The 57,671-nt window shown below is 41.2% G+C and carries 54 protein-coding genes, 5 tRNA genes and 2 pseudogenes (1 of these 61 running past the window's edge); 37 read left to right on the top strand and 24 right to left on the bottom strand.

Annotation, left to right across the window (positions count from 1 at the left end; all coding sequences use genetic code 11):
* Together J8M01_RS22020 and dnaQ are read right to left on the bottom strand one after the other, a co-directional pair.
* Positions 1-79, bottom strand: partial view of a TIGR03503 family protein gene (locus tag J8M01_RS22020; protein WP_192508108.1) — the 5' end (the start) only. Its footprint begins 1,283 nt before the window's first position; 79 of the gene's 1,362 nt are visible here — the first part of the coding sequence; it begins with the start codon at positions 77-79; its stop codon lies beyond the left edge, outside the window.
* A gap of 11 nt (positions 80-90) precedes the next feature.
* Complete coding sequence (gene dnaQ / locus J8M01_RS22015) at positions 91-798, bottom strand: DNA polymerase III subunit epsilon (protein WP_192508109.1); 708 nt, start codon at positions 796-798, stop codon at positions 91-93.
* Positions 799-868: 70 nt separating this feature from the next.
* On the opposite strand from dnaQ, the gene rnhA reads away from it, so the two are divergent.
* Positions 869-1,339 (top strand): ribonuclease HI, encoded by a 471-nt coding sequence (gene rnhA / locus J8M01_RS22010; protein WP_192508110.1) that lies wholly within the window; start codon positions 869-871, stop codon positions 1,337-1,339.
* Here rnhA and J8M01_RS22005 read toward each other — a convergent pair.
* A complete protein-coding gene (locus tag J8M01_RS22005) occupies positions 1,336-2,097 on the bottom strand; it encodes a class I SAM-dependent methyltransferase (RefSeq protein ID WP_192508111.1) in 762 nt (253 codons plus the stop codon). The two genes, rnhA and J8M01_RS22005, sit on opposite strands and share 4 nt — an antisense overlap.
* Positions 2,098-2,153: 56 nt before the next feature.
* Between J8M01_RS22005 and gloB the strand changes: the two genes are divergently transcribed.
* Both gloB and J8M01_RS21995 read left to right on the top strand, forming a co-directional pair.
* Positions 2,154-2,921 carry a hydroxyacylglutathione hydrolase gene (gene gloB, locus J8M01_RS22000; protein ID WP_192508579.1) on the top strand — a complete coding sequence of 256 codons (768 nt, stop codon included), beginning with the start codon at positions 2,154-2,156 and terminating at the stop codon, positions 2,919-2,921.
* A gap of 84 nt (positions 2,922-3,005) precedes the next feature.
* Positions 3,006-4,577 carry a LysM peptidoglycan-binding domain-containing protein gene (locus tag J8M01_RS21995; protein WP_211059346.1) on the top strand — a complete coding sequence of 524 codons (1,572 nt, stop codon included), beginning with the start codon at positions 3,006-3,008 and terminating at the stop codon, positions 4,575-4,577.
* Between the two features lie 75 nt (positions 4,578-4,652).
* Here the strand turns inward: J8M01_RS21995 and J8M01_RS21990 are convergent, their stop codons facing one another.
* The 3 genes from J8M01_RS21990 to J8M01_RS21980 are packed head-to-tail and all read right to left on the bottom strand — an operon-like array spanning position 4,653 to position 6,154.
* Entirely contained in the window at positions 4,653-5,096 is a 444-nt protein-coding gene (locus J8M01_RS21990) for a flavodoxin domain-containing protein (protein WP_192508113.1), read from the bottom strand.
* Positions 5,096-5,830, bottom strand: a complete 735-nt coding sequence (gene truC / locus J8M01_RS21985) for a tRNA pseudouridine(65) synthase TruC (protein ID WP_211050747.1) — start codon at positions 5,828-5,830, stop codon at positions 5,096-5,098. The genes J8M01_RS21990 and truC overlap by 1 nt, the downstream gene beginning before the upstream one ends.
* Positions 5,831-5,833: 3 nt before the next feature.
* Positions 5,834-6,154, bottom strand: a complete 321-nt coding sequence (locus J8M01_RS21980) for a YqcC family protein (protein ID WP_211059345.1) — start codon at positions 6,152-6,154, stop codon at positions 5,834-5,836.
* A 140-nt stretch (positions 6,155-6,294) separates the two neighbouring features.
* On the opposite strand from J8M01_RS21980, the gene J8M01_RS21975 reads away from it, so the two are divergent.
* The 3 genes from J8M01_RS21975 to J8M01_RS21965 all read left to right on the top strand — a co-directional run bounded on the left by J8M01_RS21975 (position 6,295) and on the right by J8M01_RS21965 (position 8,790).
* On the top strand, positions 6,295-7,323 hold the full coding sequence (locus J8M01_RS21975) for a DUF3549 family protein (protein ID WP_211059344.1): 1,029 nt from the start codon (positions 6,295-6,297) through the stop codon (positions 7,321-7,323).
* Positions 7,324-7,626, top strand: a complete 303-nt coding sequence (locus tag J8M01_RS21970) for a DUF3301 domain-containing protein (RefSeq protein WP_211050753.1) — start codon at positions 7,324-7,326, stop codon at positions 7,624-7,626.
* 126 nt (positions 7,627-7,752) lie between these two features.
* The gene (locus J8M01_RS21965) at positions 7,753-8,790 is read left to right on the top strand and encodes a S66 peptidase family protein (RefSeq protein WP_211059343.1); all 1,038 of its coding nucleotides are present in this window, start codon (positions 7,753-7,755) and stop codon (positions 8,788-8,790) included.
* Between the two features lie 62 nt (positions 8,791-8,852).
* Here J8M01_RS21965 and J8M01_RS21960 read toward each other — a convergent pair whose 3' ends face one another.
* The 5 genes from J8M01_RS21960 to J8M01_RS21940 form a co-directional block, all read right to left on the bottom strand.
* Positions 8,853-10,037 carry an ATP-binding protein gene (locus tag J8M01_RS21960; RefSeq protein ID WP_211059342.1) on the bottom strand — a complete coding sequence of 395 codons (1,185 nt, stop codon included), beginning with the start codon at positions 10,035-10,037 and terminating at the stop codon, positions 8,853-8,855.
* The gene (locus tag J8M01_RS21955; RefSeq protein ID WP_211059341.1) at positions 10,034-11,551 is read right to left on the bottom strand and encodes a CHASE domain-containing protein; all 1,518 of its coding nucleotides are present in this window, start codon (positions 11,549-11,551) and stop codon (positions 10,034-10,036) included. Before J8M01_RS21955 ends, J8M01_RS21960 begins: the two co-directional genes overlap by 4 nt.
* Positions 11,552-11,715: 164 nt before the next feature.
* The gene (locus tag J8M01_RS21950) at positions 11,716-12,726 is read right to left on the bottom strand and encodes a fatty acid desaturase (RefSeq protein WP_211059340.1); all 1,011 of its coding nucleotides are present in this window, start codon (positions 12,724-12,726) and stop codon (positions 11,716-11,718) included.
* A 411-nt stretch (positions 12,727-13,137) separates the two neighbouring features.
* Positions 13,138-13,830, bottom strand: a complete 693-nt coding sequence (locus tag J8M01_RS21945) for an aspartate/glutamate racemase family protein (RefSeq protein ID WP_211059339.1) — start codon at positions 13,828-13,830, stop codon at positions 13,138-13,140.
* A gap of 4 nt (positions 13,831-13,834) precedes the next feature.
* Positions 13,835-14,491 (bottom strand): glutathione S-transferase family protein, encoded by a 657-nt coding sequence (locus J8M01_RS21940; protein WP_211059338.1) that lies wholly within the window; start codon positions 14,489-14,491, stop codon positions 13,835-13,837.
* A gap of 112 nt (positions 14,492-14,603) precedes the next feature.
* Between J8M01_RS21940 and J8M01_RS21935 the strand changes: the two genes are divergently transcribed.
* From J8M01_RS21935 to J8M01_RS21905, 7 genes are all read left to right on the top strand, one after another.
* Positions 14,604-15,485: a LysR family transcriptional regulator gene (locus J8M01_RS21935; protein ID WP_211059337.1), complete on the top strand. Its 882-nt coding sequence runs from the start codon at positions 14,604-14,606 to the stop codon at positions 15,483-15,485.
* A gap of 97 nt (positions 15,486-15,582) precedes the next feature.
* A complete protein-coding gene (locus J8M01_RS21930; protein ID WP_211059336.1) occupies positions 15,583-16,182 on the top strand; it encodes a hypothetical protein in 600 nt (199 codons plus the stop codon).
* 217 nt (positions 16,183-16,399) lie between these two features.
* Positions 16,400-17,443: a type III polyketide synthase gene (locus J8M01_RS21925; protein WP_211059335.1), complete on the top strand. Its 1,044-nt coding sequence runs from the start codon at positions 16,400-16,402 to the stop codon at positions 17,441-17,443.
* Between the two features lie 189 nt (positions 17,444-17,632).
* Positions 17,633-18,337 carry a spondin domain-containing protein gene (locus J8M01_RS21920; RefSeq protein ID WP_192508126.1) on the top strand — a complete coding sequence of 235 codons (705 nt, stop codon included), beginning with the start codon at positions 17,633-17,635 and terminating at the stop codon, positions 18,335-18,337.
* Positions 18,338-18,347: 10 nt separating this feature from the next.
* The gene (locus J8M01_RS21915) at positions 18,348-19,064 is read left to right on the top strand and encodes a spondin domain-containing protein (protein WP_192508127.1); all 717 of its coding nucleotides are present in this window, start codon (positions 18,348-18,350) and stop codon (positions 19,062-19,064) included.
* Between the two features lie 39 nt (positions 19,065-19,103).
* A complete protein-coding gene (locus J8M01_RS21910) occupies positions 19,104-19,826 on the top strand; it encodes a response regulator transcription factor (RefSeq protein ID WP_211059334.1) in 723 nt (240 codons plus the stop codon).
* A gap of 3 nt (positions 19,827-19,829) precedes the next feature.
* The gene (locus tag J8M01_RS21905; protein ID WP_192508129.1) at positions 19,830-21,308 is read left to right on the top strand and encodes a HAMP domain-containing sensor histidine kinase; all 1,479 of its coding nucleotides are present in this window, start codon (positions 19,830-19,832) and stop codon (positions 21,306-21,308) included.
* Between the two features lie 266 nt (positions 21,309-21,574).
* Here J8M01_RS21905 and J8M01_RS21900 read toward each other — a convergent pair whose 3' ends face one another.
* The 4 genes from J8M01_RS21900 to J8M01_RS21885 form a co-directional block, all read right to left on the bottom strand.
* Positions 21,575-22,267 (bottom strand): response regulator, encoded by a 693-nt coding sequence (locus tag J8M01_RS21900; RefSeq protein WP_192508130.1) that lies wholly within the window; start codon positions 22,265-22,267, stop codon positions 21,575-21,577.
* 17 nt (positions 22,268-22,284) lie between these two features.
* On the bottom strand, positions 22,285-23,814 hold the full coding sequence (locus J8M01_RS21895; RefSeq protein WP_211059333.1) for an ATP-binding protein: 1,530 nt from the start codon (positions 23,812-23,814) through the stop codon (positions 22,285-22,287).
* A gap of 11 nt (positions 23,815-23,825) precedes the next feature.
* Positions 23,826-25,343 (bottom strand): cytochrome c peroxidase, encoded by a 1,518-nt coding sequence (locus J8M01_RS21890; protein WP_211059332.1) that lies wholly within the window; start codon positions 25,341-25,343, stop codon positions 23,826-23,828.
* A gap of 126 nt (positions 25,344-25,469) precedes the next feature.
* On the bottom strand, positions 25,470-26,321 hold the full coding sequence (locus tag J8M01_RS21885) for an SDR family NAD(P)-dependent oxidoreductase (protein WP_211059331.1): 852 nt from the start codon (positions 26,319-26,321) through the stop codon (positions 25,470-25,472).
* 334 nt (positions 26,322-26,655) lie between these two features.
* Between J8M01_RS21885 and J8M01_RS21880 the strand changes: the two genes are divergently transcribed.
* Together J8M01_RS21880 and J8M01_RS21875 are read left to right on the top strand one after the other, a co-directional pair.
* On the top strand, positions 26,656-27,543 hold the full coding sequence (locus J8M01_RS21880) for a LysR substrate-binding domain-containing protein (protein WP_192508134.1): 888 nt from the start codon (positions 26,656-26,658) through the stop codon (positions 27,541-27,543).
* 88 nt (positions 27,544-27,631) lie between these two features.
* Positions 27,632-28,081, top strand: coding sequence for a hypothetical protein (locus J8M01_RS21875; RefSeq protein WP_192508135.1), 450 nt, complete (start codon positions 27,632-27,634; stop codon positions 28,079-28,081).
* Positions 28,082-28,129: 48 nt separating this feature from the next.
* Here the strand turns inward: J8M01_RS21875 and J8M01_RS21870 are convergent, their stop codons facing one another.
* Positions 28,130-28,354 (bottom strand): hypothetical protein, encoded by a 225-nt coding sequence (locus J8M01_RS21870; protein ID WP_211050806.1) that lies wholly within the window; start codon positions 28,352-28,354, stop codon positions 28,130-28,132.
* Positions 28,355-28,472: 118 nt separating this feature from the next.
* On the opposite strand from J8M01_RS21870, the gene J8M01_RS21865 reads away from it, so the two are divergent.
* Positions 28,473-29,165, top strand: coding sequence for a hypothetical protein (locus J8M01_RS21865; protein ID WP_211059330.1), 693 nt, complete (start codon positions 28,473-28,475; stop codon positions 29,163-29,165).
* Between the two features lie 82 nt (positions 29,166-29,247).
* The gene (locus tag J8M01_RS21860; protein WP_211059329.1) at positions 29,248-31,260 is read left to right on the top strand and encodes an ATP-binding protein; all 2,013 of its coding nucleotides are present in this window, start codon (positions 29,248-29,250) and stop codon (positions 31,258-31,260) included.
* Between the two features lie 6 nt (positions 31,261-31,266).
* Here J8M01_RS21860 and J8M01_RS21855 read toward each other — a convergent pair whose 3' ends face one another.
* The 3 genes from J8M01_RS21855 to J8M01_RS21845 form a co-directional block, all read right to left on the bottom strand.
* A complete protein-coding gene (locus tag J8M01_RS21855; RefSeq protein ID WP_211050787.1) occupies positions 31,267-31,986 on the bottom strand; it encodes a Sir2 family NAD-dependent protein deacetylase in 720 nt (239 codons plus the stop codon).
* A gap of 28 nt (positions 31,987-32,014) precedes the next feature.
* Positions 32,015-32,467 carry a proteasome subunit alpha gene (locus tag J8M01_RS21850; RefSeq protein WP_210997320.1) on the bottom strand — a complete coding sequence of 151 codons (453 nt, stop codon included), beginning with the start codon at positions 32,465-32,467 and terminating at the stop codon, positions 32,015-32,017.
* A gap of 168 nt (positions 32,468-32,635) precedes the next feature.
* A complete protein-coding gene (locus J8M01_RS21845; protein ID WP_192508140.1) occupies positions 32,636-33,529 on the bottom strand; it encodes a DMT family transporter in 894 nt (297 codons plus the stop codon).
* A gap of 450 nt (positions 33,530-33,979) precedes the next feature.
* On the opposite strand from J8M01_RS21845, the gene J8M01_RS21840 reads away from it, so the two are divergent.
* The 3 genes from J8M01_RS21840 (at position 33,980) to J8M01_RS21830 (ending at position 36,919) form a co-directional block, all read left to right on the top strand.
* Positions 33,980-35,605, top strand: coding sequence for a methyl-accepting chemotaxis protein (locus J8M01_RS21840; protein ID WP_211059328.1), 1,626 nt, complete (start codon positions 33,980-33,982; stop codon positions 35,603-35,605).
* Between the two features lie 232 nt (positions 35,606-35,837).
* Positions 35,838-36,134, top strand: coding sequence for a fasciclin domain-containing protein (locus J8M01_RS21835; RefSeq protein WP_348772770.1), 297 nt, complete (start codon positions 35,838-35,840; stop codon positions 36,132-36,134).
* Between the two features lie 194 nt (positions 36,135-36,328).
* Complete coding sequence (locus tag J8M01_RS21830; protein WP_211059326.1) at positions 36,329-36,919, top strand: porin family protein; 591 nt, start codon at positions 36,329-36,331, stop codon at positions 36,917-36,919.
* Between the two features lie 70 nt (positions 36,920-36,989).
* Here J8M01_RS21830 and J8M01_RS21825 read toward each other — a convergent pair whose 3' ends face one another.
* The 3 genes from J8M01_RS21825 to J8M01_RS21815 form a co-directional block, all read right to left on the bottom strand.
* Entirely contained in the window at positions 36,990-39,071 is a 2,082-nt protein-coding gene (locus J8M01_RS21825; RefSeq protein ID WP_211059325.1) for a tetratricopeptide repeat protein, read from the bottom strand.
* Positions 39,072-39,292: 221 nt separating this feature from the next.
* Positions 39,293-41,302 (bottom strand): excinuclease ABC subunit UvrB, encoded by a 2,010-nt coding sequence (uvrB, locus tag J8M01_RS21820; protein WP_211059324.1) that lies wholly within the window; start codon positions 41,300-41,302, stop codon positions 39,293-39,295.
* Entirely contained in the window at positions 41,299-42,678 is a 1,380-nt protein-coding gene (locus J8M01_RS21815; protein ID WP_211059323.1) for an MATE family efflux transporter, read from the bottom strand. The genes uvrB and J8M01_RS21815 overlap by 4 nt, the downstream gene beginning before the upstream one ends.
* Before the next feature lie 1,008 nt (positions 42,679-43,686).
* On the opposite strand from J8M01_RS21815, the gene J8M01_RS21810 reads away from it, so the two are divergent.
* The 14 genes and pseudogenes from J8M01_RS21810 to J8M01_RS24045 form a co-directional block, all read left to right on the top strand.
* Positions 43,687-43,763 (top strand) — tRNA-Asn (locus tag J8M01_RS21810).
* A 19-nt stretch (positions 43,764-43,782) separates the two neighbouring features.
* Positions 43,783-43,859, top strand: a tRNA-Asn gene (locus J8M01_RS21805).
* A gap of 19 nt (positions 43,860-43,878) precedes the next feature.
* Positions 43,879-43,955 (top strand) — tRNA-Asn (locus J8M01_RS21800).
* A gap of 20 nt (positions 43,956-43,975) precedes the next feature.
* Positions 43,976-44,052 (top strand) — tRNA-Asn (locus J8M01_RS21795).
* A gap of 21 nt (positions 44,053-44,073) precedes the next feature.
* A tRNA-Asn gene (locus J8M01_RS21790) sits at positions 44,074-44,150 on the top strand.
* Positions 44,151-44,269: 119 nt separating this feature from the next.
* Positions 44,270-46,213, top strand: a complete 1,944-nt coding sequence (locus tag J8M01_RS21785) for a GGDEF domain-containing protein (protein WP_192508147.1) — start codon at positions 44,270-44,272, stop codon at positions 46,211-46,213.
* A 202-nt stretch (positions 46,214-46,415) separates the two neighbouring features.
* Positions 46,416-46,997 carry an electron transport complex subunit RsxA gene (gene rsxA, locus J8M01_RS21780; protein ID WP_192508148.1) on the top strand — a complete coding sequence of 194 codons (582 nt, stop codon included), beginning with the start codon at positions 46,416-46,418 and terminating at the stop codon, positions 46,995-46,997.
* Positions 46,998-46,999: 2 nt separating this feature from the next.
* Complete coding sequence (rsxB, locus tag J8M01_RS21775) at positions 47,000-47,554, top strand: electron transport complex subunit RsxB (protein WP_192508149.1); 555 nt, start codon at positions 47,000-47,002, stop codon at positions 47,552-47,554.
* Between the two features lie 9 nt (positions 47,555-47,563).
* Positions 47,564-50,071, top strand: a complete 2,508-nt coding sequence (gene rsxC / locus J8M01_RS21770; RefSeq protein WP_211059322.1) for an electron transport complex subunit RsxC — start codon at positions 47,564-47,566, stop codon at positions 50,069-50,071.
* On the top strand, positions 50,068-51,126 hold the full coding sequence (rsxD, locus tag J8M01_RS21765) for an electron transport complex subunit RsxD (protein WP_211059321.1): 1,059 nt from the start codon (positions 50,068-50,070) through the stop codon (positions 51,124-51,126). Before rsxC ends, rsxD begins: the two co-directional genes overlap by 4 nt.
* Complete coding sequence (gene rsxG / locus J8M01_RS21760; protein ID WP_192508152.1) at positions 51,123-51,758, top strand: electron transport complex subunit RsxG; 636 nt, start codon at positions 51,123-51,125, stop codon at positions 51,756-51,758. Before rsxD ends, rsxG begins: the two co-directional genes overlap by 4 nt.
* Positions 51,755-52,453, top strand: coding sequence for an electron transport complex subunit E (locus J8M01_RS21755; RefSeq protein WP_192508153.1), 699 nt, complete (start codon positions 51,755-51,757; stop codon positions 52,451-52,453). Before rsxG ends, J8M01_RS21755 begins: the two co-directional genes overlap by 4 nt.
* 18 nt (positions 52,454-52,471) lie before the next feature.
* Entirely contained in the window at positions 52,472-53,104 is a 633-nt protein-coding gene (gene nth, locus J8M01_RS21750) for an endonuclease III (RefSeq protein WP_210997309.1), read from the top strand.
* A gap of 399 nt (positions 53,105-53,503) precedes the next feature.
* Positions 53,504-53,652, top strand: a pseudogene (locus J8M01_RS24045) (endonuclease III); the annotation flags it as partial.
* Here J8M01_RS24045 and J8M01_RS21745 read toward each other — a convergent pair.
* The gene (locus tag J8M01_RS21745; protein WP_211059320.1) at positions 53,645-54,151 is read right to left on the bottom strand and encodes an SRPBCC family protein; all 507 of its coding nucleotides are present in this window, start codon (positions 54,149-54,151) and stop codon (positions 53,645-53,647) included. The pseudogene J8M01_RS24045 and the gene J8M01_RS21745 overlap by 8 nt on opposite strands.
* A gap of 77 nt (positions 54,152-54,228) precedes the next feature.
* The gene (locus J8M01_RS21740; protein ID WP_211059319.1) at positions 54,229-54,876 is read right to left on the bottom strand and encodes a TetR/AcrR family transcriptional regulator; all 648 of its coding nucleotides are present in this window, start codon (positions 54,874-54,876) and stop codon (positions 54,229-54,231) included.
* Positions 54,877-55,054: 178 nt separating this feature from the next.
* Between J8M01_RS21740 and J8M01_RS24040 the strand changes: the two are divergent.
* The 3 genes and pseudogenes from J8M01_RS24040 to J8M01_RS21730 form a co-directional block, all read left to right on the top strand.
* Positions 55,055-55,274, top strand: a pseudogene (locus J8M01_RS24040) (endonuclease III); the annotation flags it as partial.
* Between the two features lie 231 nt (positions 55,275-55,505).
* Positions 55,506-56,375 carry a helix-turn-helix domain-containing protein gene (locus tag J8M01_RS21735; protein ID WP_211059318.1) on the top strand — a complete coding sequence of 290 codons (870 nt, stop codon included), beginning with the start codon at positions 55,506-55,508 and terminating at the stop codon, positions 56,373-56,375.
* Positions 56,376-56,675: 300 nt separating this feature from the next.
* Positions 56,676-57,434: a hypothetical protein gene (locus tag J8M01_RS21730; protein ID WP_211059317.1), complete on the top strand. Its 759-nt coding sequence runs from the start codon at positions 56,676-56,678 to the stop codon at positions 57,432-57,434.
* Positions 57,435-57,671: the final 237 nt, after the last annotated feature.

Below are 57,671 nucleotides of genomic sequence, written 5' to 3'. Positions count from 1 at the left end.
GTAAAAGCGTGATGGACGGCAAAGCTAACGCACCAAACCCTATGGCTATTAGCAAAGCCCCCACAATTAATCGCCTCATAGTTTACCTCATTATTGCTGCCATATCGTATTGCCATCTTTATTGACCACTTTCAAGCGTTCTTCGTGAGCAACTACTTCATCGGCACTTGCCAAAATAACTTTAAGTGGTTGTCTATCAGCGCTTAATCTTATTATATCGCCTTGCTGTTTATTGCCACCGGTTTCATTACCCGATGCCAAGTTGAGTTTTTTCTGCCCCCCGGTCATACCGAGATAAACATCAGCAAGAATTTCAGAATCCAGTAATGCGCCGTGCAAAGTTCGTTTAGCATTATCAATATCATAGCGACGACATAGCGCATCTAGGTTGTTCTTTTGACCTGGATGTAAGTCTCTCGCCATGACTAAGGTATCTAATACTTCGCAGTAATCGTGTGTCAGCGGGTAACCTTGGTTTAACATCGCAAATTCATGATCCATAAAGCCGACGTCAAAGGGCGCGTTGTGGATCACCAATTCAGCTCCCTTAATAAACTCAAAGAACTCGTGTGCAACATCTTGGAATAGCGGCTTGCCCTTTAAAAACTCATTCGTAATACCGTGCACATCTATCGCTTCTTCTTCAATACTACGTTGAGGGTTTATATACACATGAAAGTTATTACCAGTTAAGCGGCGATTTACAAGCTCTACACACCCTATCTCAATAATACGATGGCCCGATTTAGGGTCGATACCCGTTGTTTCTGTATCTAGGACTATTTGTCTTTTTAACATTTCGTCAGTAACCTAACTTTGCTATTGTTAGCATTCAATATCTTTATTCTACATAAAAACAGGTCAATTCGTGCAAAAAACCGTAGAGATTTATACCGATGGGTCATGTTTAGGTAATCCAGGTCCTGGTGGTTATGGTATTTATATGAGCTATAAAGGCCATGAAAAGACGTTAAATCAAGGGTATCAACTCACCACAAATAATCGAATGGAAATGCTTGGCGCAACGGTTGCGTTAGAAACATTAAAGCACCCTTGTCGTGTTATACTTTATACCGATAGCCAATATGTCAAACAAGGCATTGAATCTTGGGTCGCAAACTGGAAAAAGCGCAACTGGAAAACAGCGGCCAAAAAGCCAGTTAAAAATGTCGACTTGTGGCAACGGTTAGATTTAGCTTGCCAGCGCCACACTATCCAATGGAAATGGGTAAAAGGCCACAGTGGCAACAAGTACAACGAAATAGTTGACGACCTAGCCCGTGAAGCTGCCTCTATGGATGACTTATTGCCTGATAATGGTTACCAGCCAGACGCTTAATTCTCTTCCTGAAATGACTCTCTAGATTGCCTTACTCTCGCACTTTTCACGGCTGGGGCCCATTTAGGACGAGCATGCCATTTCGGCTTAATCGGGGTTAATGGCGCAACACGCTTTCTTGCCACTAGCAAGTAACAACTCCCCATTGGTTTCAAATAATGGCGACAAAAATGTCGCCAAGGCGCAAATCGAGACAATCGACTACCTCTGGCTAAAGAGGCATGAATAAAGCGCTCATCCGCTAATATCTCAAACCCCAATAAATCCAACCAATCTTTTACGCGTGCTGGCGTAAAAAAGCGTCCTGACCAAGGCAGCTTTTGACCACTAAATGGCAGGCAATGAGCAAGGCCACACAAACTAAATGGGTTAAACCCAGAAATGACGATATACCCGCCTGGGATCAAAGTGCGGTGTGCCTCACGTAAAATATGGTGTGGGTCTGAATGATACTCCAAACAATGGCTTAGAATACATGCATCAACACTGTGTTCAGAAAAGGGTAATTCATCAATTTCAGCCACAACCCCCACATGTTGCTGCGATGTAGGGGCGACACAAACTTGATGCTTAATGGCGCTTTTTGACGTATCGAGTTGGCCACTTAAACCTCCAAGCTTAAGCATATGATAACCAAACATTCGCGTTAACCATTTCCCCATTCGCCGCTCAATGCCATACCGTACATAGTCCCCATGTGGAAAATCTTGCCAATTAAGAGGCTTTGGGCCTTGTTGAAAACTGAGTGCTGGTTTCATCGTTAGAGCTTGCTCGCTATACTATTGCTAACGTTCACTTTATAGAGCAATTAACCATGGCGCAAGTAGAGCCAATCAATGCATTTGATGACAATTATATCTGGGCTATTCGAGACACCGATAAAAAACAGGTTTGGGTCGTTGACCCAGGTGATGCTGAGCCTGTGCTTTCATATCTCGCCCAACATGACGCAACCCTTTGCGGTATTTTGATCACACACCACCACTGGGACCATACCAATGGTGTTGCTGAACTCACTCACGTCTTCCCTAACACCAATGTATATGGTCCTCAGAACTCCAAATTTAAAGGGATCACACACGCCCTGCGAAATGGTGATAGCCTCACTGTTTTTGAACACACTTTCAGTGTACTCACGACACCTGGCCATACATTAGATCACATCTGTTACTGTAATGATGTATTGTGCTTTACGGGTGATACGCTGTTTAGCGCCGGATGTGGACGATTATTTGAAGGCAGTGCAGAGCAAATGTGGCACTCATTTAAACTGTTTTCACAGTTCAATGACAACACCCTAATTTATTGCACACATGAATATAGCGCTGCGAACTTAGCATTTGCTATCGCAGTAGAGCCTGATAATAACGATATCAAAGCACACATTGAATGGGTCACTACACAGCGTAAAAATAATTTACCCAGTCTACCAACTCGTTTTGGTATTGAACGAAAAATCAACCCATTTTTGCGCTCGGATCTACCACATATGTTGCATCACTTACCTCATGATGTAACAGTGAATAATCTTACGCCTTGGCATAACTTTGCAGCTCTGCGATTATGGAAAGACCAATTTTAGTCAGCACAGGCTCAGCACAGCTCTTTAAACTTATCTTATTTACAGGTAGTATTGGCGGGTTTTTGCCCGAATATATAAAGAAATATGACTAAATCACCTATTTTAATTGTACTGGTAGCACTGTTAAGTGGTTGCCAAACATTAACATCAACGACTGAACAACGCGTAGAAGCTCAAGTATTAGATAACGCAGCAAGTCCGCATGAAATTAGTGAGACATTACTGAGTGCAATCCATGCTCCAATTGAAGTAGATGAGCCCCCCCCGGTCTTTGACGACGTATGGGAACGTATTCGCTACCAGCTTTCGATAGAAGTGCCGCAAAACAGACCTGTGGTTGCTGAGCGTAATTATTATCAACGGCACCAGCGCTATATGGATCGAATATCAAAACGCGCAGAACCTTACCTCTACTTCATTGTTGAAGAAGTAGAGAAACGTGAAATGCCCATTGAAATTGCCCTCCTGCCAATCGTAGAAAGTGCATTTGACCCTTTTGGTTATTCTCATCGTAGTGCCTCGGGTATTTGGCAGTTCATGCCACAAACTGGCGAGCGTTTTAACTTAAAGCAGAATTGGTGGTATGACGGACGACGTGACATTGTTCAATCAACCCGCGCAGCACTTGATTACTTAACTTATTTACATAAAACCCTTGAGGGTGATTGGCTCAATGCAATCGCGGCATACAACTCAGGTGAAGGTCGACTGCTAAAGGCCATTCGCAAAAACCGCAAAAAACATTTACCCACCGACTTTTGGTCTTTAGACTTGCCAAGAGAGACAACCGCGTATGTACCAAAGTTACTCGCTTTATCTGATCTTTTGAAGCGTCAAGATGAATTCAAAGTAACCTGGAACCCCATTATCAATGCCCAAGTTGTTGAGACCATTGATGTTGACTCTCAAATTGATTTAGCACTCGCAGCGCAAATGGCCGATATTACTTTAACTGAATTATATCGACTTAACCCCGGATTCAATCGCTGGGCAACAGACCCTGATGGGCCTCATATCTTACTACTCCCATCAGATAAAATTGATACATTTAAAACAAAATTAGCCGTTACGGAAGCTAAAGACCGTTTAAGGTGGCAATATTATACCGTTAACCGAGGTGATACACTGTCTGTAATAGCGAAAAAATTCTCAACCAGTTCCAGTGCTATTCAATCTTTAAATAAACTAAACAGTCATATTATTCGAATTGGTCAAAAACTACTCGTGCCTTTAAGTGATGGAGAATTGAAAAGTGAGCACTTACCATCACAAGTCAGGATGGCGGTCAATAAGAATCAAAAAAGTAAAAAAACCCATGTTGTAAAAAGTGGCGATACGCTGTGGGATATCAGTCGAGAATACGATGTAACGATTAAGCAGCTTGCCAGTTGGAATAAACTTAAAACGCAATCGGTATTGCGATTAGGGCAAAAATTAACGGTTTACCAAAATACCAAAAGCAAACCAAATACCACGCTTGTGAGTACGTCTCGCACTATTACTTATAAAGTCAGACGCGGTGATTCATTAGCCCGTATTGCCAGTAAATTTAATTTAACGGTGAAAGAAATCATCAAATGGAATAACCTCGCTGGCCAGAAATATTTGCATCCGGGTCAAAAACTGAAATTAAAAGTCGATGTGAAACGTACCTAGCACTAGGGGCTGTTGGACATAAAATGGCGCTCATCATGTGCGCCATTTTAATGTTTAATTTTGTATATCATGGCATTATAAAGCTTGCTGCCAACTCCTTAGCCATAACTCAGTCGGTTCCCATGGTTCAAAATACTCTCCCGCATCGATGTCTAACCTGGACGTCACACTCGTCGCATCTAGCCCGCGTATAAGTTCATCGATTTGGCGACCAGCACCACAAAAAGTTTCTCCATAGCTACGATCTCCCAATGCAACTACCCCGACCTTCTTTCCTGTAAGCATGGGTGCTTGGCTATGCATTTGAGATATAAGCGGTTCTAAATTATCAGGAATATCACCAGATCCTGTTGTCGATGATACAAACAAAATATTATCTGATTGTTTGATTTGCTCTAATGTACCACTGTCATACACTGCCGCCTCATGACCTTGAGCGAGCAATGCTTTTTTAATCTCTGCAGCTAAATTATCTGCATTACCATACATACTACCGACAAAAATTGACACGACTGCCATTATTCATAATCCTTCTCTTGGTTAGGCCAGCCTAATTGGTCGCAAACTGCCAGCATTTGCTCACCCAACTCAGCGCTTATTGTTACTGATTTATGCGTATAAGGATGGATAAATTTTAACGAACTTGCAAACAACATTAAGCGGCGATAGCTAAAATGCTCAACAAAGAAATGATTATGTTTGTTATCGCCGTGATTTACATCGCCAATAATTGGTGTTGATAAATAATTTAAATGACGGCGAATTTGGTGCTTCCTACCTGTTTTTGGAAAACACTCTACCAATGAATAACGGATGGATGGATACTTACCAAAAGGGATCGGTAAACTCGCTTTATGTAAGCAATTAAACTGTGTTTGCGCTTCTTGCGGGGCTTTATCTTGATCTGCGAATTTATCTGCTATTTTATCAAGTTCTTCTTTCAATGGCCTATCTATAAATGTCGACTCTGGCGCAAAGCCACGCACTAATGCCAGATAACGCTTTTCAATATTGCCATCGATAAAAACCTGATTCATATCGCGAGCCGCTTCTGAGCTCAATGCAAATAACAACACACCAGATGTAGGCCTATCTAAACGGTGCACTGGAAAAACATGTTGACCGAGTTGGTCTCTTAGCATTTGTACTGCGAATTGGGTTTCTCTTTTATCGAGTAGTGAGCGATGTACTAATAGCCCTGAAGGCTTGTTTATTGCTACATAATCTTTATCTTGATAGATGATTTCTAACATCTCTTATCTCCCACTCAGTATCGCATCTAGTTCGCTAAGCACGCGGTGTAAAGGCAAAAAACAAGCCAGTTTTGAATAGTGTATTTCTGCCATGGGTGCAATCGATATATTGTTTGGTAACGGTGCCCCCGTCACTATCAATTGGCGTATTTTCGGGATAAAAATAAATTGTAGCCATTGTTCAAACTGTAACGTATCACAACAAAAAGGCTCGCTAGAAAGCAGTTTGCGAGGCTCTATCGGTGTATACTGCCAAAGCTCTGCCTGCGTCAGCTCTTGCGTCAACTGCGTTAGCAACGCGTCCACTTGATTCTTTTTTGCCATTTTTTGCACTCGCTAAAGGCCCAATATTACAAATAATTGGACAATTATACCCAAGCTCAATAGCAATCCCCAGCACAAGCTTACCAGCGCCGTAAATTGCAGGTATAATCTGGCACATATTCCCCAATTTAGCATGAATTATGACAGCGCAAATCTCCACTCTTGGCCAACTCCTTTCAGCCGCAGGTACTCAATGGCGAGCTTATGATATTGGTCGCAGGATCACCAAAATCGACAAAAAACAATTTGCGCAAATTGAGGGCACATTAATTCCTTACCCCTACCCACTGGCAGGGCATGCACTTATTGCGATTCAATTTTGGGACAATAATGCCACGTTAGACCCATATGTCTGGTTTTTAAAGTTACCACTTGATGAACAGAGTAAATTGGTCGCAGCAAGTCGAGACCACTTTGCAAATATGGTACTAGAAGCTCTTGGTACAGAAATTACCGGTGAACAAGCTCAGGGTAAACTTGATAACAACCCTTACGTTTTTACACCGAATGCAAATAAACTTGCCGCATTCAATGCATTACTCAAACGAGAGATAAACCGTCCTGCATCACAGTATTATGAGTATGCCGAATTATATTTTGCGGGTAAGCTACCTGAAAACGCTTGGCAAAATGTTGCGGTACAGGGTTTGGCCGACTTTGCATTTCGCCTAGAGCACAGCCATAATGCCAAAAACTTACACTCTGTTTGGTCATCACTGCCAATTCAAGTGAAACAACCTTTAAGCGCGATGCTTGAGCATGTGCCAACCGATACTCATTTAAGTGAACTATTTTACAACGACTGTATAAGCGCGCTAAAAAATAAACAGCTCGATATACTTATCTGTAATTTAAGAGCACTATCAGCAACTAAAGCACAGGGGTTATTACTGCAAGCGACTGATTTGATATTGGCGGATGAACTCGCCAACGAAGCAGATATACTGCTGACTTTAACTGGCCGTTGCTGGGAGGCTTTCAATGAGCAAAGCCGATTATTTATCTTGTTAGATAAAGCTGCACATAACACACAAGTTGATGGTTTATTTACAAGTATTTTTGCTGATTTGGTTGCAATTCCAAGCCTTCGCCCTCATGTTTTAAGTATTCTTAGAGCAGAAAATCGCAGTGAGACCTTGTCTCGTGCAATTGGTAGGTTATTTTCTTAAATGGCAACACTTTGGATTTTTATACTCACAGGTGCCGTGATCGCATTCTTTTGGTTTAGTCGCCAGTTTGCTGAATCGGCCAAACAGCATGCTGAACGTCAAGCTGAGCGATTACAAGTGCAATTACTAAGCGTTGCATGTCAAAAACGACGCCTAGGCATTTTGCGCAGCGGTAAACCTGGAATTAAAAGCCAATTTATGTTCGAATTTAGTTCTGACGGGGAAACCGTTTATCAAGGCACCTTGTATCTAGAAAACAGTCATTTACTTAAATCAGATATTCCTCCCCACCGTATTAGTTAATGGCGTTATTAACTAAATTCTATAAAGCAAAGCTTCATACGCTTTGCTTTAAGTACATCATGGCGCACTAGAAACTCACAATCAATGTGTTAATGTCTTTAGCCATCAAACGCTAAGGAGCTGGTCATGAAAAAAATTAAACCAAAATCACTTACTCAGGGTGCAACACTCGCCATTGTGTCGCCTTCTTGGGGCGGCCCTTCAATATTCCCTCATATTTACCAAATGGGTATTAAGAACCTAACAGCAATGGGATTTAATATTGTCGAGTATCCTAGTGCTAAAGCACATAATAATCACCTTTTTGCAAATCCAAAAATGCGTGCTGATGACATCAACGCCGCGTTTGCCAATACTGACGTTGATGGCATAATTGCGACGATTGGCGGTTCAGATTCAGCTCGATTGTTACAATATTTAGATTTAGATACTATTCTAGCCAACCCTAAGTTTTTTATGGGCTTTTCAGATATTACCACCATTACAACCTACCTTAACCAACACGGCTTAGTTACTTTTAACGGCCCGTCTATTATGGCTGGCTTTGCGCAACTACATAATCACAGTGCTGACTATCAACGTTACCTAGCCAAACAGCTCTTATCTGCGGAACAGCAATACGTGTTACCAACATTTTCTCAATATCATCACGGCTACCCTGACTGGCATAAAATGGCACTTACAGGTCAACTCAATTCACCAATTACAAATCCAGGTCCCACTTTTGTTCAAGGTACCGGCCGTGTTAGAGGGCAACTTTTTGGTGGATGTATTGAAGTACTTGAAATGCTCAAAGGGACTAAATATTGGCCAAAACCTCACTTTTGGCACAATAAAGTGCTATTTTTAGAAACTTCAGAAGACAAACCAAGTATCGACTATGTGCGCTACTGGTTAAGAAACTATGGGGTTATGGGGGTTTTTGAGCAACTATCAGGCCTCATGATTGGTAGACCCAGAGACTATAATACAGACGAACAATTAGCGTTAATAAACACAGTTCAAGCGGTGGTTAAAGATGAATTCAACGTTTGTGATTTACCCATTATATGTAATTTAGACTTCGGCCACACCGACCCACAACTCATACTACCACTTGGGGTCACCATTGAGTTAGATTGTGAGGATCGATACCTTAGTCTCGTTGAATCAGCATTTCAATAGTCGTAAACCAAGTCATTGTGTCGGGTATTAAAAAGAAGTAATTCAAATCATGCAGAGCTCATTCAGCTCGCATATTTATTTAATACCCTCACTAGATCACTTTGTTGATATGGCTTATGAATGAAATCTTCAATGCCTAACCTCGCGGCTTGTTGCTTCTCTTCTTTACCAACACTGGCACTGAGTATCACTATTGAAATATGTTTTAACGCTTCATCATTTTTGATGTGGGCTGATGCAGTAAAGCCATCCATAACAGGCATTTGTAAATCCATCAAAATTAAGTCGGGTTGTTGTGCTTTTAAATACTCTAAAGCCTGTTGACCGTCATTTGCGAAATCACAGTCTAACCCTAAATTCCTTAGGTGCTTTTGTACCACAATCTGATTGATTTTATTATCTTCTACAACTAAAACACGCATTCCTTGAAAATGATGGCCCTGTTGCCCGGCATCGCTTTCAACGCTATTTTCTTGCAGTGCAACCTGCTCCGCAGTCACCCCTTTGAGTTTTAAAACCACGGTAAATTCACTGCCAACATTCTCTTGACTCGTAACAGAGATCCCTCCTCCCATTAAAATACATAACTGCTTTACAATAGAAAGGCCAAGCCCGGTACCGCCATAGTTCCGTGTTGTTGAGCTTTGTGCTTGTGCAAATGCGTTAAACAATCGTTGTTGATCTTCTTCTTTAATGCCAATTCCCGTATCACGCACTTTGATAGTGAGCTCTGTGGCATTATCATTTATTTCAACACATTTACAATCAAGGTGAATACTGCCTTTGGGTGTAAACTTAAGCGCGTTGTTCAGTAAATTAATCAATATTTGTTTAAAGCGAAGTTCATCCCCTTCGACCCAGCTTTTATAATTTGCGTCATGCTGATATTGAATCGTAATCGACTTCTCAGAAGCCAAATGAGACAGCATTCCTATGACTGACGCGGTGACATCTGATGGCTTAAACACCTTTAAATCTAAATCTAATTGACCCGCCTGCATTTTCGAAAAATCTAATACGTCATTGACTGTGCTTAACAAAATATTCGAAGCATCGTTTATCTTCGCTAAATAATCTAACGTGGGCAGATCTGACGTTTCTTTTGTCGCCAATTCCGTAAACCCGATAATGGCATTTAATGGAGTACGATACTCATGACTTACATTTGCTAAAAACAAGTTCTTCGCCTCATTCGCCAGCTCCAACTCATTATTCTTTTCAATAAGTTCATGCGTGCTTGCTTTCACCTTTTTTCTAAACTTGTATTAAAAGACACGATAAAAAATACAAACATCACACAAATGACGCCCAAGATACAGCCTATCAATACGATAATAAAATCAACCCAATTAATCAGATGAGAAGCAAAACTATCAGAGCTGGAAAACTGTATGGTGCCTTGCTTATCAAACAACGTAAATTGGACTTCATGAGAGATAAAATGCCCGCTTTCATAATTAGGGTGAGAAAATACATTGCCCTCACCAAAACTAATTTGATAAGTAAATACACTTTTACGCTCTGTGGTGTACATGGGATCTAATAACAACTCTAACTCTAGTACCACTTCCACAAACCCAATTAAAGACGCTAAGCTAGGTACCTCGCTCTTTTTAAAAATCGGGTAATACACCACCACGCCGTCGGTTTTATCTTGTTGCTGAACTAAAGTGAAAATATCAGTGACTGCAAAGCTCTGATGCGCAATTGCATGTTTAATACTCTTACTTGCAACCGGGTGAGTAGACACATCAAGACCAATAACAGACTTATTTTCTTGCAATGGGTACGTGTAATAGATGGGTAAGTAATAAGGTTGTTCAGGTGCACTTTGAATTCCTGTCGCGGTCAATTGCTGAATATAGGCACCTTCTGAATACAACCTTTGCATGCTAGCTTCAAATTGCGCTCTCGCCTCGTTTTTCACCAAGGGGATCCAACCAATTGCTCTCACTTTAATGGATGTGTTTTGTATTATAGATGTAAAAGCACTAAATTCTTCTTTCGTCACTTGTTCACTTGCTTGAAAGTATGCTTCAAGTGCCTTTAAGTACAATTTTATAGTCGCTTGGGTGCTGTTTATCTGTTCTACAAAAGATACGGTACCGCTCATGAATTGCTGTTTTTTATCTCGATTAAAGTTATTACTTGATACAAAATATACAAAACAAATTATAGAAAAGCTCAATAAGCTGGTCATGATAGCGGCAGATGCTTTTCGTGCTTTTTTAACAAAAACATTGGGATATAAAAATAGAAAAATAGGCGTTAAGAGCACCACGCTCAAAAAATCTCCCACCCACTTTGTCACGCCGATATATAACAACGTTTCTTGCGGTAATGGCAAATAAAGCGACAGCACACAATAAATCGCAACACTCGATAACAATGTTGCGACAGGCCCTGTAATGAACAAAAACTTAATTATTTCAAATGGAATAGAGATCCGAATAGGCACTTGAGAAAACTGTAAAACAAGCTGTCGACTAACAAATAACTGAATTGTACTTATCAAAGCGAGAAGATAGACCACTTCTGGCGGTAAGCCACTGATTAAAGTATCACTGTGCAAGCAAACGATAAAAGAGAGTAATACACCCACTAAAACCGGCCAGCCTTTTAATAGATATAACCCGAGCGCAACACCTGTTGCAGGCCAGATGACACTTGCGTATCCAAATGGAATGAGAAACTGACTACCAAATTGAACGAGTAAAAAATGTGAGATACATGCAATAAAAACAACCGCTAGCCTATTCAAGTTACCCACCCTGTGACATTACCTTGTTCAGATTACACTATAAATATGTGTGGAAAAAATGTAGTTGGACCAAAATAGCTTTAGCTATATTCGACTAGAGTATAGTGTAAAAAGCGTTAAGCCTCATATTAAAAGCATCTAAACTAGATTGCCTCATCAATACGCTACATATCTTTATCTGACTGTAATCCTGATGCACTGTAAAAATTAGCCTGCTTTATACTCTTAATATCGTTAAAACGTACACCATGGTGTTTCATGACTGGTAGTATTCGACCGCTGATCATTTGTCGAATATAAAATGGCTGGTTTGGTAAGAAATGGTGAATTGTATGCGTATTTCCAAAGTTAAAACAGAATAACTGGAACGGGAAAAACACCCAATGATTGAGTACCTGAGTTTGTTGCATAAGGTTACCCACACCACCATAATAATGCATTGAAGACGTAACCAAGTTTAAGCTAGAGGAACGAATTATATTCGGTGCAATTAACACAACCATTAAAAAGTCTACCCACTTCATAACATCAATTAACCAAGTTGGATGTGTCGCTGGGTCATAAAGAAACCCATCTATGCTGTGAAAAATGATAAACCCGTATAAAATACCAAAATATACCGTTGCGATTGGAAATCCTGCATTAAATATACTTAAAAACCTGAACCCTGTGATTTCCCGTTTAAACGCTCTATGAGAAATAATCAATCCCAATAAACCATCAACAATTGAGACAACTCTCAAAGCTGGGTTTTTTATACCATTACCAACCAAACGCTCTTCGAGATCTTGGTTAGTTCCTGATACTTTGTGATGATGCAAATGTATTTTTCGTCGATACCATGGGTTAATCGTATTTGGCCGCATCAACCATACAATTAACATCATTAAATTATGTACAACAGGATTGCGCTTAAAGTAAAGCTTATGGATCAAGTCATGTTCAATTTCATGAGAAATAGACGTAATGAAGGCGATCAAAACAATACAAAGCCAAGCTGGAATATAAGATACTGCATAGAACCCAGCAACGAGCAACATGGCCAACACTGCAAACATAAGCAATGATACGCCCAGCATGTTTTGATAAGCCAATATAGGAAACTGACTTCTTAGCGACTGCTCTTCTTCTTTAATGCTTTGCACAATCGCTTGGATATGTAAATTCGATGACATACTTATATTTGTATCTAACAGCCCTTAATACTCCAATAATACGTAAACACCATGCTAAATCAATTATTTGGTTTTCTATTTTACTGACTTTGCTCTTACTACTAACAGGGGATAGCCAAGCTGAGTTCAAAAGTTAATTACTACCCCAGTCTCCCTGAAGATGAACTCAGCTTGCCTAATTCAATACTTACTAATTCTTTATTAAGGTATTACGTTGTTTTTTATAACTAAGCTCGTTGAGATCTGAGGTCTACCCACCATAAAAACAGCGACCGACGTCACCAATATCCCAAACACCTCGACATAACCTATGTGTACTTAGTAATACGAGTGTTGATAACAGCGTCGCGCTCACCGGTATCAACTAAATTAAACCACTTAAAAGGCAATATTAAAAAAACCAAACAATGATCAATCAGACAATGCGAACTCCACAGCCGCATTAGCATGAATTTCAGCCGTATCAAAAAGAGGAATATTAGTATCTTCTTGCTGGATCAATAACCCTATTTCTGTACACCCTAACACCACACCTTGCGCGCCTCTCGCCTCGAGGTGAGCAATAACCGATAAATACAATTGTTTTGAATGAGGCCGAATGTCTCCTACACATAACTGTTGATATATAATGTCGTGAATGACTATTTGATCTTGCTCACTGGGCACCAATACTTCAATGCCATGCTGCTCTAGTCGCTCTATATAGAAAGTATCTGCCATAGTAAAACGCGTACCTAACAAAGCCACTTTATTCAGCTTTTGCTTGCAAATCACTTTCGCCGTAGCGTCGGCAATATGTAATAGGGGTAAGGTTACAACACTGGCTACTTCATCCGCCACTTTATGCATTGTGTTAGTGCAAATCATAATACACTGCGCGCCAGCGGCCTCTAAACTCAGAGCTGAACTTTGTAATACCTCCGCACTTTTTTGCCAATCTCCTGATTGTTGAAATGCTTCAATTTGCGCAAAATCAACGCTATTTAAAATAATTTTTCCACTATGTAGCCCACCTAACTTTGACTTTATTCCTTGATTGATCAATCGATAATAACTCGCTGTTGACTCCCAACTCATCCCCCCTATTAGTCCCAGTGTTTTCATCTGCCTACTCTCGCTCTTCACCTGCTTCATCAATTGCCACAATGTCAGTTTCCATTAATGCTTCCTCAACCCAGCGCTGTAATACAGGGCAATTTAAAACCTGCTCCATGTAATTTGTCGCGGCACTATTCACCGTTATCCCATAAGTCTTAAAACGTAATACCACTGGGGCAAACATTGCATCTGTGATAGACCACTGCCCAAATAACCAGCCCCCCTGTGCAGCATACTCATTGTACTGTTCACTCCAGATCTGTTCGATACGTGCAATGTCTTGCTTCGCTTGCTCACTCAATACTACACTGCGTTTTGCTCTTATATTCATTGGCATTTCATTGCGAACACCATTGAAACCTGAGTGCATTTCACATGCAATAGCTCGAGCTTTTGCTCGCTGCGCCGTATTTGTTGGCCAATATTTCCCTAATGAATAAGCATCATTGATATATTCACAAATAGCCAAGGAATCCCAAACCACCGTACTGTCATCAACCAAAGTGGGAACTTTCAAGGTGGGGGTCACACTTTCCAGTCGCTGATAAAACTCTGGCGTATCTAAAACCAGTTGTACTTCATTAAAGTCAGTACCCGACTTTGCCAGCATCAACCATGCTCTTAGTGACCAAGACGAGTAATTTTTATTCCCTATAAATAACTGCATATACAATACCTGTTGGATTAATTAGCAAATACGTTAGCGATAATTTACCCTACTGACTAACGGATAATTTTGATATAACCTATCAAGATATCGAATAGGTTAAGGTTTATAAATGGATATTGATGCTTTAAGAAGCTTTCTGGCGTTTGTTGAAACTGGCAGCTTCACTCGTGCCGCAAAACAAGTTCATAGAACTCAGTCAGCAATTAGCATGCAAATGAAAAAGCTAGAACAAGATCTAAATAAAAAGCTTTTCCAAAAACAAGGCCGACTACTCAACTTATCTCATGATGGGCAAGTATTCGCACGTTACGCTAAACAACTCGTGCAATTACATGATGAAACAGTAAAACAAATGAATGCAGCTCAACCAAGTACCTTATTACGCTTAGGCTGTCCTGATGACTATGCTGAATCAGTACTCCCTAAACTGATAAAATTACTACACAAATGCTGGCCAAATTTAGACCTACAAATCACATGTACTCCAAGCAATCGCGTAAAGATCATGATTGATAGCGGACATCTAGATTTAGGCATCATTACGCGCTCTTCTGACACCGAAGAAGGATACACGCTTGAATCATCGCCAGGGGTATGGACGTACAACCCTCTCTTTAATGCGCACCGCATTGAGCCTCTGCCTATTGCGATATTTCAGCGGGATTGTCGCTTTCACCAAGCAGCTACAGACGGGTTACATAAACAAAATCGTGCATTTAAAATCATTGCTTGCAGCGGCAGTGCAAGCGCACAACGCGGTATCGTCAGAAGTGGAGTGGCAATTGGTGCTATGGCAAAGCTGAGCATTGGCGACTTAACCCCGCTCAACAGCCAATCACTCCCAGCGTTGCCGATTGTCGACATTGTATTAATTCGCGCAAATAGCAGTCAAAACCCAGTGACAGACATCACCTGCTTAGAGCTCTGTCGATCCTATATCAGCATCAATAATGCATCCGAAAAAAAGCCATCTTTCATTGGTACCTATTAAGCGTTATTTCAGGTAATCAATTTACAATGGCACTATAGCTTTAGGTCAAGAGGCTATTTTACATCACTACTACTCGTCAAGTTTAAAGGATAGGACTATGAAGCCGAATATGAATGTTACCCCTTTGCCCATTTTGCATCCTGAAGAAACAAGCACAAAAAAACGGATCATGGCCGTTATCACACGCGGGATATTCAAAAATGACACACAATTAAACGAACTACGTAGAGAAAATCACCAGTTAAGGCGACGACTTAGAAAATATAAATCGCTCTGTCGTCGATTTTCTAACAAGCTTCAACGACTAAAAATATCATCCAGTATCAAAATAACAGCCCTTTCATCGGCCAACAAACGGGTTGCTCGCCATGTAAGTCGGTTGCAAACGCTGTCTATTCGTTTAATTAGACAAAGAGCCCTATCTAAATCTCATATTGAACAACAACAATTGACACTGCAAAATGCCGAACGTAATTTGATTGCGCAAACAAACACCTTACATAGTTACACCCTTTCTTATAAACAACTACAATATCAATATGATTTGCATACGCGTAAATTAGAAAACAATCACCAGCACACCCAAAAGTTATCTGAACACAATCAGCAATTGCTCAAACGAGTAAAACGACTTCAATATTTCAATATAATGTTAATTTTTTGCATCATATGCTTGAGCAATACAGCACTTTTGTAGCACACCCTTAATCGACATATGGCGCACTACTAATTGAGATATAAACTATTTTTTGTTTCCCTAGCAAAATCAGATAAATGAATACACACTCAATTTGTTATTAACTTGTTATAATTTCGTTATGAATTCATATTAAAAATATCTCAATCTTAGTCAGACCAATGAGGTCGCGTAAACATAGCGCTTACCTCTCCCCTATTTGATTAAGGAAAACACCATGCCAACACTTGCTCGACCTGCAATATTACACCCAGAAAACATTGTCACAAATAGCGATATGTTATCGTTTTTAGATGAATTGCATCAAGATGCACCGCATAAGCATCAAGCGTTCAAAATGATTGAAAACTCCGCAATTCAAAAACGACATATGATACTGCCACTAGAGCAAATTTTGTCTCTACAAGATTTTGGTGAACGTGGCGCTATTTACCAAAAAGTTGCCCGTACTATGGCGTATGATGCGGCCTCCAAAGCACTGCAACAAGCGCTACTTAAGCCCAAGGACGTGACCATGGTTATCGTTACCTCCTGTACTGGGTTTATGATGCCTTCGCTCACAGCTTGTTTAATCAATGATTTAGGTTTGCCAGCCAATACCATACAACTACCAATAGCACAGCTAGGCTGTGTAGCGGGCGCATCTGCTGTTAATCGCGCGGCAGAGCACTGCAAAGCCTCTAAACGCAATAACGTGCTTATTGTGTCATTAGAAACATCATCATTGTGTTTTCATCGCAGTGCCAATCGGTTACAAGACTTTATCACCGACTCGCTTTTTGGCGATGGTGTGGCAAGCGTAGTTATGCGTGCTGACAATGACTGCAATGGCTTTCATATTACCCATACGCAGAGCCACTTTATGCCTGACACCGAAGCGTATATTCAATACACGTTAACTGACTCTGGTTTCAAATTTTCCCTCGATAAAGACGTCATGTACTCAATCTCCAAGGCAGCGCCACATATTGAAACTTTTATAACAGAGCATGCAAATAAACGAGCGCGCGAGCTAGACTTTTACATTTTCCATACTGGAGGCCGTCGAATTCAAGACGAAGTGATACGTTGCTTAACTCTGTCTGATGACGCACTCGATTATTCCAGGGCTTGCTTACGCGATACCGGGAATACATCCAGCGTGGCTGTTATCGATGTACTCGCTCGACAATTCTCACAACGGACTAGTATGGAGCAAGGAGTGTTAGCCGCATTTGGCCCCGGATTTACAACAGAAATGGCATTAGGCTATTGGCAATAAAGTTTTACGATCGAATCAATCGACTTAAAACCGTACTTTTGTGCGGTTTTTTCTTTTAAAAACAACAATTAAAGTAAGTGTGAATAACTCGCACTAATATTGTGATAAAAACGTGATGTTTTAGTGAAACCAACGAGACATTTAACCTGCATCCTTAATCCTGTCATAACAACCAAGAAAGAGAATATCATGAAGGCTAAATTACTATCACTTGTTTGCACTAGCAGTTTATTAGCAATGTCAGCAGCCCAAGCTGCTGCTGTAGATGTGAAAATCACAAACCTGACGCAAGGCATTTACTTCACCCCCATATTAATTGGTGCCCACACCAGTGATGCACATTTATTCCAAACAGGTCAAGCCGCTTCCGAAGGCCTACAAGCCATGGCTGAAGGTGGCAGTATTGAAGCGTTATCAACAACACTTGACAGTATTAATGCCGACAAACTCGCAAACCCAGCTGGAGGGTTGCTCGCGCCAGCCAGCTCAGCAATGGGTAGCTTAACAACAGCAGAAAATAATACCACGCTGTCGATTGTCGCAATGATGCTGCCAACCAATGATGGCTTCATCGGGTTAGATGGATGGAAAATTCCAACAGAAGCAGGCACGTACCATATCTATTTGAATGCTTATGACGCAGGCACAGAAGCAAACAATGAATTAGTTGTTGAAGGCTCTGGCGCACCTGGCACACCTGGGATCCCAGCTTCTCCTGGTGTCGCACCTGGTACACAAGGCGCTGGTGTGACTGATGTAGAGGGCAACTCTATGATTCACATTCACCGAGGTAATGTAGGTGATGATGAAGCCGTTGGTGGTAAAAGTGATTTACATAACACCGTACATCGTTGGTTAAACCCTGTTGCTAAAGTGACAGTAACAGTTAAGTAAGGGGCATATTATGAATAAGTTCACCCCAATAATTTCACTTGCTTGTTTGCTATTAGCAGCCTGTGGTAGTGATAATAACACGACATCGGTTACACCTCCGGCACCGGCACCAGAGCCTGCACCAGAGCCAACTCAATATGAGTTTAAAGTAACTGCTATAAATTTAACTCATGGTCAGCCTTTATCGCCTCTTGGTGCGGCACTGCATACCAGTGGCCAATTTTGGACGATTGGCGAAATGGCCAGTGCAGAACTTGAATCTCTAGCTGAAGGAGGTGATAACTCTGGGCTACTCGGACTATCTGTCGTCAATAGCTCAGTCTCTGGCGCTGCACCTTTAGGGCCAGGTAAAACGGCTGAGTTAATGCTGACAACGACCAGCTTAACTGACCAAAAACTCTCATTAGTTACGATGATGGTGAATACAAATGATGGCTTTACCGGTCTTAATAGCATTGATGTGTCACAAATGGCTGTTGGCGACTACGCTAAAATGACCACTCGAGCTTATGACTCTGGGACAGAAGCTAATTCTGAACAAAGTGGCTCAATGCCTGGTCCTGCCGATGGTGGTGAAGGTTTTAACGCAGAACGTGATGACATTGATAAAGTGGCTATGCATCCCGGTGTTGTTGGCAATGATGACGGACTAAGCTCTTCCGTACTGACTTCTGCCCATAAATTTGACAACCCACTCATGGCCGTCACTATAACAAGAGTTAAATAACGCCTATGCGCAGAGTGTGGGCGGTAATAAGGCCACATTATGCAACAACAGGTATTGATTGTAGAAGACGACCAAGACATTGCGCGTCTTCTACAAGTTCATTTAACTGAATTATCGTTGGGCGTCGACCATGTGTTTGATGGGGAAAGCGCCATGGATAAGCTGCAACAAGAAAACTACGCTATTGTATTGTTAGATATCATGCTCCCAGGAGTTGATGGATTAACACTGTGTCGGGAGATCAAAACATCAAGTCCACACATTAGCGTTGTTTTATTAACGTCAAAAAGCAGTGAAATGGATAGAATTATTGGGCTAGAAATGGGTGCTGATGATTATATTTGTAAACCATTTAGTTACCGAGAATTCCAAGCCCGGGTAAAAGCGCAGCTGCGCCATGTTCGGCTATTACAGGCAAAAGAGCAGCAAAGCACACAACCGGAGCAAGCACGTTTGCAACTCGGTCTACTGGGTATTGATACAATTTGTCATGAAGCAAGTTTAAGTGAACAGGCACTTGATCTAACTGCAACCGAATTTGAGTTATTACACTTTTTCGCTGCTCACCCAAATCAAGTTTTTTCTCGAACACAATTGCTTGAATCGGTCTGGGGCTATCAACACTCTGGTTATGAGCATACGGTTAATTCTCATATTAACCGATTACGCAGTAAGCTCGAAAAATACGGCGGTGAAGGAGTCATTGAAACCGTCTGGGGCGTAGGCTACAAGCTTAACGCGAAGCAACTAACACAGGCATAAGTCATGAAACTGTCTTTATACCACAAGCTCGCCATGTCATTGGCTGGTATTTTCATTTTAATCGCTTCGTTGTTTATTTGGTGGACCCAAGCATTATCACAAGTATCTCGCGCTCAAGCTGAGCAACAGTTACATATGGGTTTAGCGGAGCATCTCGTTGGAGATAACCCTTTACTTCAACAAGGGGTATATGACTACAAAGCCCTTGAGAATTTATTTCATACTTTAATGATCCTCGGGCCGTCATTTGAGTTTTATTTTGTTGACCCAAGTGGCAAACTCTTAACTTATTCAGCAAAACCTGGGGAAGTTAAACGTCAACACATTGACCTTGTACCCTTAGTACAATTGATAGAACGTCCAGAACAATTACCCGTGTATGGCGATGATCCTCGCAATTTATCCGGAGAAAAAATATTTTCTGTTGCTCCTGTGTACAACGGTGAGACTCTACAAGGCTATTTATACGTCATAATTGGCTCCAAACTTTATGACTCGATTGTCAGTAACATAAAAAGTAATGACCAACTCGTTATTGGTTTAAGTTGGTTGGGTTTAGCCCTCGGGTTTTTATTAACCGCCCTGCTGTTACTCTTCAAATATTTAACGCGGCCTGTTGCAGCACTGACAGAACATATACAACAACTCGAGCATGCACAATTTGATATCACTAAAATTACGTTATTAGATTGGAATAAAGCACATAGTAACGAAGTACATCAACTTGGTGAAAGCGTCAATAACATGGTAAAAACCATTGATACACAAGTAAAGCAACTTGCTGAACTTGACGACCAACGTCGCCAATTGCTAGCGCATTTGTCACATGATTTACGTACTCCTCTTGCGTCACTACAAGGATACTTAGAAATTATTTCGCTCAAGAAACATGAACCAGAGCAGCAAAAATTACATCTTGATATCGCGCTCAAAAATTGCGAACAACTGAAATCTCTCATTGACCAAATTTTTGAACTGGCCCATTTAGAATCAGGTCACGCGAATGTGCAGTTTGAAGTATTCAACTTGGGCGAACTGTTATATGACGTGATGGCCAAGTTTGCAATTCGAGCTGAGAAAATGGGGATCTCTTTAACCATATCACCAGCTGTTTGCGATATAAAAGCCTACTCGGATATTGGGAAATTGGAACGGGTGCTCACGAACCTCATTGAAAATGCATTGCGTCATACGCAAGAACATGGCGCGATAGAAATAGCGATAAATCAGCATGGAGAAAACCTCACCTTGTCAGTAAAAGATACGGGAGTCGGTATTTCCGCAAAAGAGTTACCCTATATTTTTGAGGCGCGCTACCGAGCAAGTAATGCCAAAGGGTGTAAGAAATCACACGCAGGACTCGGGTTGGCTATTACAGAACGTCTAATTCAATTACTAAAAACCGAGATCCGAGTACAAAGTAAGGTGGGCGTAGGAACTGAATTTAGTTTTCAACTACGAGAAGCTGAGTCATATAGTTGAGCAAGTAAAACGAATGCTTGCTCATTCACCTATTTACCAAATACATAAATGCGAAATAGTAATCACAGCTCAGTTTATACGAAGCCGTAACACTTTGCAGATGCTATAAATACTAAATATTTTTAAATTAACGACACTGTCGTTGTCCACTTTAGCTGGTATTTATGGTGTCTTGACTCCAAATAAAGCGCCCCATGGAAAATGATCATAGATATAGCTGATATTCATCGCATCGCTATGTGCTGCGTAACTAACCGCGCCGAGTACTACACACCTTGAGCTTCAAATTTATAACCAGCACCATAAATTGAATGAATAAACTCATGCTCTGGCGCTATATCATGTAGTTTTTTGCGGATTTTTTTGATATGGCTATCAATGGTTCTATCACTCACTATACGATCATCATCGTAAATGTGATCCATTAGTTTATCTCGGCTATATATCCGCCCCGGATGCGCTTGCATTGACTTCAAAAGTAAGTATTCAACATGCGTTAAGCTAATACTATTTGATAAAAATGATGCAAAGAACGTGTTGTCATCCAATTTGAGTTTTTTCTCAGCATCGTGCTTTTCACCATTACTATTAAGCGCCATTCTGCGCAGTACAGCTTTAACTCGCGCGACAACTTCTCTTGGGCTATATGGCTTGCATACATAGTCGTCGGCGCCAATCTCTAAGCCCAATAAACGGTCAATCTCTTCTACTTTAGCCGTAGTCATAATTACAGGTACATTCGACTTAGCACGTATTATTTTACATATCTCTATTCCATCCACATTAGGTAGCATGATATCTAATAAAATAAGATGTGGGTCAAAGTGGTTGAATGCGTGCTCAGCGTCAGCACCATCAACAACAATATGCGTTTCATATTCCGCTTTAGTCAAATACTTACTGAGGATATCAGCAAGCTTGGGTTCATCTTCTACAATCAATATGCGTGGCTTATCCAAAAGTCGCTATCCGTTTTTTAATGAGTAAACTCTATTATAATAGCGAGCCCACCCAAATCACTCAAGTCGGCTTCAATTGTGCCGTGATGGGCTTCGACAATACTGGTACAGATAGCAAGCCCCAACCCGGATCCCCCTGTTTGCCGAGTCCTTGCACTATCTACTCGATAAAGACGGTCAAATAGCATTGGTAGTTGATCACGTTCAACACTGGGGGAGCTATCTTGCCAGACGACTTGGGTTGTTTTCTCATTTTGCGTAACGTTTACCGTGAGCCGCCCTTTTACTTTTTCGGACGTATCAGTGTAACGTATGGTGTTTTGTAGGAGGTTATCAAACAATTGACTCATTCTTTGTGGATCACAATGTAACGTTAGGGCCTCATTGCACGTTATTTTCACATCAAATAAACTCAGCGACGCATTGCGCTTATCAATGCACCGATTGAGTACACCCGCTAGCGTACAAGGCAGCATATTATATGTCAGCGCGCCCCGGTCTGATAGTGAGAGTTGATGTAAATCGTCTACCAGATTCGTGAGGCGCTCTATTTCTTCATACAAAGAGCTTAATTGGATTTCATCAGTATCAATCACCCCATCTATCATGCCTTCAAGTTCAGCACGAATAACGGCAATTGGGGTGCGTAACTCATGGGAGATATCCGCAATCCATTGCTGCCTAGCTGTTTGGTTTTTCGCCAAAGTATCTGCCAACTTATTCATATCACGCGCTAATAAACCGAGTTCATCTTGGCGGTCAAGCTGCACCTTATGCGCATAGTCCCCCCCAGCAAGGCGTCGAGCATTACGACGTAAGCGAATAATAGGCTGCACTAAATATTTACTAAATGGAATTGCCAAAATCACAGTTATTAACAATGCCAACAGTGCAATATGCATAAATTGCTGTTCTTGCTGTTTAGAAAAAATAGCATCGAATCGGGAGGTAACCACCGAGCCATTTTCAATTCCTAAGTACCCGATCAATTCTCCTTGCCCAGCAGTTTCTATATTGTCGTCCCCAAAGTACATGGGGAGCCACAATGCCGCTGGGCCCATGTCGGCTTTACCTAACAATAATTGACCATCAACACCTTTAAATAACAACCGATTGGCCCCTCCCTTGTGCGGGGGTCGACGCTCTGGTCGTTTATCGCCTTTCGGCGGTCTATGTCGAACATCTTGTTCCCCTTTTTTATATCCTCGTTCTGGTCCAGCACCTTTTTTATACCCGCTGCCACGAGGCGGAGGTCCTTTTCCTCGATGCGGTGGTTCCGCGCTTTTTCCGTTCGCCGTTCTATATAACTTTATCACCTCCCCCATTTCAGGAGAGCGATGCTTAACCCAAGAAAATCCATTGTGTGCTTTATACGTTGTCACCATTTTAACAATGACAGGCTGCATTTTATCTCGCGCATTGCTTTGCACATACTGAGCAAAGCTTTTCTCAAAAGCGAGCTGGTTAGCAATGTAAATAGCCATCACTAACGCCGAATTAGCGATCAAGATCATGAATAATAATTTGACACGTATCGTCACTTTCATTGGGTAGAACTCTATTCTTTATGGCGGTTAAGTACATTTAAGCGTAAATTGTCAGGATCAACCGTCCGTCTATTTGGGATCCACTTTTGCAAACAACGACTATCTTTTGTGCAATTGTCTGTTAATGCGTGCAAAAATGCTACTAAGTCTTTTTGTTGAGCCATATCTAATGGGGCAGCAACAAAAGGCGAGCTTTGCAATAATGTGAGCGCTAACTGGCTGTTTTCTCTTGCTTGATTATTTAATACATCACAATTTTCATTTAAGGAGAATTGCTTGAGACCACACGCACCGCCACGCTGAAAGAATGCTTCAATCGCCTTAGCTGGATCAACATAATGCGATACAACTTGTGCTAACGTATCATACACCCCTGCATGCCCATACGGGGCCGTTAAACCGACATTTAATAAGCTCGGTACGCGAAAAGCAAATTGATTTTGTGGTTGCGCATCAAGTAACGCTCTGCCTAAATCAGCACCATTAACATCTTTACCTATGCCATATTGTGGGAAGGCCAAATTAAAGAAGCCGTCATTGCTAAAGCGCTCTCCGCTATGGCAATTCACACATCCAGCCCCCCCCTCTGCGGCTTGTGTAAAGAATAGCTTTGCCCCCCGTTTCTGCGCCGGATTAAGCGCTCTTTTATCCCCCTTAACATAGCGACTCCAATCACTATCCACCAGCACGAATGATGCTTGATATTGACCTAGTGCGAAATCAATACTATCAAATGTGATCAATGACTCAGCACTTTGTTCACTGTCAAATGCGAGTCGAAATGCTGCAAGCCAATCATTCGTTGCAAGGCCTCCTTCCTCTGAGCCATAATCGCCAATACGCTGAGCGATATGACTACGAATCTCTTCTGTCGTACTCGCATCGGAAAATGCAGCTCCTCGCATTTCTTGTGTTGATGTTACAGGAAAGCGAGATAGCGCCTCAACAAGCGTAGACCCCGCATTTTCATCTGCTATCCCGAACCCAGAATCTGGGGTGCTGATAAAGGTGCGTACATTACCATCTTCCTCTCGCGTCACCTGTTCAACTCGGCCATCCCAAAATAAGGCTTTCTTTGCTAAACCAACATTAAAAATCGTTGGCGAATTACGAGGTATATCAATTTCATTATTAACGGCTTGTCGTCTTGGTCCTATAATGTCTGCATCAATGGCATTGACACCTATCGATAAGCTCAACCTATCCCCACCTCCCAATTTTGGGTGATGACAAGTCGCGCATGCAACACTCTTTTCACCGCCAAGTGCTTTACTAAAAAATAGCTGCATCCCCAATTGTGGTATTGGATCACTGATGTTTGGCGCGGTATCTTGGCCCTCCACATCACCTGTTAAGCCTAATTGCGATATCAACGCACGCAACTGTGCATCTAATTGTGCTGTATTTTTTTTCGGCACTGACTTGGTCGGTGGTTTTTTGCGGTCTGACAATTGCATTGTGGCACTGGCATTACCAAAAAATAAACTCAACGCGATGATTGAGCCTGTCAAATAGGTTTGCTTGCTCATGGTGACTCCCACATATTCTCTACTTCGGAGACTCAACTGTTGCAACACAAAGTGCAAACAATGTGAAAGTACATAATTAATCGAGGTTAAGTGTTATTCGCTAATAAGATGGCGGTAGCACACTGATTAATCACATCGTTGGCGATATTTTTCTTTATTTTTCTTGCCAATTCGGTACAAAGTGCCCCGCACTGAACGCCTGAACCGACTCGATAGATAGCCAAGCGTAGCAAGTAAGCCACTCATTTTTGGCATTGCTATTTCATATCGCTTTGACATACTTAGCTGTACAATAGCAGCTGCTACCTGTGTCGCACTACTCATAGGCTGTGAATACACAATATCTTCTACTTGCTCCATCTCCTGCATGATAAAACCAGTATCAATAGGACCAGGTGAAACCACTGCCACATTTATATTGTGGTCGGCAAGTTCATCATGCAATGCATAGGAAAAAGCACGCAATCCAGCCTTTGTTGCGCTATAAGTAGCCGCTCCTTGTAACGGAGTCATACCAGCCAGCGAGCCAACATTGACTATTGCGCAAGGCGCTTGATTATTCCGGTGCATATATGGCAACACTAACGCTGAAAGATATAAGGGTGCACGTAGGTTTACATCAATCATGGCAGATATGTCTTGCGCGCGACGAGTAATAAACTCTCCCCGTACGTGAAGCCCTGCATTGTTAACTAAAACATCAATCCTCGCTTGCGAAAAAGCATCGATTGTTTGTGACACAGCCCAATCACACTCTTTCAAATTCGCCATATCAGCGACAATCAGTACAGTACGACACTGTGTATACTCACGCAGTTCTTCTTGCAATCGCTCAAGTGGGTCGAGATTACGCGCGACTAACGCTAAATTGACCCCTTGCGAATAGGTGCTGGCAAATGCATGAGCACATGCAGCGCCCACCCCTTTTGATGCCCCAGTGATCAGTATCGTTTTATTCTTAACACTGTTGATTTCCATAGTTCATTGTCCTTTTTGGGAATAAGTATGACTATAAAGCGCAAACTCATTGCAAACAACCAAACGGCACCAAAGCAAACCTAGTGACATAATATTATTTTAATTTACTCATATATTCGCATGGTAGCTTTTCAGCGATCATTTTAATCACTTTCGCAATCCAACATGTCTCTTCTTTCATTTCAGAACTAAATGAAATACCATTATTTTCAATAACCTTACTATATTTATGCATCTTACCCACCTAAGAGGCTCTGTGTTTAAAACACCAGTATGGCTAGAATACAAATAAGACGCGAACGATCATTTTTAACAGTAACTATAAGAAAAACTTATGTTTAGTGAATTAACTCATTTAACTGCGCTACGCTGCGTTGAGGCTGCCGCCCGTCATCACAGCTATAGTAAAGCTGCGTTAGAGCTCAACGTAACACAAGCGGCCATTAGCCAACAGATTCGATTACTAGAACAAAACTTTGGTTGTAAGTTATTTTTCCGAAAAGGCAAGTCTATGCAACCGACTGCACAGGGGGAAAAACTTGCGATGGCATTAAATAATGGGTTTGGCACAATTACCCATGGCATTCGTAGCATTCAAAGTGAGCCTATTCCTGGCTGTATTACGGTTACAACCACCCAGTCATTTGCTTCAATGCTACTCATGCCTAATTTGTGGAAATTCTCAGTCGACCACCCTAACATCATTGTTAGGGTTATTGTGTCTACAGACGTAGAAGATATCAAACATGGTCATGTTGATATCGCTATTCGTTATGGGCAATCAACATACCCTGAATTAGAACAAACCACTTTATTTAGTGATGAAACGGTCGTATTATGCTCACCAAAACTGGCCCAAGAATTTGATTTTTCTAGCATTGAAAACATTAAAAAATGCTGGTTAGTCAATTATACAAAAAACGATTACTGGGCTAATTGGTTTGCCACCGCAGGGCTCACGCATACTGACAATCATAATCAATGGCTAGAAGTCAGCAATATGGATATTGCATTAAGCGCCGTTATGGCCGGCCATGGCGCATGCTTAGGTTCAGCCCGTCAAGCTAAGCATTTTATTGACCAAGGACTGCTAGTGGCGCCGTTTGATATCCGCGCCAAACCAGAGATACGCTATACCTGCTTACATGACCCATCATCGCCTCGTATACAGCGTATCCTTATATTTAAAAATTGGTTGGTTTCATTAATACAAAATACTTAAGTGTACATAGCTTGGTTAGTTGCACACCCGTTTACATTCTGCGAGCACAATCGTATTTTTAGGAACATTTACTAAGAGACACCAATAAATGAAGATCAAATCCCTCGTATTTGCCCGCGCTCTACTGCTGTTTTGCGCATTCACAGCAACCGTTACTGCAGTTGCACATATGTCATGCATTGTGCTGGGTGAGCAATGTTATCGAGCCCAGTTAGCGCCGAACATAATTATTGACTCCGCACTACAAGGAACATACTTTGCACCATTGGCAACGCTGTTTATTTCCAGTTTATTTTTGTTATGTGCGTTGTATGCCCTCAGTGCTGCCAAGCTGATCCCTCATATCCCTTTAACACGCTTTGCTATATTTACGATTAGCAGTTTATGCATCGTGCGTGGTGGGGCAACATTGCCTTTGCTAATCTTACAACCCGCATTAGCAAGTATTTTTGCGGTTATTGCAGGCATGCTCTGGTTCCTATGTGGTCTATTTTATATCTGGGGTTATAGGTTAGTCATATCAGAAGGTAAGTCATAACCCATAGGACGCATAAACAAGTAACCCGCATAGTTTAGCGATAGTTTTTTACTGATCACTATCTGTTTGCTTTTTCCGCTGTTCCTGCTTTGCTTTTGCAACATTTTTAAATACCGTTGGAGGTATCGGAAACAATGAAATCAATGGCATGAACGCGATAAAAAGGTATGCCCCTTTAGGCATACCTTTAGCCCATTTAACCAACCTTATGAATATACAAATAATCAGGGGGATCATAGTCACATAAACAAATAGCCAGATAAATAACGTCATATCACTTCCTTTCCCTACTAGAATTAAATATATGGGCGTTAAATTTTAGAGTTCAAGCCTTTTTCTTTGTCGTGCTTTCACATAGCATAAAGCGATTATTATTAAGAGGTAATATATTGTGGAACCCTGTATATCAGCATTGATTACACTGATAAAACAGCAAGACATTGCTGCTGTGTATGAACTATATGAGAATTCAACAGAACCAGATAACATACTGCAATTGAAATTCATCTACCAAAGCGCACAACAAAACCCACAAGTTTATGGGTTTTATCAAGATTTATGTGAACAGCTAGCACAGCGTAAAACTTTGCCTACTGGTTTAATAGCCGGAATTAACGACAGCGACCGATTTAATTTTTTTACGCCATCGCTAAAGCATAATGGCGGCTTTTCGCAGAAAAACGCCCAAGGCAATACGGTACTGCATGTATTATTTGCTAACCCAAACAACATTCTACCGCCTTTTAATTACATCCGCTCATTGCTACTGTTTGAAAGTAATGAAGGGCTTATCCAAGCGCTGCAGCAGCGCAATCAACAGCAGCTCACTGCGATTGAGTGCTATTTTGCCTACAACCCGCATTTATCAGCGTTACCCAGGCATGAACTCTCGGCAATTTTGGCACTAATAGAAGCGCAAGCGCAGCTTATATCTCAGCAAAGCCAAGTTTTAGCCGCCATATGTAAACGACTCAAGCAGTGTAATAATGCCACAAAATTAGATAGTCAAAATCACCGAGTTTTGCTACTGGCTACGACCTATAATCTGACTACAAAAGAAGTACTGAGTTTATTAAGCGCATAAACTTTACCAATACACAGAAATTCGCTTTTTTAACACGCTTCGTTATACTGCCAAATGTTGTTGCTTAGGAAGGCGTATGCCCATGAATAAATTAAAACTCTTGCATTCAATTACTGCGGACCACACATTACCATTTGAGCAAAAAATCCAAGAGCTTTTGCAATTAGGGTGCCGCATCTTTAACTGTCAAATTGCGATTGTTAGCCAGATCCAGGCACAAACTTACTATGTTGAACATGTTCATACACCTGATAACAGCTTACCTGTCGGTGCGCAATTCCCGCTGGGCGAAACATACTGCTGTCATACCTTAGCAGCCAACTCGTCTTTGGCATTTGATCATGCCAGTGACAGCCACATTGCAACCCACCCTTGCTATCTAAATTTTGGTCTCGAAAGCTATATTGGCGCCCCCTTATTAGTGCAAGGTAATCGCTATGGTACAGTAAACTTTTCATCACCCGATATTCATAAAGGTCAATTTACACAAGACGATCATGACTTTGTATGGCTATTATCACAGTGGATTGGTAATGAAATAACACGTAACCAATCGCTTTTGCTCATGAAGCAAAACCAGGAAATTCAGCATGCAATGGGTGAACTTGCCATCATTGGTGGTTGGCAAGTCAATTTGCTCAATAATACGGTGATATGGACTGACACAACTCGAGCAATCCACGAAGTATCGGATAACTTTCAACCGACTTTAGAAACTGCGATTCAATTCTATCAAGAAGAAGACCGCGACACGGTAACAAGTTTAGTCAATACCGCGATTGAAACCGGCGCTCCATGGAAAGCGGAGTTTTTATTAAATACCGCCACTGGGAATCAAGTCTGGGTAGAAACACAAGGTAAAGCGGTATTTGAGAATGACCAATGCATTCGATTATATGGTGCAATTCAGAATGTTGATGAGCGGGTAAAAACCCGAATTGCGTTAACTGAACAAAAAGATCTTGCCGAAAGAATGTTACAAACTCGCAGCTTATTTCTTGCCAATGTCAGTCATGAACTCCGTACGCCAATGAACGGGATTGTTGGCATGCTACAACTGCTAGAGCAATCAACATTAGATGATACTCAAAAAAATATGGTCGACGTGGCAAACCGCAGTACACAATCTCTCACTCGCTTGTTAAATGACTTTTTAGATTTCTCTAAAATTGACGCGGGTATGCTATCGTTAGAACAAACCGAGTTTGAACTACATCATTTAATTAACGGGCTCAAATTAGCTTATCAAACTCAGTGTAATGAAAAAGGCATCGGCCTTGATTTTAACTTATCAAATTTAAAACATCAGTATCTGGTCGGTGATCCTGTTCGCGTAAAGCAAGTGCTGCAAAACTTAATTAGTAATGCGATTAAATTCACAGCACAAGGTCATATCACAGTCACATTATGCAGCGTAGAGCATGATGGAAAATGCATTATCAATGGTCAAGTCTCCGATTCAGGCATTGGCATGAGTGACACAGTACAAAGTTCGCTGTTCTCTCCTTTTTCACAAGCAGATCAAAGCACGACGCGTCAGTATGGTGGTACCGGTTTAGGGCTATCAATTGTCAAGCGCTTGTGTGAACTCATGTCTGGCAGCATCAGTGTCACCAGCGAGTTTGGCATCGGCAGTGTCTTTAGCTTTACACTGGTTCTGGGAATTGGTGAAGCGCCTGACTTAACGTCTCAGCAAGCTCGAAATCAACAAGAAATCCCGACTGATTTCAAAATATTAGTGGTAGAAGATAACGCTGTAAATCGCATTGTCCTCGCTCAGATTTTGAAAAAGTGGCAACTCCAGTACGACTTTGCATTTGACGGAGAACAAGCATTAGCGAGGCTTGATCAAGCATCCGACACACCTTACGACGTTATTCTTATGGATTGCCAAATGCCCAACATGGATGGATATCAAGCTACACAAGCGATACGCCAACGCTCTAGTGATGACCGACACAGTCATATTATTGCGTTAACCGCGAACGCCATGAGTGGAGAAGCTAAAAAATGCTTAGCTGCTGGCATGGATGACTACCTCGCGAAGCCAATAGACATTAAAGCGCTTCATAAAGCCATTTGCAAAGCGTTGTAACCTGGGTCATTTTATATATTCTATATAGCGTTGTGCAGTCATACGATGAACCGTAACATTATGATAAAGTACATGCGCGGGATCAGGGTCGACAATTTCTACCGGTATCGACTTTTCCCGTGCAATATCTAACGCCATTTGCGTAATGTTGACGCTGAACGATGTCCCCATAAAAACGATTCTATCCGCATTTAACATGCGCTCTTGGGCGACATTAATTTGATAAAGGTCGGTGTAGTATTCATCAAACAAAAGTACATACGGCTTCAAAGACTCATTTAATTGTGGGCCATTTTTACCGATTCTAAACAAAGATAATAAAGAGTCACTTAAGTGCGCTTCATCTATTTCCGCCCATGGTGCAAGAGTACGACTTACCTTATCACCTTGAGAGTGGAATACCGTCACTTCATCAATTCTACCATGGATACTAATATAGTTTTCATTACCCGCTTTACCATCCAGTCCATCGATATTTTGTGTTATTAATTGCTTATCAGCCAACCACCGATGAACGTCATTAGGTCCGTGATTTCGATAGCACACAAAGCGATGATAATACCAGGTCAGAAACTCTAGCGGATGTTCGATATACATTGAGCGTGTGGCCATTTCTTGCGGGGTATAGTTTTTGCTGCCAATAGTCCAAAAACCTTCATCTCCCCTAAATGTGGGAATACCACTTTGAGCACTTACGCCCGCTCCGGTAATATATAATGTTGCCATAGAATCAAACCATTGATAATTAGATACTTTATGTTAGACCTTGCTCAATCGCAATACAATCATTGACGTGAAACGATTGCAACTGACCACCGGTCGATTTATCTCTCGTACACGCGTAACTCAAGGCATCTATGGCATTTCTGCCAAAATCCATTGCGGCAATAGCCCACTTAGCGCCAGATCCAATCGCCCAACTTTGCTCTAAAGGTTCAAGATATTTAAAGCCACGCCTAACTTCACCAAAAAACACCTTATTCTCTTGATCAACCATTAAAAACTCGCAGGTGATCGGTTTGAATTCCCCGGTGTACCAGCATTCTTTTAAGTGGTATATCTCCGCACAATTGCCGGTCGCAAAGACGCGCCCTTGTGCAACATCAAAAAATTTTTGCGCTCGCGCAGTCACAATACAATCATGTGTGGTCGTATAGCTATCGGTACATATAGTCTGACTTGGGTAATGAAAAGCAATTGTCGTCAAAAAGTGGCTCCATCCTAGTAAAAATTATTATCCACGCCTGAATTCTGCACATAATGATTGATTCTATACAGCACAATACGTATTAGAAGGGCATGGTTGTCCTTTCATTTACCATACCCTGAATGAATAAAGCCTGACTTATTCTCATAACCGTATGACATAACGATATTAATCAGCACACTTTGCTTTACCAACTAACCATTGATCGCCAAAAATAAACAAGGCTAAACTCAATAACACGGTCACGGCTCCCACAATCAAGGTCACTGTAATCGTTTCATTATTAAGCCATGCCCCCAAACCAACAGCAAAAGCGGGTGTGATCAAGGTGGATAATGCGACGGTGCTTGCTGAGAGTTTTTGTAACACATGGAAATAGGCCAAAAACCCCAATAAAGACCCAAATATACCCAAATATACCGTTGCCCACATCGACCGCTCGCTCCATATCTCAGGGTTAAATTCACCATCAATCAAATACCAGAAAAGCGCAAACAGCGGTGTGACAAATACCAATGCGCCAAACGTGGTTGCCATAGGGTGAATTGCTAATTTTACTCTTTTGATCATAACGCCACTTAAACTAAAGCTACACACCGCACAGAATACGTAAAGCAGCCCTTTTGGCGGTAAATTCAGTGTCTGAATTTGCGCCGCGCAAATTAAATATAAGCCAATCAAAGATAGCCCTAACGACACAAATTTAATAGCTGTAAAACGTGCTTCACCTAACAGCCGTTGAGCCAATAAACCAGAGATAATAGGCGCCATACCAAAAATGAGAGAAATCACTCCGGATGGCACTGTTTGCGCAGCCATATAGCTCATCAGCATGCCACCAAAAATACCCAGCGCTGAATACGTATATAAAGTACAAGCCCGTTTATGCCAAGGCACTCTAATATTACTCAGTGAGACAACAAATGCCGCCAAAACCAGCGCGATGCTCATACGAATAAAAACACTCAGCGTGGGCGGCATAGACTCACTACTCCACACTATCCCCAATGGGGTTGTTGACCAAATAAAAATAACAAACATGTATGATGCCTGAACGGGCATAATGCCATTCCTTTAAATAAGGACGATAAAAGTGGTGGGAGAAAAACTAAGATTACTAACCGCTTCTATCATCGCGGTTAGTCGAAACGTTAACCGCAGCGCATGCACGACAGCGTGGCACACAGGAGTTGCCAAGGTCGATTAATCATTGCTGAGGTTAGTATATTCATTGTATCTATCTGAAAATATTAATGAACAACCTTTTTATCAAAACTGAGTAATAAGTCAACAATAAAGTGATGATTATTTTGCACTCACCTTAGCCTGCGCATGACGCCATCGATACACTGATATACGCAATAAAGACACCACGGTTAAAGATTGAGCCTGTACTTTCGTATTTTTCGATGAATGCTACGACACCAACTTTTGCATTAACTGATTTTAAATTAGACAAACTTCACGATGTCATCAACACTTGATGGTGACTGATTGATGAAGTAGGTTGTTATGAATATCAGATACAAAATTACCCTTCCTGTTGTCTGTGCAATGGCACTGGTTTTAACATGCAGTATTTTTAGTATTGTTCGATTGGAACTTTTAATTCATCAATATCAAGACTTATTTCACCAAGATATTCACCGCTTAAACCACATTGCCAGCATTGAATCTACATTCAAAAGCCAGGTCCAAGCTTGGAAGAACGTGCTTATTCGCAATGAAGAAAAATATTGGCAGCGCTTTAATGAGCATCACAATGAGGTTCAAAACAGCTTAACAAACACTATCCGCCAGCTTGGCGGCACAGGGAGCTCACACGCCTCCACACTAAAGAGCATACAACAACAACACGCTCAGCTCCTCACTAAATATCAGCAAGGTCATGCCCATTTACAAACAACTAACAACCTTGTTCAAGCAGATACACTCGTCCGAGGTATAGACCGAGATTTAGCCAAGTTATTACAAACAACACGCCTCAATGTACAAAGCGCCTCTGATGCACACCTTGTATCAATCAATGAACAGCAAACTTTAGTCATGACCGTGTACCCCATTATTGCCTTAATTATTTCTATCGTCGTCATCGTAGTAATGTTGCAACTGATTAAAAAAACAATTATTCGGCCTCTGCGTGGCTTGATCTCCAACACCATTTTAATCTCTGAAGGAAAATATGATTTAGCCATGGCGTATCCGTACAAAGATGAACTGGGAGATTTATCTAATGCCATCGTCGATATAAAAACACATATTGTTGAAGCGGTCTCTAACATCACCGTAGTAAAAGGTGAAGTTGAAGAAGCTTTTAGCGAAATTGATAATGTAAGCGAACAAATTTCAAAAGGCTCACATGACCAAGCACGCTGCAGTACTGATATGGAAAATACCATTGCCGGTTTAGCCGAAATTGCAGAACAATTACAACAACATAGCCAAATGGCGCTTGGTTCCACCAACACGGTTACTAATCAAGCAACTCAGTGTGCTGACATTGTAGATAATTCTGCAAATAGTATGAAAATACTGGTCTCAGAAGTAGAAAAAACCTCAGCTGTGATCCAAGACTTAGAACAGCAAGCTGGCAGTGTTAGTTCGGTATTAGACGTGATCAGTAGTATTGCAGAACAAACTAACTTACTGGCCCTCAACGCTGCTATTGAAGCAGCGAGAGCTGGGGAAGCAGGTAGAGGTTTTGCCGTGGTTGCTGATGAAGTCAGAAGCTTGGCATCAAAAACACAACAATCAACATTAAGTATTACGTCTGTGATCAACAACCTGCAAAGCGCAGCACAAAATGCAGTCAGTGCCATGCAAGAAGAAATTTCGATCACCACCAAAAATGCAGAGCAAACCTCTCTCGCGCAACAATCATTGAGAGAAATAATTCAAGAAATGGAGCAAATGACACATCTTAATAACCAAGTCGCACACGCTGCAGAACAACAATCGAACATCACTGAATCATTACAACACACTTTGCTTCAACTTCAGCAAATCTCTGAAAACTATAAACAGTTAGCACAAAGCGATAAGGTCAGTAAAACCGTTGCTAATGCCAATCATGATCTCAATATAATGGTAGAGAAATTACGAGGAAATCTCGCCCATCAAGAGGCTGAGCTATTTTAGTACGTTTATAAATCAGTCAAAATATTGTTCGTTTAGTTATTAACTTGAAGAAATGGAACATTTACAGAACTAATGCACACTTTATCTATGCCGTTTACTATATCGATTGTAATGAGCTGTAACAGCGATAATGATCGCAATGTAGCTACCCCTGTGAGTCAATCAAGACATCAACTATTGTTGATCTCGAAAAAATGCAGATAGCTATAATACACCGATTGCAACTCTTTAAATCACGAGTCTTAACAGCACCTTGGCAAACCCTGAGAAAAAATTCACCGTATTTGCCCTCACTGATACAGCATTTGCAGCCCTAGGGCAAGACCCCATTGCTGCTGTACTGGCAGATACGGACAAGCTCAGCAGCATTTTGACCTATCATGTCGTGTCAGGAGAAGTTGATGCCGCCGCCGCAATGAACTTAACTGGCACACTCGTCGAAACAGTCTCTAACATCACAAACCAAGGTATTTATGCCTCCAACGGCGTAATACACTTTATAGATACTGTTATCACTGATACTCAGTAAAAAGTGCGTTAACCCTTTCCTTTGCTGCACTCAAGCTCACAGCTAGGGGGGCTGACACACTTAATAGCATGTTATTTAATCACTCCTTTACAGATTTTCACACTCTCCCTACATCAACTAACACGCTTCCAACAGACTCTCACAGTAGAACTTTATAACATAAGTACCAAGTTAAACATTCAGGAACGGAAACGATGAAAACACTCTCTTTAATCTCACTATTAACCGCTTTGGCTTTTAACACTCAAGCAGCTCAAAATGATGAACAACATCGTGTTGGGATACAAGTTTCTGGCGGTGGTGCATCCTATAAAAGCTCTAGCCAAGACGGTGATGGAGTAGGACAAGTATATGCTTATTATAATTACCAACTAGACTCAACGTGGGCGCTTGAGGCTGGTATCAGTACAGGCTCTGAAGCCGATGATTGGACGTGTAAAGAGCTTACCAATAGTAAATTTGTCTGCGACCGTAATGATGAATTGTTGTTTGATCTCAATGCCAACAAAGTAGATTACTCGAACTTTGTTGCAGCTGGTAAAGGTCAATATCAACTAACCGAGAACAATTATATTTACGGAAAATTAGGCGCTCAGTTTTATAACTATGAAATCGCCAGAGGTAATAATAAACTCGTTGATGAAGATGGCGTAGGGCTATTTGCTGAGGCCGGTTGGCAATATGACTGGGACAATGGCGTCGCCGTAAATATCGCTTGGCAATACATTGATATGGGTGATTTAGATGTAAACACTCTAGGTGCCGGCATCAGTTATCGATTCTAATTTAACGATATGCATAAAGAAACGCCCACTGGCGTTTCTTTATCACCTCAATACCAAATAATAAAATAGCTTATTTGGGTAACAATACAACAAATTTAACACCACCAAGTTCACTATGCTCAGCATAAATACGACCGTCATGGGCAAGGACTATTTGCTGGCAAATTGATAACCCAAGACCTGATCCCCCCAAATCTCGACTCCTTGACTCTTCACAGCGGTACAGCCGTTCAAATACTCGGACCAAGTCTTCATCACTTAAACCTGGCGCTGAATCCTCAACCGTTATTCTGATCCCACTATGATTTTCATACATTGCCAAACGAGTTTCGCCACCTTTATTCGTATACGCCAAACTATTATTTAACAAATTAATAATGACCTGTTTAATACGTTCTGCGTCGACCCCAATTGTGACATTATCTTGGCTGTTCACAGCCAGCCCTTGAGGTTTTTCATTATAACGAGGGATAAAGTCTTGATGAACATCTTCAATAAGCTCATTGATTGAAAATACATCTTTATCTAGCCGTAGCGTATTATTGTCATACTGTGCAGAACGGTATATATCCGCTATCAAGTTATCCAATTGCGAAATTTTACTATGCACTTTGATATACGCACGCTCAATGTTCGGTTCTAAGTTAAACTGCAATACTTCAATAGAGAGTTTTAATGCCGTTAAAGGTGTTCTTAGCTCATGAGACACATCGGCTAATAGTCGGTTTTTTTGCTCTAAATTATCAGCTAATAATTTAGCTTTAACATCAAACAAACGCTGTTTTTGTTTTTGACGCGTAAAAATAAGGCAGAGTACGCCAAACAATAACAAAAGCAGTAAAATAACAATCCCGCGCTGTAACTCTAAATTTGCCAGACTTGCTTTTTGCAGTGCTTGCTCTTTTTGTAAAATTGACAATTCCTGATCTTGGCGAATGACCTCAACACTTTTTTTCATCCGCTCAGTTTGCTGTTTATCTAGATGTTCAAAAAGCTGCTGCTGAACCTCTTGGTAATCTTTGTGGCTTTTAATCGCACGCACCAGTTCATTTTGTTTTTCATACAACTCAGCTTGTAACTTATATAACTGACTCTGATAAATACGACTGATACCGGGTAGTGCCAGCATTTCTGCTATTTGAGTGAGTGCATTACTGCTTTGCTTTTGTGCAATCGCGATTTCAATAAGTATCATTCGTACCGAGCGCTCTGTCCTTTTTGCCTGCGCAGAGAGAGCCAGCTCAAGTGCTTCATTAGCTGACGCTTTCGCTTGAGGCAATTCCCCCATCGCCATGTAAATACTGGCTAATATACTCAGCTGCCAACTTATATCACTTGGTACATTCAATTTACGCACCAATGCTAAACCCTGTTCAACGTGTGACTTTGCCACATCCAATTTATTGAGCGCCATATTGACTTGAGCAAGTTTGCTATAACTATTGGCGATATGAATGGGGTTACCTAAAGATTGATCGACCACTAAAGCTTGGCTAAAATGAGACAATGCCAACGGCAATTTATTTAAATCCCTGTAAATTTCTCCAATATTATATAATGAGTCTGAAATACCCTGTTGGTTACCCAACTGCTGTTGCAGCCTTAATGATTGTTCATGATGTTCAAGAGCTAATGCTAGATTTCCAATGTAATCATAAATCACCCCTATTTGATTATGGAAACTGGCTTGCTTTAATTTATTGCGTAATTCATTTGCCATATCTAAAGCACGTGACGTATAACTTAATGCTTGTTGGTAGTCCGCTTGATAACGATATATCCTACCCAAATTAGCAAATAAATCGGCTATTAATTCTGGCTCATCTTTATTCTCAATAAGTGCCATCGCTTCCGTTAAATACGCTAGGCTTTGTTGCGAGTTACTCGTAGATTGATTCACAACCGCTAATAAAAACGCCGTTTTAGCACGAAATAAAGGATAGTTTTCGGCATCATATTTTGCGTAAAGAACGAGCCCATTCGCTTTTGCTTCATCTAATAAACCCAACTTAATTTGTGCTGAAATCTCTATATTTTTATATGAAAACCAAACCTCTTGATTAATTGGTAAAGACGAGCTATTCAGTGAGTGGAGCTTAGTTGAAACTTCTTTTAAAGCAGCGGTGGGGTTATGTGCCAGTAAATTTTGCATGCTTTTTAACTCTTGCACACATAAAGCGGCGCTACTCATGCAAAGTAACGCACCGATTATCATGTACTGAAATAAAAAGCTAAGTCTCATATGAAGGTAATATACTGCATGTAGATTATTAATCTTTGCAAATTACAAAGTCCAAGTAAAGGTTAGACTGTAATCATGGAGTAAGTATGAATATACCCAATTAATAGTCATAACACGTACTACCTCAATGACTAAACACGCATTAATTGCTGTTGCAACTCATGAATTTTATCTCGAACTCGGGCCGCTTTTTCAAACTCAAGCTCACGCGCATGATGCATCATTTGTGTTTCCAGTTCACTAATATTATGTGCAAGCTGCGTCGCATTCAAAGTGCCACCTGAACGATTTTCATCGTGCGTTGCCGAGTTTACAGATGACTGATCCGTTATCTCCTCTCCCACATCCATCACATCAATGATCTTTTTCACTAGCCCCTGTGGCTCAATGCCATGCTTTTCGTTATAGGCTTGCTGTATTTCACGGCGGCGCTCAGTTTCATCAATGGCTTTTCGCATTGACTTGGTGACTTTATCTCCATAGAGGATTGCTTTTCCATTTAGATGGCGAGCTGCACGGCCTATTGTTTGAATTAAGGCCCGTGCCGAGCGTAAGAAACCTTCTTTATCAGCATCAAGTATCGCTACAAGAGAAACCTCTGGCATATCCAGGCCTTCTCTTAGCAGATTGATGCCAACCAACACATCAAACACCCCTTTACGCAAGTCTCGGATGATCTCCATTCGTTCAACCGTGTCTATATCTGAATGTAAATAACGCACTTTTACATCGTGGTCGCTTAAGTAATCGGTTAAATCTTCAGACATACGTTTGGTTAATGTCGTCACCAATACACGCTCTTGCTTTGCGACTCGTATATAAATTTCCGACAATAAGTCATCCACCTGTGTACCAACAGGACGTACTTCAAGCAGCGGATCTAACAGCCCCGTAGGTCTGATAACTTGCTCTGCGACATCGCCATTAGAGCGTTCTAATTCAAAGTCACCTGGGGTCGCCGACACATAAATCGTTTGTGGTGCAATTGATTCAAATTCATCAAACTTCAATGGCCTATTGTCCATTGCCGAAGGCAATCTAAATCCATACTCAACCAGATTTTCTTTGCGGCTTCTATCCCCCTTATACATCGCGCCAATTTGAGATACTGTCACGTGAGACTCATCAATGATCATTAACGCATTGTCTGGCAAGTAATCAAGTAAAGTAGGAGGTGCCTCACCTGGGTTTCTGCCTGAAAGATAACGGCTATAGTTTTCAATGCCAGAGCAATACCCAAGCTCGGTCATCATTTCAATATCATATTGCGTACGTTGAGCCACACGTTGCTCTTCAACTAACTTATGGTTAGATATTAATTGCTCTCGCCGTATTTTCAATTCATCTTTGATGTTGTCTATCGCCCCAAGGATTTTCTCTCTTGGTGTAACATAGTGAGTTTTTGGGTAAATAGTGGCTCTAACGAGATGCTTCTCAACAGCGCCAGTAAGGGGGTCGAAAATACTTAAACGTTCAATTTCATCGTCAAACATCTCAACCCGCACCGCATATGTATCTGACTCAGCAGGGAAAATATCAATCACCTCCCCACGAACTCGGTATGTGCCTCGACTAAAGTCGATATCATTACGTGTATATTGTAATTCAGCCAAGCGCCTTAACATATCGCGCTGGTTGATACTTTCACCTACTTTTAGCAACAGCATCATTTTCATATATGAGTCAGGATCACCCAAGCCATAAATCGCAGACACGGAAGCAACAATGATTGTATCTCTACGCTCTAATAATGCTTTAGTCGCTGATAAGCGCATTTGTTCAATATGTTCATTTATCGAGGCATCTTTTTCAATAAAAGTATCGCTGGCGACAACATACGCTTCCGGCTGGTAATAGTCGTAATACGAGACAAAGTATTCCACAGAATTTTTGGGGAAAAACTCTTTCATCTCGCCGTACAACTGAGCCGCTAGAGTTTTATTATGCGCCATGATAATAGTTGGCCGATTCAAATTGCTAATAATGTTGGCCATCGTAAAAGTTTTACCCGTCCCTGTTGCTCCTAACAAAGTTTGGTGCGCCAGTCCCGATTCCAGCCCCTCACATAATTGGGCTATTGCACTTGGTTGGTCGCCATTTGGGGTGAACTCAGATACCAATTCAAACACGTCATCACTCATGATGTTGACCTCTCTATAGATGCTCGATGCATACGCTCCAGACTGCGACAGAACCACTGATAAGACACGATAGCTGTCAATAAGTTACCAAACGCGGCGCCAAAAAATAACCCTTGTAGCCCCCAAAAGTGCGAACCAACAAATGCCAATGGTACATAAAAAACAAACAAACGAACAACACTCAACACCAGTGCATTCATCGGTTTATGCAACGCGTTCAAAGACGAGTTCGTCAATATAATAACCCCCTGAAATCCATAGCTCAGAGGCAAAATATAAATAAACAGCTCAATTACACGGATAACTTCAGGGTCATTACCAAAAGTGCGACTAATTAAGCTAGAGCTCGCCAATAGCACGGCATAAATTGCAAACTGAAAATACATCACAAATTTTAAACTGCTTTTATATGCTTGTTTAACTCTATCGAAGTTTTGTGCGCCATAATTTTGGCTAACAAAAGGCGGAAGTGTCATCGACAACGCTAACACAACTAAGCTCGCTATAGACTCTATACGACTACCCACTCCAAACGCAGCAACCGCTTGGGGACCATACGACGCAACGATAGCAGTCATTACTGCCATGGCTATGGGCGTCAACATATTTGCACCAGCTGCGGGGAAACCTATTTTAAGAATTTTCTTACTCGCACTTAGCACTCCCTGTTGACCTGGATTCATACTGAGGAGACGCTTTTTGACAGCCAATAAATATAAAATAATACCTACCGCGACAGACCATGCTATAACACTCGCAATCGCAGCGCCTTTAATACCGAGTTCAGGAAAAGGCCCTACTCCAAAAATTAAAAGAGGGTCTAATATTGCGTTTATTAGTCCTGCGAGCCCCATAATGTAGCTCGGTGTTTTTGTATCACCACTGGCCCTAAGCACCGAGTTACCAATCATGGGCGTTATTAAAAATACGCTGCCTAAAAACCAAATCGAAATGTAGTCATAAATGTAAGGCATGACATCTTGGTTTGCACCTAAGCGAGAAAATATTGGTTCAATTAACAAAAAACCAATCAATGATAATAAAAAAACAAATACAGCTGACATAAGCAGTGCAACCGTTGCATCAAACCTCGCTTCTTCTATATTGCCGCTCCCCAGGGCTTTTGCAATAACGGCTGACGTGCCGATGCCGAGCCCGATTGCTAAGCTAATAACAGTAAAAGTAACGGGGAATGTAAAACTCACTGCAGCTAATTGCTCGGTCCCCAACATACTTATAAAAAAAGTATCAACTAGGTTGAACATCATCAGCGTGATCATGCCGAATATCATGGGGATGGTCATTCTCTTTAAAGTTCGTGGGATTGACCCTTCAAGAATGTCATTTACTTTGTCTGACTGCTGCACAGATGCCATACGTTTTAAGCCTCTCTTATTAAGCCAAGTATTCTAGATCATCCCCTCTTCTAAACCCAGACAATAAGCCGAATAATTACTTTATTGCCTAAAAAAACGCAAGGATCAGCTTTTCAGTGCTATTTTGCATGGAATAAGCTCTAAAAGTAGCGCTAAAGCCTTTAGATGACAATTTGCTTACAATTTCGACAAATAACGGTATTTTTTTTGCACAGAAAAATCTTCGTATGGTCACAAAAGGTTCATTCATGGCAAATAATCTTTCTTTTCCTTGGTATATATTTAAAGCATTGATAAATAACAATAAAAATAATTTATAAAAACTTATTGAAATGTCTACAAGGCCCTATATTCATGGCTTTGACACACTTCTTAAATATTAATAAACAATGTTATCCACAGATTCTGTGGGTAACTCTATAAACACCAATAAAATAAGGCCCTACGGCACGATCAAATATTCACCTGTACTTCGCCTTGCTTGATCTTTATACATACGTTTGTTGATCTCGACCTGCCAAACAATTTTTTTATGCTATGTGGGCACACCTTACTTTCATTTCACTCTACACAAAAAAATTATAACCATCTGTTTTGTTGGTAGAAAAAAAAATAGCTAGATAGAACTACTGAAAATGATTCATCAATCAGCACAAATCACCTGACATATTCCTATAGTATGCAAAGTTTTGTCTATCAAAATGTGAGATCTTAAGAAATAGATCGCTATAGTAAGTATAAGATCTTATTTAATTTTGTAAAAACAGAGCTTTTGTTTAAAAAAAAGACTTAACGCTTAAAATTTGTCACTTTCGTATCCCCTTGTCGCGACTTGCTTTGTGTTCAATTTATAAAAAACTAAAAGTCTCTGGCGCAAATTCGCCATAAAAACCATCAAATCGAGTATAAATCCACCGAACAACACAGTTTTTTGATTTTCTCGCATTTTATTAGTTGACACCTTGCACGTGTGTCATTAATATTTCGCCCCGTTGAGAGATACACGCTTCCCCCTTAGCTCAGTTGGTTAGAGCGACGGACTGTTAATCCGCAGGTCCCCCGTTCGAGTCGGGGAGGGGGAGCCAAATTTCTTAATATAACGATTCCCCCTTAGCTCAGTTGGTTAGAGCGACGGACTGTTAATCCGCAGGTCCCCCGTTCGAGTCGGGGAGGGGGAGCCAAATTTCTTAATATAACGATTCCCCCTTAGCTCAGTTGGTTAGAGCGACGGACTGTTAATCCGCAGGTCCCCCGTTCGAGTCGGGGAGGGGGAGCCAAATCGTTATGTGATAATTGTTCCCCCTTAGCTCAGTTGGTTAGAGCGACGGACTGTTAATCCGCAGGTCCCCCGTTCGAGTCGGGGAGGGGGAGCCAATATCACACATCTTATATAGTTCCCCCTTAGCTCAGTTGGTTAGAGCGACGGACTGTTAATCCGCAGGTCCCCCGTTCGAGTCGGGGAGGGGGAGCCAATATAACGAATCTATTAGACTTTTCCTCTTATTTGCACTACTCTACAAAAGTTTTCTGAAAACCTCTTTTGGTTACTAAAAATACAAAAATTTCTCTTCCTTAACAGATAGATAAAACAATGGCTGGTTTTAAAAAACTTATATTTTTACAATTGTCTCTGTGGTTAACATTTTCACTTATAGGCACATTCTTTTTTGCTTCAAGTTTTGATTCAGCTGTGAGCAAAGCACAAAGAAGCTCTCAAGTAATGGTAACCCAATATATTCAAAACAAAACAATGGAAAACGTAACGCCTGAGCATATACGCCAAGCATTGGCCAGTGGTAACGTATTCTCAACCTTCATTGTTCGTGATTTTAATGGTGATACGGTGTTGAATATAAATGCCCCAACTCCCCTACCTTTTCTAACAAACATTATTGAAAACAGCATCAATGCAATTCGCCCGCAGTTTTCAGTGAATATTGCCAAAGACATTAAAATTGAATTTGTGATCAATGCGCAAAGCCAAGCGCAGCTTTTACAACAAGCATTATTACTACTTTTTGTGCTGACAGCTTTGGTTGCGTTTATTCCAATAATTTACATGAAAGCAATATATAAGCGTTTGAATCGTAATGTCAGTATTACAGTGGCAAATGCCGTTGATGTTTATATAACGCAAAACCAAGTCACTGAAAGCATTGAAAATGAATTTAACACCTCAAAAATGCAAGCCCTCAGTGCCGAACTCGCTCCTTCGTTTAATCGCTTAGCACACTTTTTGAAAAGCAAACAAGAAGACATTCAAACCGCGGCGCAGAGTATAAAGCAAGAAGCTTATAAAGATGTTATTACCGGGCTAGGTAATCGCAATATGTTTGTGGAATATTACGAACATCAAATTGAATCAACCAGTAAGAAAAGTTTTGGTACTTTAGCGATGATCCGCTGTAGTGAATTGCAGGTAATCAACCAAACACGAGGCTACCAAAAAGGCGATGAATACATAAAGTCGGTTTCTGATATCATAAAACACGTCAGTGGCACTTATACCGGCAGCCAAACATTCAGACTAAATAGTTCTGACTTTGCGGTTATATTACCCAATGTACCCACAAAAGAAGCGGAACATTTTGGCGAGACTTTACAAGCAAGATTTACACAATTCCAACAAAATCAAGAGCTAAGCTCTGTAGCGAATACAGGAATAGTGCCATACGAAACCGGCAAACCGCTTGGTGAACTCCTATCCGTCGTAGATAACGCGATGAGCATGGCGCAAAGTAAACAAGCCAATGCATGGCATATTCAGCGAGAATCAGATCTGGTTAATAATGTAGGGGCTGGGTTCGGTAACCAAAACTGGCGTAAAGTTATTCACGATGTGATTGATTCAAAACGCGTAAGCTTAATGATGCAAAACATCATGCCAATTGGCAAAAATGTCAAAGCCTATGCTGAGATACAAGCTAGATTCAAAACTGAAGAAGGCCAAATGCTGCCAACAGCGTCTTTTTTAGCGATGGCTGAAAAGCTTGATATGGCCATTGAAATTGATAAATTAATTATTGACAGCTCCCTTGAGCTTATTAAATCACGTAATTTTACCGAAAAATTCTTTGGTATTAACGTGACTGCATCAAGTGCTCACAGTGATCAATTCGTTATATGGCTAGAACGACGTTTATTGAAAGATGCCAATATAGCGTCAAAATTGGTCTTTGAGGTCAGTGAGTTTGGATTACAACAAAACATTAAGGCCAGTAAGCGCTTTATTGATATGGTGCACAGAGTTGGCGCACGTATCACTGTAGAACGTTTTGGTGTTGGTTTAACCTCATTCAAATTTTTCCGAGATCTAAAACCCGACTTTATAAAAATGGATGCCAGTTACACGCGAGGTTTAGAAGAAGACAAAAACAATCAATATTTCATGAGGTTAATGGTTGACCTTGCCCACCGAATTGGGGTTAGTGTATTTGCAGAGGGTGTTGAAAGCCAAGAAGAAAAGCATATTGTCGAAACGCTTTGCTTAGATGGCGTTCAAGGGTATTACATAGAAAAACCAAAAGAAATCTAAATACCACGTCAGTCCGTATAACCAACAAGGCCAACTCTGGCCTTGTTTACTTTGAAATGAATAGACTTAACTGTCAACAAATGCGCGCAGTTCATCAAGATATCCATTAAATGTGTTTACATTAATTATGATCTTCTCGGTTAAAATTGCTAAAATCGCGACCAAACAAAAAATACCTCAGTTTTTAGCAAAAGGGGCTGTAATGACTGAATATATTATGTTGCTTATCGGCACCGTGCTGGTAAATAACTTTGTGTTAGTGCAATTTCTTGGCTTATGTCCATTTATGGGGGTATCTGGGAAGCTCGACACCGCCGTCGGTATGTCTTTAGCGACCACATTTGTACTGACATTAGCGTCAGTGACAAGTTATTTAGTCAATCAATATATTTTGCAGCCACTCGACCTTGAGTTTTTGAGAACCATGAGCTTTATTTTGGTCATTGCTGTTGTTGTGCAATTTACAGAAATGGTGGTACGTAAAACCAGCCCTACCCTATATCGATTACTGGGCATATTTTTACCCTTGATAACCACCAACTGTGCCGTGCTTGGCGTGGCGTTATTAAACATAAAAAACGATCACTCCTTTATTGAATCTGCCGTCTATGGCTTTGGTGCGGCAGTTGGGTTTTCTCTGGTATTAATTTTATTTGCCGCTCTTAGGGAACGATTAGCCGTTGCTGATGTGCCCTCACCCTTTAAGGGGGCTTCTATTGCTATGGTCACTGCTGGCCTAATGTCTCTTGCCTTTATGGGCTTTTCTGGATTAGTGAAATTATAACCATGACCTTGATGTACGCTTTAATTGCGCTTGGCTCATTAGCGCTCGTTTTTGGACTCATCTTAGGCTACGCTGCCGTAAAATATCGTGTTGAAAGTAGCCCTATTGTAGAGCAAGTCGACGCGATATTACCGCAAACACAATGTGGACAATGTGGCTACCCTGGTTGTCGCCCGTATGCAGAAGCCATTGCAAATGGTGACGAAATCAATAAATGCCCTCCAGGGGGTGATGCAACGGTCAAGAAACTTGCTGACTTAATGGGTGTCGATGCGAAACCCCTTGCTGGCGGTGAAGAAGCTGAACCCATAAAAACCGTTGCTTATATCCGAGAAGATGAATGTATTGGATGCACCAAATGTATTCAAGCATGTCCTGTGGATGCCATTGTTGGAGCCACTCGCCAAATGCACACCGTTATTGATGATGAATGTACTGGGTGTGACTTATGTGTTGAACCTTGTCCAGTTGACTGTATTGATATGCTTCCCGTCGAACAAACTAAGCAAACATGGAAATGGCAAATCAACGCCATTGCCGTGACGCAAATAGATTAAGAGGTTTAAGTGGATACATTACTTGAACAAATAGAAAATGGCACATTGTGGCAATTCCCAGGAGGCGTCCATCCTCCACAACAAAAATCATTGTCAAATCACGCGCCGATTGCACGTTTACCGTTACCCGAAAAGCTCATACTACCGCTCAAACAGCATATTGGTGCAAATGGTCAGTTAATTGTAAGTAAAGGTCAAACCGTATTAAAAGGCCAAGCTTTAACTCAGCCCAGTGGTAACTGGTCTTTGCCTATTCATGCACCTACCTCTGGTGAGATAACCAATATTGCAGCCATGCCATCAGCGCACCCGTCAGCCTTACCTGAGCTCAGTATTATTTTAACGCCTGATGGCAAAGATACATGGATACCCCTAACTGAAAATACACATATTGATACTCTATCGCACCAAGCATTGATTGATATTATTCATAACGCTGGTATAGCCGGTATGGGAGGCGCGGGTTTTCCAACTTATATCAAAGCCGATAGCCAACGACCTGTTGAGTTTCTTGTCATCAATGGTGTTGAGTGTGAACCCTATATCACCGCTGACGATATGTTAATGCGTGAACACGCAGACCAAATAGTCAAAGGTATTGAAGTGATGCAGCAACTTTTGACTCCAGAGCTCATCCTCATCGGTATAGAAGATAATAAACCGCATGCTATCAGCGCGATGCAGCAAGCCTGCCAGCACAATAAAAAAATTCTCGTGAAAGCGATTCCCACTCTTTACCCCTCTGGAGGGGAAAAACAATTAATACGTGTACTCACTTCAAAGGAAGTGCCCAGTGGCGGGATCCCCGCTGATATCGGTGTTCTAGTGCAAAATGTTGGAACACTGTTTGCTGTTAGTGAAGCAGTATTTGCCGGTAAACCACTAATAGAACGTGTTGTTACAGTCACTGGTAACACCATAAAGCGACCACAAAATGTGTGGGCGCTCATTGGTACTGAAATTAAACACCTACTTGATAGCCAAGGCTTCGAACCTGTAGACGCACAACGTGTTGTTATGGGCGGTCCAATGATGGGCTTTACCCTTCCCTCGGTGAGGATCCCTGTTGTCAAAACAACTAACTGTATTCTGGCACCAGATAATACTGAGCTTGCAGAACCAGGAGAAGAAAAAGCCTGTATACGCTGCAGTGCATGCGCAGATGTTTGTCCGCAGACTTTATTGCCCCAACAATTACAGTGGTTTGCCAAAGGCAAAGAGTACGACAAGTTAGAAGATTACAACTTATTTGATTGTATCGAATGTGGTGCCTGCTCTTATGTTTGTCCTAGCGAAATCCCATTAGTACAGTACTACCGTGTTGCAAAAGCAGAAATCCGAGAACAAAAAATAGAACAAGTAAACGCGGAACGCGCTAAAGTCCGATTTGAAGCGAGAAAGGCACGATTAGAGCAGGAGCAAGCTGAGCGTAAGAATAGACATACACGCTCACCTTCCCGAGCAGCTAAGCCTGCTGCAGAAAAAGCGAAAGTGGCCGATGCGTTATCCCGTGTTGCTAAAAAACAGGGTGAACAATCAGCCGTACAGGCCGCAATTGAGCGTGCGAAAGCGAAGAAAATGGCGGATGGCACTCTCGAGCCTGATAACAGTGAAGTGGTATTAGAGCGTGCCAAACGTAAAGAACAAGCCCGTAACTATAAAGCGCAAAAGCAAACCGCGGAAGTAAATAGCAATGACAACAAGTCTGCCGTTGCTGCCGCCGTAGCGCGTGCTAAAGCCAAAAAAGCCGCAAAGCTTGCTGAAGATAATGGTGCGCCTAAGGCTGAACTCAATTCAAGTAAAACGGAACCAAGAAAAGCCGCGGTTGCTGCAGCTATCGCCCGTGCTAAAGAGAAAAAAGCCGCTCAAACGCTAGACAGTGACACGGATATTAACGCTGCGCCTCATGAAACAGTTGATGCGGTAGATAGTAAGTCCGAAGCGGTTAACGCTGACCCACGTAAAGCGGCTGTTGCAGCAGCGATTGCCCGTGCTAAGGCCAAAAAAGCCGCAAAAGTCAGCGAAACTAATGATGCGGGTGACGCCCCTGTTAATCCCCCAGCTCACGCCGTAGCCACTGAAAAAGAAACCGCTACAGAGGAAGACCCGCGTAAGGCGGCCGTTGCCGCAGCGATTGCCCGTGCTAAGGCCAAAAAAGCCGCAAAAGCCAGCGAAACTAATGATGCCAGTGAGGCACCTGTTAACCCCCCTGCTCACGCCGTTGCCACTGAAGAAGAAGCAGCTACAGAGGAAGACCCGCGTAAGGCGGCCGTTGCCGCAGCGATTGCCCGTGCTAAGGCCAAAAAAGCCGCAAAGCTTGCGCAAGCGAATGAAGCTGAGGTTAACAATACAGACTCGCAACCAATACGGGGGACAATAGAACCCCCGATTGACTCAATAGATGCTGAACAACCAGCAGCCGAAGTTGACCCACGTAAAGCCGCCGTTGCCGCTGCAATAGCACGTGCAAAAGCAAAGAAAAAAGCCAAAGAACAAGAAGGAAATGACCCGTCATGAAACTGACTATGGCTTCATCGCCGCATAATCACAGCCAAAAATCTGTGAGTAAGTTAATGATTACGGTAATGTGCGCATGTATTCCGGGCATACTCACACAAGCCTACTTTTTTGGTTTTGGCGTGCTCATACAACTTATTATTGCCATCATTACGGCCTCTCTTGTAGAAGCGGCTATTTTAAAGTTACGCAATCGACCTATTTTGCCCTCACTAAGTGATGGAAGTGCTTGGTTAACCGCAGTTTTACTCGCAGTCAGTATCCCTTCGCTCGCTCCTTGGTGGGTTATTGTCGTTGGTATTGTGTTTGCGATTGGTATGGTAAAGCAGTTATATGGTGGTTTGGGTTTTAATTTATTTAACCCAGCAATGGGGGCGTATGTTTTATTACTGATCTCTTTTCCTGTGCAAATGACAAGTTGGATGCCTGTGGATCACTTATTAGCTTCCCCTATTAGCTTTTTAGATCAATTAACCATCATTTTCACTCAAACAAATAGCACAGGCTTGACGCTCGATACACTGCGTACATCAATCGATGGTACCACAATGGCAACGCCTCTAGACACGGTAAAAACCGCAGTGAGCCAAAATTTAACTGTGTCAGAAGCAATGAATCAATCGCAATTTTCAGCCTATGCAGGCCTTGGATGGCAATGGGTGAACGTCGCTTACTTAATCGGTGGTCTGTATTTATTGAAGGCCAAAGTTATAAATTGGCACATTCCTACCGCTTTCATAGGAGCATTAGCTTTATGTAGCGCAATTGGATACATTGCCGATTCAGGATCTCAAGCTGGGTCATTATTTCACTTACTCAGTGGTGCTACGATGTTGGGAGCGTTTTTTATCGCAACAGACCCTGTCTCCGCCTGTACCACCGATAAAGGCAGGCTTATTTTCGGCGCTAGCATTGGTGTGTTAGTGTACGTAATTCGCCAATTTGGCGGGTATCCGGACGCCGTCGCATTTGCTGTATTACTGCTCAACATGGCCGTGCCTTTGATTGACCACTATACCCAGCCACGCACATACGGACATGGAGCGAGTAAATGATTGTTCAATCTATGTATAAAAATGGCGCAATTCTTACTGCCTTTGCTTTAATAACGACAGGAAGTGTGGCATTGGTACAAACACTCACTGCTGAGCGCATCAATGAACAAGAGCAGCAACATTTAATGGGGCTGTTAGGACAAGTATTGCCACATAATGAATATGATAATGTGCTTTATAAAGATTGTGTGCTCAGTAATGCACCTGAACTTGGCCCTAATGGGCCGTACACGCTATATAGAGCTTACAAGAATGATGCGCCATCCGCTGTGCTTGTGCGTCATACAACACCGCACGGTTACAGCGGTAACATAGATGTACTCAGCGCCATACATGCTGACGGCAGAATTTCGGGGGTCCGTGTCACACGCCACGAGGAAACGCCAGGGCTTGGTGATAAAGTGGAACTGGCTAAATCTGATTGGATCACGACTTTCAATGGTATGGTAATTGAATCGCAAACAGATCCACGCTTTGCTGTGAAAAAAGACGCGGGTCAATTTGATCAATTTACGGGGGCTACGATCACCCCACGTGCTGTTGTAAGTTCAGTAAAGCAAGCAGCTTGGTACGCCAAACAAAATTTTGAAGCGCTATTTAATGCTGAGAATGCCTGTGGAGATACACAATGAGTCAATTTAAGTCACTAATGAAAGAAGGCATGTGGGGTAATAACCCTGCACTTGTGCAATTGCTCGGGCTATGCCCTCTTCTGGCAGTCACCAGTACAGTAACGAATGCACTTGGACTGGGATTAGCAACGTTGTTAGTATTGGTTGGCTCTAACATTACCGTGTCTGTCGTTAGAAATTGGGTGCCTAAAGACATTCGGATCCCAGTTTTCGTGATGATAATTGCGGCGTTTGTCACCATAGTACAATTATTAATGAATGCGTATACCTTTGGCTTGTATCAATCCCTCGGGATCTTTATTCCTTTGATCGTGACTAATTGCGCTATTATTGGTCGTGCTGAAGCATTTGCATCAAAAAACAACCCGCTGCTCTCTGCATGGGATGGCGTGATGATGGGGCTGGGCTTTGCGGTGGTACTCATCGTGCTAGGGGCAATGCGTGAAATAATTGGCCAAGGTACTTTGTTTGATGGGGCCGACCTACTGTTAGGCGCTTGGGCAACTGTACTGCGCATCGAGCTATTCACTTTTGATAATCAATTTCTCGTTGCAATCTTACCCCCAGGGGCCTTTTTGGGATTAGGATTGCTCATTGCAGGGAAAAACGTGATTGATACACAAATAAAAGCAAAGGCAAGCCCTGTGGCACAACCAGAAAAAGCGCCGCGAGCCCGAGTAACCAATTTAACGTAACAATAAGTATCTACCGTCATGAATAAAGTAAAACGTTATGAAATTCTCACTCGGTTAAGAGATGACAACCCTCATCCTGAAACTGAGCTTGAATATTCTTCCCCTTTTGAGCTATTAGTGGCCGTCACACTTTCAGCACAAGCCACTGATGTAGGTGTTAATAAAGCCACCAGAAAACTCTTTCCGGTTGCTAATACACCACAAGCCATCATTGACCTTGGCCTTGAAGGACTGAGAGACTATATAAAAACCATTGGTTTGTTTAATTCAAAAGCCAATAACGTTTATAAGATGTGCCATATTCTTGTTGAAAAACACAACTCTATTGTGCCTGAAAATCGTGAAGCCCTCGAAGCTCTCCCTGGAGTTGGCAGAAAAACGGCTAATGTTGTGCTGAATACCGCTTTTGGTTGGCCGACGATTGCTGTAGACACACATATCGACCGCGTATCAAACCGCACTAAATTTGCCATGGGTAAAAACGTGGTTGAAGTCGAAAAAAAGCTTGAGAAAGTTGTACCTGCAGAGTTTAAGGTCGATGTACATCACTGGCTTATTTTACATGGTCGTTATGTCTGTACCGCCCGTAAACCTAAATGTGGCTCTTGCCTCATTGAAGATTTGTGTGAGTTTAAAGATAAAACAGAGTAAACAGTAACAGTAACAGCAACGGTTATGAGTTTACGTTAAAAGTTATGAGCTTAATTGCCACGCATTAAACTCATAATGGTCATTAAGCCTTCTACTCATTAATAAAGCTAAATAATTCCTCAATTACTCTTGAAGTCATAAGACAAAAAAGATCGGTTAAATTGGCATATCTGCGCATTTTAGCCTCCTTATATGAAGAGAAAGCTTTCGCTTAAGTGTATATAACTACATGCGAGTTAGTTAAATAACTCTATTAAACTGTTTATGATTGCCTTTCCTGTTGTTCTCAATAATCCGCGGCTTCAGGGAAACTACTACTTTGAGTTAACAAAGATACAATTTGCATTTATCTCCTTAAGAGCGTTTCATCCTGAATTCAAGTACCTTATAAAATACTCAAAAGCTGTATCTGCAGAATTCAAAGTTGATGTGTGCCACTGGCTAATTTTACATGGTCGTCATGCCCATGTTACTCAAAAGCCAAATGTGGCGCGTGTATTATGAAAGACTTGTGTGAATTTAAAAATAAATCAGATTATTCTAACTAATAATTATATTACTAAACACTTCCTTTTTAGGGAGTGTTTTATCTACACGTTCTCCGGTAACAGTGTAATAAGCTAAGCCACTCATAACCTTAGTAAATACTCCCTTCATCATTGGCCGCATTAGCATATGCCCCACCAACTTACCAAAAACCCCACCTTTAACAACAAAATCGGCAGACATGTAGATTTCACTGGTATTTTCGTCAATCGCCTTCACTTTCATTTCAGCATACATACTTTCTAACGGCAGGGAATGATCAGAAATAACCATTCGATATCCTTGCCCTTCTTGATAATCGATAACCTCTTCTACCAAACTTGAGTTATTGTCAAAAGTACACTTTCGTTTTGCGCCCAGACCACTGGTTTTGTTGCCAACAATAGAGGATGATTTAATTGTTGTTGCAAACTTTTCAATGCCGCTAAAGTCTGCCAAAACTTGCCAAACTTTATGTGCAGGTATATTTACTTTAAGTGATTTTTCTGTGTGATGTGTCATGCTATTTTTTCCATAGTAAATTTAGTAAAATTTAGATTCTCTATTGGCAAAAGTGTCAATGTGATTAAATTTGCTGGCTACTCAAGTTTTAAGCCTCGAATAACAATTGTTATTGACTCTGAAAGGTCATATTCAAAATTTGGCTTCAGATCTTTGAATTCCTCATCTTCGTAGAGTTTTTTTAGTGCTTCACTTTGTGAATTTGCAGTCCAGCAATTTACTGTTGCCGCATAGCCAAGATTAAGAAACTTAAAAGCTTTTTCCCCCTGCACTGATGGGTAGATCCGGCTTATTTCCAAAGTGATTCTATATAACAAGTTTTTTGACAATCGCTTAAACGCTTGTAGCTGCTCATAAGAACTATTTTTTTCTAAAGACGAAAAAAGAATTGGCATCAAATCCATTAGTTTGGGGTGCTCTGAAAAAGAACCAACCCAAGCTTCGGTGAAATTATCCACACATTCATTTTCTTTCAGTTTTTGAAGCCGTGCGCAGTAATTATCAAACCACTGCTCAAACAAGCTTGCAAAAACATTTAAAAAGATCTCTTCTTTAGAGCTAAAGTAACGATACATATTAGATTTAGTAAAACCGGCTTCAGATGCAATACCATTAAAACTAACCTTGTCGTAACCTTTTGCTTTAAACAATGTATAGGCAGCGTCATAAATAGCTTCCTTTCGCTCATTCTTTCTTTCATCTGTTCTAGCACGTTTCCAATTCATACATTTAATTTAAGTGTCTACCAGTCTCTTAAAACAAGGTTAAGAGAACACTGGTCTCTTGTCAATCACTGAAATGCAAAATTTCTTCAATTTTTGCTCTAAAGCTGATTTAAAATAAGTGCAAACTCCTATGCGTAGCCTATAAAACATTGTTTAATAAACTAAAATTAAGTTTTGAAGAAAATCGTTATTACTGGACATTATTTACCTCTCCTTTGATTGGCCTACAATCGCTGTAGACACCCACATAAATTGCGTACCTAACTGCACTGGGTAAAAACGTGGAAGAAGTGGAACAGAAGCTTTTAAAGGTAGTGCCTGCTGAATTTAAAGTCGATGTACACCACTGGCGTATTTTACATGGCCGTTATGTCTGTACCGCCTGCAAACCCAAATGAGGCTCCTGTCTCATTAAAGATTTATGTGAGTTTAAAGATAAAACAGAGTGACAAGCTTTGTTACTCTTACAGCCTCATTTATGCACTCATTTTATTTAAACCTAAAAGTTGGCAACTCTAACTCTTCGTACAACCTAAAATATGAACGACCCAATGTATTGCAGCAAACTGATATTTTAGTATAAAGTACTGTTATAACTCATTGACTGTAGCCAAAGAATCTAATACAAAATGAGCAATAATCTAAATAGTAACGCGAGAATCATTAGCTTAGTCGGACAATATGTGTATGACCACAGTGAGCAGCAGATTAGTTTGGATGCGCTTTCTGCATATACGGGTTATTCGAAGTTTCATTTTAACCGACTATTTTTTGCTGCCACCGGATTTCAATTAGGCGAATTTATTCAGCGGCAAAAACTTGAAAAAGCATTGCACCTGATAAAACAAGGAAATGAAAATATAATAGATGTTGCTATTTCTGTTGGGTATGACTCAGCGTCATCTTTTTCTCGAGCATTTAAGAAGAACTTTTCTGTTACACCCAGTGATATTATTAGAGGAAAGCTGCCGAGAAATGAACGAGCTGGGAGCTTGCCTCCCAAAAAACGGCACAAAGAGAAAATACTCACCCCCATATTAAAAACACGACCTACTCAAACAGTTTATGGGCTTTACGGTAAAGGGTTCGACAAACAGTCTTTTTCTACTGTAGCAGGGAAATTATATGCCCGCTTAGCTACCATCGCAGAACCACTGAACTATTTTCAATTACAGCCTATTGGTGTTGCTGTTGACAACCCTTGGGTCAAAGAGCAAACAGAAAGCGTATTTTTTGCAGGTTTTTCTGAAGGCTTATCAGCCCATAAAGACAAGCTAGACGTTTTTCAATGGCAAGCGGGAGTATGGGCTTGTTTTAAACACATAGGTCCGCATGACACAATGTGGCAAACAATTTCTCAGGTTTATTCACAATGGGTGTTACCCAATAATATAAAACTAAAAGATCAACAAATCGTGCAGTTGTATTTAAATAACCCGACTAATACCGAGCCAGACTTGATTGAAACTGAATTGTATTTTGCTATTGAAGAAAAATAATTGTAACTTTTGACAAAACCGCACTTTCTGCACAGTTTATCTTCAGTACTTGCGTATAGTTATTGAATCGAACTTTCAAAGAATAACAAATAGAGAGAGCCATGACTTCTTTAACCAACAAAATTAGCTACACTCTTTTTTTACTGCTAGCACTTTTAGCAAGCCAACCGACCTACTAAAGTTAAATTTTGGTATCAAAGTGACTCGAAACCATGCAATGCTCAAATATGTTTATCTACAGCACAAAACCCTCAATGTGTCGCAATAATTTCTCACGGAGCTTTTGGTTCTCCACGTTCCATGAATTGGCTAGGCTATGCGTTAGCCTCACAAGGTTGGCTGGTTGCTGGAGTTGCTCACTACGGTGAATCATGGGTGTATGGCCCAGAAACGATTGACTCAAAAGCTGCTTCGCAATTTTGGAACCGTCCACAAGATGTCAGCTTTACCATTGACAGTTTAGCTAAAAGCCAGTTATTTAATATTCAATTAAAAACCGATAGAGTATTGATTTTAGGGCACTCTTCGGGTGGTTTCACTGCGCTTGCAACTTTGGGAGCAAAATTAGAGGCCGGTAAGTCAGAGGCTTATTGCGCTTCAAGAAAAGCACATCAAGATAAGGGCTGTCTCTACAGTATGCAAAATCAACGAAAGCCAATGAGTCAAGAATTAGTAACCAAAATTGGACAACTACAAGACCAAATGCAAGACGATAGAATTATTGCCGCTATCGCATTAGATCCCGCCTTAGGCCATGCAACAAGCAGACAAAGTTTACAAGGTATCAGTGCCCCTACGCTAGTGATAGGCTCAGTGAATAACGACTTCTTACCCTATATTGAACATGCTAAATACTTCGCGAGCCATATACAAAATGCTCAATTAATAGGCATAGAACAAGGTGCAGGACACTTTATTTATATTGATCAGTGCGACTTGGCGTTAGAAGCAAACGGTGTCCCAATTTGCAAAGATAGGCACGGCGTTGATCGTAAAGTATTGCAAAAACAAATACTAAACAACATATTCAGCTTTATATATAAAAACAATCTGAGTTAGGTTTAGAGCACGCTTTTACATTGTGTATCCCGACTAAAAGAGAACCTATTATCTAGGCAAGATGCCACTAACTGATTGTGTCATCTTTTTTGTTTTTTTGCATGTAACTTAAATTTTTCTAATTAGAACAATGCTTATCTAGTTTAACTGTCATTTTACTGGCGACGATTACTGTAGACGCACATATCGGCCGTATTTCAAACCGTACTAAATTTGCCATGGGTAAAAATGTGGGTG

Source organism: Pseudoalteromonas sp. MMG005, from assembly GCF_018101015.1.
Lineage (GTDB): Bacteria > Pseudomonadota > Gammaproteobacteria > Enterobacterales > Alteromonadaceae > Pseudoalteromonas > Pseudoalteromonas aurantia.
Note: the sequence above shows the minus strand (reverse complement) of the source record. Positions and strands in the feature narration are given on the sequence as shown.

Excerpts from the sequence above, each read along its gene's own strand:
- J8M01_RS21885 (WP_211059331.1), bottom strand. The coding sequence starts at position 26,321 with ATGGAAATCAACAGTGTTAAGAATAAAACGATACTGATCACTGGGGCA.
- J8M01_RS21990 (WP_192508113.1), bottom strand. The coding sequence starts at position 5,096 with ATGGCAGTCGTGTCAATTTTTGTCGGTAGTATGTATGGTAATGCAGAT.
- J8M01_RS21935 (WP_211059337.1), top strand. The coding sequence starts at position 14,604 with ATGGATATTGATGCTTTAAGAAGCTTTCTGGCGTTTGTTGAAACTGGC.
- J8M01_RS21905 (WP_192508129.1), top strand. The coding sequence starts at position 19,830 with ATGAAACTGTCTTTATACCACAAGCTCGCCATGTCATTGGCTGGTATT.
- J8M01_RS21910 (WP_211059334.1), top strand. The coding sequence starts at position 19,104 with ATGCAACAACAGGTATTGATTGTAGAAGACGACCAAGACATTGCGCGT.
- J8M01_RS21890 (WP_211059332.1), bottom strand. The coding sequence starts at position 25,343 with ATGAGCAAGCAAACCTATTTGACAGGCTCAATCATCGCGTTGAGTTTA.
- uvrB (WP_211059324.1), bottom strand. The coding sequence starts at position 41,302 with ATGAGTGATGACGTGTTTGAATTGGTATCTGAGTTCACCCCAAATGGC.
- J8M01_RS21830 (WP_211059326.1), top strand. The coding sequence starts at position 36,329 with ATGAAAACACTCTCTTTAATCTCACTATTAACCGCTTTGGCTTTTAAC.
- gloB (WP_192508579.1), top strand. The coding sequence starts at position 2,154 with ATGGCGCAAGTAGAGCCAATCAATGCATTTGATGACAATTATATCTGG.
- J8M01_RS21945 (WP_211059339.1), bottom strand. The coding sequence starts at position 13,830 with ATGAAAACACTGGGACTAATAGGGGGGATGAGTTGGGAGTCAACAGCG.
- J8M01_RS21845 (WP_192508140.1), bottom strand. The coding sequence starts at position 33,529 with ATGCCCGTTCAGGCATCATACATGTTTGTTATTTTTATTTGGTCAACA.
- rsxA (WP_192508148.1), top strand. The coding sequence starts at position 46,416 with ATGACTGAATATATTATGTTGCTTATCGGCACCGTGCTGGTAAATAAC.
- J8M01_RS21920 (WP_192508126.1), top strand. The coding sequence starts at position 17,633 with ATGAAGGCTAAATTACTATCACTTGTTTGCACTAGCAGTTTATTAGCA.
- J8M01_RS21840 (WP_211059328.1), top strand. The coding sequence starts at position 33,980 with ATGAATATCAGATACAAAATTACCCTTCCTGTTGTCTGTGCAATGGCA.
- rsxD (WP_211059321.1), top strand. The coding sequence starts at position 50,068 with ATGAAACTGACTATGGCTTCATCGCCGCATAATCACAGCCAAAAATCT.
- J8M01_RS21745 (WP_211059320.1), bottom strand. The coding sequence starts at position 54,151 with ATGACACATCACACAGAAAAATCACTTAAAGTAAATATACCTGCACAT.
- J8M01_RS22005 (WP_192508111.1), bottom strand. The coding sequence starts at position 2,097 with ATGAAACCAGCACTCAGTTTTCAACAAGGCCCAAAGCCTCTTAATTGG.
- J8M01_RS21825 (WP_211059325.1), bottom strand. The coding sequence starts at position 39,071 with ATGCAAAATTTACTGGCACATAACCCCACCGCTGCTTTAAAAGAAGTT.
- rsxB (WP_192508149.1), top strand. The coding sequence starts at position 47,000 with ATGACCTTGATGTACGCTTTAATTGCGCTTGGCTCATTAGCGCTCGTT.
- J8M01_RS21815 (WP_211059323.1), bottom strand. The coding sequence starts at position 42,678 with ATGGCATCTGTGCAGCAGTCAGACAAAGTAAATGACATTCTTGAAGGG.
- J8M01_RS21965 (WP_211059343.1), top strand. The coding sequence starts at position 7,753 with ATGAAAAAAATTAAACCAAAATCACTTACTCAGGGTGCAACACTCGCC.
- J8M01_RS21875 (WP_192508135.1), top strand. The coding sequence starts at position 27,632 with ATGAAGATCAAATCCCTCGTATTTGCCCGCGCTCTACTGCTGTTTTGC.
- truC (WP_211050747.1), bottom strand. The coding sequence starts at position 5,830 with ATGTTAGAAATCATCTATCAAGATAAAGATTATGTAGCAATAAACAAG.
- J8M01_RS21855 (WP_211050787.1), bottom strand. The coding sequence starts at position 31,986 with ATGGCAACATTATATATTACCGGAGCGGGCGTAAGTGCTCAAAGTGGT.
- J8M01_RS21950 (WP_211059340.1), bottom strand. The coding sequence starts at position 12,726 with ATGTCATCGAATTTACATATCCAAGCGATTGTGCAAAGCATTAAAGAA.
- J8M01_RS21895 (WP_211059333.1), bottom strand. The coding sequence starts at position 23,814 with ATGAAAGTGACGATACGTGTCAAATTATTATTCATGATCTTGATCGCT.
- J8M01_RS21785 (WP_192508147.1), top strand. The coding sequence starts at position 44,270 with ATGGCTGGTTTTAAAAAACTTATATTTTTACAATTGTCTCTGTGGTTA.
- J8M01_RS21755 (WP_192508153.1), top strand. The coding sequence starts at position 51,755 with ATGAGTCAATTTAAGTCACTAATGAAAGAAGGCATGTGGGGTAATAAC.
- J8M01_RS21915 (WP_192508127.1), top strand. The coding sequence starts at position 18,348 with ATGAATAAGTTCACCCCAATAATTTCACTTGCTTGTTTGCTATTAGCA.
- nth (WP_210997309.1), top strand. The coding sequence starts at position 52,472 with ATGAATAAAGTAAAACGTTATGAAATTCTCACTCGGTTAAGAGATGAC.
- J8M01_RS21860 (WP_211059329.1), top strand. The coding sequence starts at position 29,248 with ATGAATAAATTAAAACTCTTGCATTCAATTACTGCGGACCACACATTA.
- J8M01_RS21880 (WP_192508134.1), top strand. The coding sequence starts at position 26,656 with ATGTTTAGTGAATTAACTCATTTAACTGCGCTACGCTGCGTTGAGGCT.
- J8M01_RS21970 (WP_211050753.1), top strand. The coding sequence starts at position 7,324 with ATGGCAACACTTTGGATTTTTATACTCACAGGTGCCGTGATCGCATTC.
- dnaQ (WP_192508109.1), bottom strand. The coding sequence starts at position 798 with ATGTTAAAAAGACAAATAGTCCTAGATACAGAAACAACGGGTATCGAC.
- J8M01_RS21980 (WP_211059345.1), bottom strand. The coding sequence starts at position 6,154 with ATGGCAAAAAAGAATCAAGTGGACGCGTTGCTAACGCAGTTGACGCAA.
- J8M01_RS21930 (WP_211059336.1), top strand. The coding sequence starts at position 15,583 with ATGAAGCCGAATATGAATGTTACCCCTTTGCCCATTTTGCATCCTGAA.
- J8M01_RS21735 (WP_211059318.1), top strand. The coding sequence starts at position 55,506 with ATGAGCAATAATCTAAATAGTAACGCGAGAATCATTAGCTTAGTCGGA.
- rsxG (WP_192508152.1), top strand. The coding sequence starts at position 51,123 with ATGATTGTTCAATCTATGTATAAAAATGGCGCAATTCTTACTGCCTTT.
- J8M01_RS21995 (WP_211059346.1), top strand. The coding sequence starts at position 3,006 with ATGACTAAATCACCTATTTTAATTGTACTGGTAGCACTGTTAAGTGGT.
- J8M01_RS21870 (WP_211050806.1), bottom strand. The coding sequence starts at position 28,354 with ATGACGTTATTTATCTGGCTATTTGTTTATGTGACTATGATCCCCCTG.
- J8M01_RS21940 (WP_211059338.1), bottom strand. The coding sequence starts at position 14,491 with ATGCAGTTATTTATAGGGAATAAAAATTACTCGTCTTGGTCACTAAGA.
- J8M01_RS21740 (WP_211059319.1), bottom strand. The coding sequence starts at position 54,876 with ATGAATTGGAAACGTGCTAGAACAGATGAAAGAAAGAATGAGCGAAAG.
- J8M01_RS21925 (WP_211059335.1), top strand. The coding sequence starts at position 16,400 with ATGCCAACACTTGCTCGACCTGCAATATTACACCCAGAAAACATTGTC.
- J8M01_RS21730 (WP_211059317.1), top strand. The coding sequence starts at position 56,676 with ATGAATTGGCTAGGCTATGCGTTAGCCTCACAAGGTTGGCTGGTTGCT.
- J8M01_RS21975 (WP_211059344.1), top strand. The coding sequence starts at position 6,295 with ATGACAGCGCAAATCTCCACTCTTGGCCAACTCCTTTCAGCCGCAGGT.